Origin of the sequence: Sphaerisporangium siamense, assembly GCF_014205275.1 — a bacterium.
Classification (GTDB): domain Bacteria; phylum Actinomycetota; class Actinomycetes; order Streptosporangiales; family Streptosporangiaceae; genus Sphaerisporangium; species Sphaerisporangium siamense.
In genome coordinates, this window is the sequence record NZ_JACHND010000001.1 from 5,240,533 (window position 1) to 5,298,203 (window position 57,671).

36 protein-coding genes and 3 rRNA genes (2 of these 39 only partly in view) are annotated in these 57,671 nt (G+C 71.5%); 31 read left to right on the top strand and 8 right to left on the bottom strand.

Features of this window, described 5'->3' with window-relative positions:
• The 9 genes from mltG to BJ982_RS24210 form a co-directional block, all read left to right on the top strand.
• Window positions 1-670 carry the 3' portion of an endolytic transglycosylase MltG gene (gene mltG / locus BJ982_RS24170; protein WP_184883658.1) on the top strand. It extends 494 nt beyond the left edge of the window, so only the last 670 of its 1,164 coding nucleotides appear in the window; its start codon lies beyond the left edge, outside the window; it ends in the stop codon at window positions 668-670.
• Complete coding sequence (locus tag BJ982_RS24175) at window positions 670-1,506, top strand: shikimate dehydrogenase (RefSeq protein WP_184883660.1); 837 nt, start codon at window positions 670-672, stop codon at window positions 1,504-1,506. The genes mltG and BJ982_RS24175 overlap by 1 nt, the downstream gene beginning before the upstream one ends.
• A gap of 417 nt (window positions 1,507-1,923) precedes the next feature.
• On the top strand, window positions 1,924-2,532 hold the full coding sequence (gene infC, locus BJ982_RS24180) for a translation initiation factor IF-3 (protein WP_311772306.1): 609 nt from the start codon (window positions 1,924-1,926) through the stop codon (window positions 2,530-2,532).
• 153 nt (window positions 2,533-2,685) lie between these two features.
• The gene (rpmI, locus tag BJ982_RS24185; protein WP_184617270.1) at window positions 2,686-2,880 is read left to right on the top strand and encodes a 50S ribosomal protein L35; all 195 of its coding nucleotides are present in this window, start codon (window positions 2,686-2,688) and stop codon (window positions 2,878-2,880) included.
• Between the two features lie 24 nt (window positions 2,881-2,904).
• Window positions 2,905-3,288 carry a 50S ribosomal protein L20 gene (gene rplT, locus BJ982_RS24190; RefSeq protein ID WP_184617271.1) on the top strand — a complete coding sequence of 128 codons (384 nt, stop codon included), beginning with the start codon at window positions 2,905-2,907 and terminating at the stop codon, window positions 3,286-3,288.
• Between the two features lie 113 nt (window positions 3,289-3,401).
• Complete coding sequence (locus tag BJ982_RS24195; RefSeq protein ID WP_184883662.1) at window positions 3,402-4,214, top strand: TrmH family RNA methyltransferase; 813 nt, start codon at window positions 3,402-3,404, stop codon at window positions 4,212-4,214.
• 150 nt (window positions 4,215-4,364) lie between these two features.
• A complete protein-coding gene (locus tag BJ982_RS24200) occupies window positions 4,365-5,450 on the top strand; it encodes a sensor histidine kinase (RefSeq protein ID WP_184883664.1) in 1,086 nt (361 codons plus the stop codon).
• A 257-nt stretch (window positions 5,451-5,707) separates the two neighbouring features.
• The gene (pheS, locus tag BJ982_RS24205; RefSeq protein WP_239123508.1) at window positions 5,708-6,748 is read left to right on the top strand and encodes a phenylalanine--tRNA ligase subunit alpha; all 1,041 of its coding nucleotides are present in this window, start codon (window positions 5,708-5,710) and stop codon (window positions 6,746-6,748) included.
• Window positions 6,748-9,285, top strand: a complete 2,538-nt coding sequence (locus BJ982_RS24210; protein WP_184883668.1) for a phenylalanine--tRNA ligase subunit beta — start codon at window positions 6,748-6,750, stop codon at window positions 9,283-9,285. The genes pheS and BJ982_RS24210 overlap by 1 nt, the downstream gene beginning before the upstream one ends.
• Before the next feature lie 48 nt (window positions 9,286-9,333).
• Here the strand turns inward: BJ982_RS24210 and BJ982_RS24215 are convergent, their stop codons facing one another.
• From BJ982_RS24215 to BJ982_RS24235, 5 genes are all read right to left on the bottom strand, one after another.
• Complete coding sequence (locus tag BJ982_RS24215) at window positions 9,334-12,522, bottom strand: penicillin acylase family protein (protein WP_184883670.1); 3,189 nt, start codon at window positions 12,520-12,522, stop codon at window positions 9,334-9,336.
• Between the two features lie 116 nt (window positions 12,523-12,638).
• Window positions 12,639-14,411, bottom strand: a complete 1,773-nt coding sequence (locus tag BJ982_RS24220) for a hypothetical protein (protein ID WP_184883672.1) — start codon at window positions 14,409-14,411, stop codon at window positions 12,639-12,641.
• Between the two features lie 21 nt (window positions 14,412-14,432).
• Complete coding sequence (locus BJ982_RS24225; RefSeq protein WP_184883674.1) at window positions 14,433-16,400, bottom strand: hypothetical protein; 1,968 nt, start codon at window positions 16,398-16,400, stop codon at window positions 14,433-14,435.
• Window positions 16,397-17,404, bottom strand: coding sequence for an ATP-binding protein (locus BJ982_RS24230; protein ID WP_184883676.1), 1,008 nt, complete (start codon window positions 17,402-17,404; stop codon window positions 16,397-16,399). The genes BJ982_RS24225 and BJ982_RS24230 overlap by 4 nt, the downstream gene beginning before the upstream one ends.
• A 36-nt stretch (window positions 17,405-17,440) precedes the next feature.
• The gene (locus BJ982_RS24235) at window positions 17,441-18,862 is read right to left on the bottom strand and encodes a hypothetical protein (RefSeq protein ID WP_184883678.1); all 1,422 of its coding nucleotides are present in this window, start codon (window positions 18,860-18,862) and stop codon (window positions 17,441-17,443) included.
• Window positions 18,863-19,104: 242 nt separating this feature from the next.
• Between BJ982_RS24235 and BJ982_RS24240 the strand changes: the two genes are divergently transcribed.
• The 9 genes from BJ982_RS24240 to BJ982_RS24280 all read left to right on the top strand — a co-directional run bounded on the left by BJ982_RS24240 (window position 19,105) and on the right by BJ982_RS24280 (window position 35,731).
• Window positions 19,105-20,508: a DUF4407 domain-containing protein gene (locus tag BJ982_RS24240; RefSeq protein ID WP_184883680.1), complete on the top strand. Its 1,404-nt coding sequence runs from the start codon at window positions 19,105-19,107 to the stop codon at window positions 20,506-20,508.
• Window positions 20,501-22,159 carry a protein kinase domain-containing protein gene (locus BJ982_RS24245; protein WP_184883682.1) on the top strand — a complete coding sequence of 553 codons (1,659 nt, stop codon included), beginning with the start codon at window positions 20,501-20,503 and terminating at the stop codon, window positions 22,157-22,159. Before BJ982_RS24240 ends, BJ982_RS24245 begins: the two co-directional genes overlap by 8 nt.
• Window positions 22,160-22,256: 97 nt before the next feature.
• On the top strand, window positions 22,257-27,134 hold the full coding sequence (locus tag BJ982_RS24250; protein WP_184883684.1) for a hypothetical protein: 4,878 nt from the start codon (window positions 22,257-22,259) through the stop codon (window positions 27,132-27,134).
• A 1-nt stretch (window position 27,135) separates the two neighbouring features.
• Window positions 27,136-28,320, top strand: coding sequence for a multicopper oxidase domain-containing protein (locus BJ982_RS24255; RefSeq protein WP_184883686.1), 1,185 nt, complete (start codon window positions 27,136-27,138; stop codon window positions 28,318-28,320).
• A complete protein-coding gene (locus BJ982_RS24260; RefSeq protein ID WP_184883688.1) occupies window positions 28,313-29,983 on the top strand; it encodes a multicopper oxidase domain-containing protein in 1,671 nt (556 codons plus the stop codon). Before BJ982_RS24255 ends, BJ982_RS24260 begins: the two co-directional genes overlap by 8 nt.
• A 202-nt stretch (window positions 29,984-30,185) precedes the next feature.
• Entirely contained in the window at window positions 30,186-31,082 is an 897-nt protein-coding gene (locus tag BJ982_RS24265) for a multicopper oxidase domain-containing protein (protein WP_184883690.1), read from the top strand.
• Window positions 31,083-31,174: 92 nt separating this feature from the next.
• Complete coding sequence (locus tag BJ982_RS24270; RefSeq protein WP_184883693.1) at window positions 31,175-31,702, top strand: hypothetical protein; 528 nt, start codon at window positions 31,175-31,177, stop codon at window positions 31,700-31,702.
• A 259-nt stretch (window positions 31,703-31,961) separates the two neighbouring features.
• Window positions 31,962-33,818, top strand: coding sequence for a copper resistance CopC/CopD family protein (locus BJ982_RS24275; RefSeq protein ID WP_184883695.1), 1,857 nt, complete (start codon window positions 31,962-31,964; stop codon window positions 33,816-33,818).
• Window positions 33,815-35,731: a S8 family serine peptidase gene (locus BJ982_RS24280; RefSeq protein WP_184883697.1), complete on the top strand. Its 1,917-nt coding sequence runs from the start codon at window positions 33,815-33,817 to the stop codon at window positions 35,729-35,731. Before BJ982_RS24275 ends, BJ982_RS24280 begins: the two co-directional genes overlap by 4 nt.
• A gap of 1 nt (window position 35,732) precedes the next feature.
• Here the strand turns inward: BJ982_RS24280 and BJ982_RS24285 are convergent, their stop codons facing one another.
• On the bottom strand, window positions 35,733-37,043 hold the full coding sequence (locus BJ982_RS24285; RefSeq protein ID WP_239123500.1) for an MFS transporter: 1,311 nt from the start codon (window positions 37,041-37,043) through the stop codon (window positions 35,733-35,735).
• 64 nt (window positions 37,044-37,107) lie between these two features.
• A complete protein-coding gene (locus tag BJ982_RS24290) occupies window positions 37,108-38,781 on the bottom strand; it encodes a class I adenylate-forming enzyme family protein (protein ID WP_184883698.1) in 1,674 nt (557 codons plus the stop codon).
• A gap of 175 nt (window positions 38,782-38,956) precedes the next feature.
• Between BJ982_RS24290 and argC the strand changes: the two genes are divergently transcribed.
• The 13 genes from argC (at window position 38,957) to rrf (ending at window position 55,648) form a co-directional block, all read left to right on the top strand.
• The gene (gene argC / locus BJ982_RS24295; protein ID WP_184883700.1) at window positions 38,957-39,979 is read left to right on the top strand and encodes an N-acetyl-gamma-glutamyl-phosphate reductase; all 1,023 of its coding nucleotides are present in this window, start codon (window positions 38,957-38,959) and stop codon (window positions 39,977-39,979) included.
• Between the two features lie 40 nt (window positions 39,980-40,019).
• The gene (gene argJ / locus BJ982_RS24300) at window positions 40,020-41,171 is read left to right on the top strand and encodes a bifunctional glutamate N-acetyltransferase/amino-acid acetyltransferase ArgJ (RefSeq protein ID WP_184883702.1); all 1,152 of its coding nucleotides are present in this window, start codon (window positions 40,020-40,022) and stop codon (window positions 41,169-41,171) included.
• Window positions 41,168-42,100 carry an acetylglutamate kinase gene (gene argB, locus BJ982_RS24305; RefSeq protein ID WP_184883704.1) on the top strand — a complete coding sequence of 311 codons (933 nt, stop codon included), beginning with the start codon at window positions 41,168-41,170 and terminating at the stop codon, window positions 42,098-42,100. The genes argJ and argB overlap by 4 nt, the downstream gene beginning before the upstream one ends.
• Window positions 42,097-43,299 carry an acetylornithine transaminase gene (locus BJ982_RS24310; protein ID WP_184883706.1) on the top strand — a complete coding sequence of 401 codons (1,203 nt, stop codon included), beginning with the start codon at window positions 42,097-42,099 and terminating at the stop codon, window positions 43,297-43,299. The genes argB and BJ982_RS24310 overlap by 4 nt, the downstream gene beginning before the upstream one ends.
• On the top strand, window positions 43,296-44,225 hold the full coding sequence (argF, locus tag BJ982_RS24315) for an ornithine carbamoyltransferase (protein ID WP_184883708.1): 930 nt from the start codon (window positions 43,296-43,298) through the stop codon (window positions 44,223-44,225). Before BJ982_RS24310 ends, argF begins: the two co-directional genes overlap by 4 nt.
• Window positions 44,222-44,737 carry an arginine repressor gene (locus tag BJ982_RS24320; protein ID WP_184883710.1) on the top strand — a complete coding sequence of 172 codons (516 nt, stop codon included), beginning with the start codon at window positions 44,222-44,224 and terminating at the stop codon, window positions 44,735-44,737. The genes argF and BJ982_RS24320 overlap by 4 nt, the downstream gene beginning before the upstream one ends.
• A 91-nt stretch (window positions 44,738-44,828) precedes the next feature.
• Window positions 44,829-46,028: an argininosuccinate synthase gene (locus BJ982_RS24325; protein ID WP_184883712.1), complete on the top strand. Its 1,200-nt coding sequence runs from the start codon at window positions 44,829-44,831 to the stop codon at window positions 46,026-46,028.
• A 65-nt stretch (window positions 46,029-46,093) separates the two neighbouring features.
• A complete protein-coding gene (gene argH / locus BJ982_RS24330; RefSeq protein ID WP_221482362.1) occupies window positions 46,094-47,530 on the top strand; it encodes an argininosuccinate lyase in 1,437 nt (478 codons plus the stop codon).
• A complete protein-coding gene (locus BJ982_RS24335; RefSeq protein ID WP_184883714.1) occupies window positions 47,512-48,159 on the top strand; it encodes a DNA-3-methyladenine glycosylase in 648 nt (215 codons plus the stop codon). The genes argH and BJ982_RS24335 overlap by 19 nt, the downstream gene beginning before the upstream one ends.
• A 112-nt stretch (window positions 48,160-48,271) precedes the next feature.
• Window positions 48,272-49,534 (top strand): tyrosine--tRNA ligase, encoded by a 1,263-nt coding sequence (gene tyrS / locus BJ982_RS24340; RefSeq protein ID WP_184883716.1) that lies wholly within the window; start codon window positions 48,272-48,274, stop codon window positions 49,532-49,534.
• 680 nt (window positions 49,535-50,214) lie between these two features.
• A 16S ribosomal RNA gene (locus BJ982_RS24345) occupies window positions 50,215-51,736 on the top strand.
• A 484-nt stretch (window positions 51,737-52,220) separates the two neighbouring features.
• A 23S ribosomal RNA gene (locus tag BJ982_RS24350) occupies window positions 52,221-55,374 on the top strand.
• A 157-nt stretch (window positions 55,375-55,531) separates the two neighbouring features.
• A 5S ribosomal RNA gene (rrf, locus tag BJ982_RS24355) occupies window positions 55,532-55,648 on the top strand.
• Together the 16S, 23S and 5S rRNA genes form the textbook arrangement of a ribosomal RNA operon.
• Before the next feature lie 1,552 nt (window positions 55,649-57,200).
• Here the strand turns inward: rrf and BJ982_RS24360 are convergent.
• A protein-coding gene (locus BJ982_RS24360; protein ID WP_184883718.1) for a YML083C domain-containing protein crosses the window boundary here: on the bottom strand, window positions 57,201-57,671 show its 3' end. 723 nt of this gene lie beyond the right edge of the window; only the last 471 of its 1,194 coding nucleotides appear in the window; its start codon lies off the right edge, out of view; its stop codon occupies window positions 57,201-57,203.

Consider the following 57,671-nt stretch of genomic DNA (forward strand, 5'->3'; position numbering starts at 1 on the left):
CCTCTCCCAGATCCTCCAGCAGCTCTCCACCGCCACGGGCAAGCCGGTGTCGGCCTTCCAGAAGGCCGCGAAGGACGCCGAGTCCCTCGAACTGCCCGCCTACGCCAAGGGCCGCCTCGAAGGGTTCGCCTTCCCCGCGACCTACGAGATCTCCCCGAAGTCCACGCCCGACGACATCCTCGCGAGCATGGTGGCGCGCTACAACGACGCCGCCGAGCAGGCCGACCTCGTGGCGGGCGCCAAGAAGGTGGGCCGCACGCCGCTGGAGATCGTGACGATCGCGAGCATCGTCCAGGCCGAGTCGGGCAACGTGCGCGACATGGGGAAGGTCGCCCGGGTGATCTACAACCGGCTGAACCGCGACCCCGAGATGAAGCTCCAGATGGACAGCACGGTCATGTACGGCCTCAACAAGTTCGGCATCGCGGCCACGCACGAAGAGCTGAAGAGCAAGTCGCCGTACAACACCTACGCGCGCCTCGGCCTGCCTCCCGGCCCCATCGGCAACCCCGGCGACCACGCCATCGAGGCGGCGCTGAACCCGGCCAAGGGGAACTGGCTGTTCTTCGTCACCACCGACCCCAAGAGGGGCATCACGAAGTTCACCGACTCGGAGACGGAGTTCTTCAAGCTCGCCGAGGAGTTCAACAAGAACCACGGGGTGGGCTGATGGAGCGGCGCGCGGCCGTCCTCGGCTCCCCGATCTCCCACTCGCTGTCGCCGGCCCTGCACCGGGGCGCGTACGCCGCGCTCGGGCTGACGGGATGGCGCTACGACGCGATCGCCTGCGACGAGGCCGGACTGCCCGGCCTGCTCGCGGGCCTCGGGCCGGAGTGGGCCGGGCTGTCGCTGACCATGCCGCTCAAGCGGGCCGTGCTGCCCCTGCTCGACACCGTGGCGGACCTGGCGGTCGAGGTCGGCGGCGTCAACACCGTCGTGCTGCGCGACGGCGCCCGGCACGGCGAGAACACCGACGTGCACGGCATCGTCGCGGCGCTGGCCGAGTCGGGGGTGCGGGCGCCGCGCGGCGCGACCATCCTCGGCGGCGGGGCGACGGCGGCCTCGGCCCTGGCGGCCCTGCGGGAGCTCGGCCTGCCGGAGGCGACGCTGGTCGTGCGGGACAGGACCGGCGCCCGGGAGACCGAGGAGGCGGCCGAGCGGCTGGGCATGCGGGTCACGGTCGAGACGTTCGACAAGCTGGACGCCCTGCTGGACGTGGACCTGGCCGTCTCCACCCTCCCGCCGGGCGCGGCCGACCCCTACGCCGCGTCGCTCGCGGCGGTGCCCACGCTCTTCGACGTCGTCTACGCCCCTTGGCCGACCCCTGTGGCACGGGCCGTGGCCGGCGCGGGCGGCACGGTCGTGAGCGGCTTCACCATGCTGGTACACCAGGCCGTACGCCAGGTCGAGCTCTACACGGGCCTGCGCCGAGGGGCGGTGCCCGTGGACCTCGTCAAGGCGGCCGGCGAAGCCGAGATCGCCAGACGATCGGCTCGAACGGATTGAGCACGCGAACTCCGCTTCGCTCGATCTCCGTCATGGTCTCTCCGGGTGTGCGCAAGGACACGCCATCGCCGGGTCGTGCTTCGTATCGGCGAAGCAACGCATCGTGACGGCGGAGGGGGAAGATTCGGCGGACACGCCGTGTTGTGGTAGTGTGACTGCTTGATCGGTCCGGCATGAAGGCTGGACGCGCAAGCGGAGGTCTTCCTCCCACCTGATCGGCTGCGAGGTCGATGGGTTCAGGATCACTCCGGAGCTCCTCCGGGGAACCCGGGGCCGGGCGGCCGATGGGTTCCAGTGGCCCCGCATGCGCGACGTGCGGGGCTTTTCGCTTTCCGGGCGAGGGGCTGCCGTCACGGTCGAGCACTCACGCGGACAAATGCCAGGCACCTAGGAGGTCCCATCAGCACTGAGCCCCGCATCAACGAGCGTATTCGCGTGCCCGAGGTCCGTCTCGTGGGGCCGAACGGCGAGCAGGTCGGCATCGTCTCGATCGGCGACGCCCTGAAGCTGGCCCAGGAATCGGATCTCGACCTGGTCGAGGTCGCGGCCACGGCCCGTCCGCCCGTGTGCAAGCTCATGGACTACGGCAAGTTCAAGTACGAGTCGGCCATGAAGGCACGCGAGGCGCGCCGCAACCAGGCGCACACGATCATCAAGGAGATCAAGCTCCGGCCGAAGATCGATCCGCATGACTACGAGACCAAGAAGGGTCACGTCGTGCGGTTCCTCAAAGCGGGGGACAAGGTCAAGGTCACCATCATGTTCCGCGGGCGCGAGCAGTCGCGTCCGGAGCTGGGCTTCCGGCTTCTGCAAAGGCTCGCGGAGGACGTCACCGAGCTCGGCTTCGTGGAGTCCCAGCCCAAGCAGGACGGCCGGAACATGATCATGGTGATCGGGCCGCACAAGAAGAAGGCCGAGGCCAAGGCCGAGCGTGCCGCGGCCCGCACCAAGTCCGACGAGGCCGGCGAGCACGGCGAGATCGGCGAGCACGGCGAGGCGGACGTGAGCACCCCGGACGTGGCGTAGGCCACGCGGCCGCACCAGTGATGTACCCCGCCTGACGATCCGGCGGGATGTGGACACCGAGACCGGGTCAGGGCCTCACCGGGTGAGTCCCCGGATGAGGTACCTTGACCCGGGCCATCGGCACGGACGAACGACGAGGGAGATACGGCTGTCATGCCGAAGATGAAGACGCACAGCGGTGCGAAGAAGCGGTTCCGGCTCAGCGGTTCCGGCAAGGTCATTCGCCGCCGCGCGAACCGTGCCCACTACAACGAGCACAAGCCGTCCACGCGGACGCGCCGTCTCGCGCCTGAGGTCGTCATGTCCGATGCCGACACCAAGAAGATCAAGAAGCTGCTGGGCAAGTAACCGAACCCCCGGGGAGATAGAACAATGGCACGCGTAAAGCGGGCGCTCAACGCCAAGAAGAAGCGCCGCGTCGTCCTCGAGCGGGCGAGTGGTTACCGGGGCCAGCGGTCGCGGCTGTACCGCAAGGCCAAGGAGCAGATGCTCCACTCGCTGACCTATGCCTACCGCGACCGCAAGGACAAGAAGGGCGCTTTCCGGCGCCTGTGGATCCAGCGCATCAACGCCGCCGCGCGCGCGAACGGCATCACCTACAACCGGTTCATCCAGGGCCTGAAGGCCGCCGGTGTCGAGGTGGACCGCAAGATCCTCGCCGACCTGGCCGTCAACGACGCCCAGGCGTTCGCGGCGCTGGCCGAGGCCGCCAGGAAGGCGCTTCCGGCCGACGTGAACGCGCCGGTCGCCGGCTGACGCCCGGCGCACACACGAACTCAGGTGGACGACTCGTTCTCTCGCGGAGCGGGTCGTTCGCCGTTCCGGGGCCCGTACGCGGCCGCCCCGGCAGGGCCGTCCAGGGGGGCACATTGGCGGAGCCGGAGCTGACCAACATCAAGTCGCCGCGGGTCAAGGCCGCCAGGCGGCTGGCCAAGCGCGCCTTCCGCGACCGCGACCGCGCGTTCCTGGCCGAGGGCGCGCAGGCCGTCAGGGAGGCGCTGGCGCTGCCCGGCGTCACGGTCGAGCTGTTCGCGACCGCGGAGGCGGGGACGCGGCACGCCGACATCGTGGCCGCCGCGCGCCAGGCCGGGGTGCCGGTGTTCGGGGCCAGCGGCGAGGTCATGGCCGAGCTGGCCCAGACGGTCACGCCGCAGGGCCTGCTTGCCGTCTGCCGGTTCGTGCACGTCCCGCTGGCCGAGGCGGTGCCCGGCGGCGCGTCCCTCGTCGCGGTGCTCGCGCACGTCCGCGACCCCGGCAACGCGGGCACGGTGCTGCGGACGGCGGACGCCGCCGGCGCGGACGCGGTGGTCTTCACCGACGCCTCGGTGGACCCCTACAACGGCAAGTGCGTCCGGGCGAGCGCCGGCAGCCTGTTCCACCTGCCGGTGGTCACCGCGGCCCCGGTGGCGGAGACGGTGCGCCACCTGAAGGACTCGGGGCTGCGGGTCCTCGCCGCCGACGGCGCGGGCACCCGCACGCTGGACGACGTGGACCTGGCCGGGCCCACGGCGTGGATCTTCGGGAACGAGGCCTGGGGCCTGCCCGAGGAGGTTCTCAAGCTCGCCGACGAGGTCGTGCGGGTGCCGATCTACGGGCGCGCCGAGAGCCTGAACCTGGCGACGGCGGCCGCCGTCTGCCTGTACGCCTCGGCCCGGGCCCAGCGGGCCGCCGCGGCGCGCTGAGACGGGGCGGCGTGGCCGTGCGCGCCGCGGCGGACGGGGCGCGGCGGCGGGTAGTCCCATCGGGCATGGCCGGGCGCCCGATGCCCGGCGTAGGGCTGCCGTCGGGCACGGGAAACCCGCTATTGTCGGCCCTGTAGGGGCGAGGAGGCGATGGTGCGCGGCGGACGGACCCATGGGCAGGAGGCCGATGCCGCATGCCTGATCGACGTCGACGACCTTCCCGACGGGGTCATCGTGGCCGACGCGCGCGGCCGGGTGGTCGCGTTCAACCACGCCGCCTCCAGCCTGACGGGCGCCGACCGCGAGGCCGTCCTCGGCGGTCACCTGCCCGAGGTGCTGCCCTTTCGGGACAACGACGGCCGCGACTGGTGGAAGTGGCTGGACGCCTACGGCGGCCTGCGCATCCGCAGCCGCCAGCCGGAGTGCTCGCTGTACCTGCCGGGCCGCCACGAGCTGCTGGTCGCGGTCCGTTTCGTGCGCAGCCCCCGCCGCGGCGGCGACGTCGTCCGCGTGGTGATCACCCTGCGCGACGCCGCGGCCCGTGCCCGGCTGGAGCGCAGCAGGGCCGACCTGGTGTCCACCGTCGCCCACGAGCTGCGGTCCCCGCTGACCAGCGTCAAGGGGTTCACCGCGACGCTGCTGGCCAAGTGGGGCCGCTTCACCGACGACCAGAAGCGCGTGATGCTGGAGACGGTGAACGCCGACGCCGACCGCGTCACCCGGCTGATCACCGAACTGCTGGACGTCTCGCGCATCGAGTCGGGGCGGCTGCAGATCCACCGGCAGGTCGTGGACGTTCCCGCCCGCGCCCGTAAGATCATCGAAGGCCGGGTGGCGGCGGGAGAGCCGGAGGATCGCTTCCGGCTCGACGTGCGCGGCGAGCTGCCCGAGATGTGGCTCGACCAGGACAAGATCGACCAGATCCTGGGAAACCTGCTGGAAAACGCGGTGCGCCACGGACGCGGTACGGTGACGATAGTGGTGGAGCCGGTCGAGTGGGGAGTCGCCGTGTCGGTGCGCGACCAGGGTGAGGGTGTGGCACCCGAGCTGGCCTCGCGCGTCTTCCGCCAGTTCTGGCGGGGCAACGGGCGGCGCCGGGGCGGCACCGGCCTCGGCCTGTTCATCGTCAAGGGCCTGGTCGAGGCGCACGGCGGCACGATCACCGTGCAGCGTGCTCCGGGCGGCGGCGCGGAGTTCCGATTTACCATGCCCGCCGGCACTCCCGACTTCGCCTGAGGCGTCGCGCGAGTCGGCCGGCGGGCGGACCGCCGTGATTCACCGGCCGGCCGGTGCCGTGTCCGGGAGCATTAAAAGCCCGAAAAGCCCGAAATAAGCGGTCCACGAGGGCTCCACGGCCACCGGCGCACGGCCGGTCACCGGCCCTGGACGGACTAGAATCGTGCCCGCTCAAGCCCTGAATACGGAGCTCACTCTTGTCGAACACCTATGACCCGGTCGAGGTGACGCCGTTGCACGCCGACGAGGTGGCGCGCATGCAGGCCGAAGCCCTGGCCGCCATCGACGCGGCGGCCGACCTCGACGCACTCAAGCAGGTGCGCCTCGCGCACGCCGGTGACCGCTCGCCGATCGCCCTGGCCAACCGCGAGATCGGCGCGCTGCCGCCCCAGGCCCGCTCCGAGGCGGGCAAGCGCATCGGCGGCGCGCGCAAGGCCATCGGCGAGGCCCTCGCCGCCCGGCAGGACGTGCTGACGGCCGAGCGCGACGAGCGCGTCCTGGTCGAGGAGACCGTCGACGTCACCCTGCCGTGGGACCGCGCGCCGCAGGGGGCCAGGCACCCCCTCACCACCCTGCAGGAGCGCATCGCCGACGCGTTCATCGCGATGGGCTACGAGGTCGCCGAGGGGCCCGAGCTGGAGGGCGAGTGGTTCAACTTCGACGCCCTCAACATCGCGCCCGACCACCCCGCCCGCTCCGAGCACGACACCTTCTTCGTCGGCTCGGTCGACTCGGGCATGGTCATGCGCACCCAGACCTCGCCCGTGCAGATCCGCGCGCTGCTGTCGCGCGACCTGCCGGTCTACGTCGTCTCGCCCGGCAAGGTCTTCCGCACCGACGAGCTCGACGCCACCCACACCCCGGTGTTCCACCAGGTCGAGGGCCTGGCGATCGACGAGGGCCTCACCATGGCCCACCTGAAGGGCACGCTCGACCGGTTCGCCGAGGTCATGTTCGGCGAGGGCATCGACACCCGGTTCCGGCCGAACTACTTCCCCTTCACCGAGCCGTCGGCCGAGATGGACCTGCGCTGCTTCGTCTGCCGCGGCGCCTCCGCCGTCCCCGGCAACCCGCCGTGCCGCACCTGCAAGTCCGAGGGCTGGATCGAATGGGGCGGCTGCGGCATGGTCAACCCGCGCGTGCTCGTCGCCTGCGGCGTCGACCCCGAGCGCTACAGCGGTTTCGCGTTCGGCATGGGCGTGGAGCGGACGCTGATGTTCCGCCACAACGCCGAGGACATGCGCGACATGGTCGAGGGAGACGTGCGCTTCACTCTCCCGTTCGGTATGGAGGTCTGATGAAGTTCCCGCTCTCCTGGCTGCGGGAGTACGTCGACCTGCCCGCCGTCACCGCCCACGAGGTCGCCGACAGGCTCACCGCGGCCGGCCTCAAGCTGGAGTCGATCGAGTCCGTCGGCTACGACATCAAGAACGTCGTCGTCGGCGAGGTGCTCTCGATCGAGGAGCTCACCGGCTTCAAGAAGCCGATCCGCTACTGCTCGGTGGAGGTCGGCGAGGCCGCGCCCCGCTGGATCATCTGCGGCGCCACCAACTTCGCGGTCGGCGACCGGGTGGTGGTGGCGCTCCCCGGCGCCGTGCTGCCCGGCGGCTTCGAGGTCGGGTCGCGCAAGACCTACGGCCACGTGTCCGACGGCATGATCTGCTCGGCGCGCGAGCTCGGCGTCGGCGACGACCACGACGGCATCCTGATCCTGCCGTCCGACAGCCACCTCGGCGCGGACGTGGTCGAGCTGCTCGGCCTGCGCGACGACGTCATCGAGATCGAGGTCACCCCCGACCGGGGGTACGCCCTGTCGATCAGGGGCGTGGCGCGCGAGGCCGCCGCGGCGTTCGGCGTGCCCTGGCACGACCCCGCCGACGTGGAGCCCCCGTCCTCCACCGGCGAGTCCCACCCGGCGTCCATCGCCGACCCCACCGCCTGCGACCGCTTCGTGCTCCGCTCGGTCACCGGGTTCGACCCCGGGGCCGAGACCCCGATGTGGCTGCAGGTCCGCCTGATCCGCGCGGGCATGCGCCCGGTGTCGCTCGCCGTGGACGTCACCAACTACGTGATGCTCGAACTCGGCCAGCCGCTGCACGCCTTCGACCGCACCCGGCTGAGCGGCCCCATCGTGGTGCGCAGGTCCGAGCCGGGCGAGACGCTGGAGACCCTCGACCACGTCGTGCGCGAGCTCCACCCCGAGGACATCCTGATCACCGACGAGTCCGGCGCGATCTCCATGGCCGGCACGATGGGCGGCCTGGAGACCGAGATCTCCGACGAGTCCACCGACCTGGTGATCGAAGCCGCGCACTTCTCCGCGGGCGGCGTCGCGCGCATGTCGCGCCGCCACAACCTGGTCAGCGAGGCCTCCCGCCGCTTCGAGCGCGGCGTGGACCGCGAGCTGCCGGTGTACGCCTCGTGGCGCGCGGTGCAACTGCTGGTCGCGTTCGGCGGCGGCACGGCCGGCGCCGGGGTCACCGACGTCTCGATCGACGTCGAGCCCCCGACGATCACGATGGCCGCCGACCACCCCGACCACGTGGCGGGCGTCACCTACGGCCGCGACACGGTGGTGCGCCGCCTGGAGCAGGTCGGCTGCACGGTCGTCGGCGCGCCCGAGCCCACCGGGCAGGACGGGGGCGAGGCGCTCCCGGCCGACGTCCTGGAGGGCCCGAGCGGCGCGGCGGGCACGCTCACGGTGACGCCGCCGTCCTGGCGTCCCGACCTGACCGACCCCAACGACCTGGCCGAAGAGGTCATCCGGCTGGAGGGGTACGACAAGCTGCCCTCGGTGCTGCCGGCCGCCCCCGCCGGGGCGGGCCTCACCGAGGCGCAGCGCCTGCGCCGCCGCGTCGGCCGGGCCCTGGCCGCCGCCGGGTACGTCGAGACCCTGGCCTACCCGTTCATGGGCGCGCGCGATCTGGACGCCCTGCAGCTCGCGGCCGACGACGCGCGGCGCCGGGCCGTCCGCCTGGCCAACCCGCTCAGCGAGGACGAGCCGCTGCTGCGCACCACGCTGCTGCCCGGGCTGCTGAAGACCCTGGTACGCAACGTCGGGCGCGGCTTCGGCGACGTCGCGCTGTTCGAGTCCGGCCTGGTGTACCGGCCCGAGCCGGAGGCGCCGGAGCACGCCCCGGTGCTCGGCGTGGACCGCCGTCCCACCGACGAGGAACTGGCCACGATCACCGCGGCGCTGCCGCGGCAGCCGCTGCGGCTGGCCGTCGTGCTGGCCGGCGAGCGCGACCGGTCCGGCTGGTGGGGCGGAGGCCGCCAGGAGTCCTGGGCCGACGCGATCGAGGCCGCGCGGGTCGTCGCCCGTCAGGCCGGCGTCGAGCTCACCGTCACCGCCGACCGGCACGCGCCGTGGCACCCGGGCCGGTGCGCCGCGCTCCACCTCGGCGACACCCTGGTCGGCCACGCCGGCGAGCTGCACCCCCGGGTGGTCGAGGCGCTGGGGCTGCCGCCGCGCACCTGCGCGATGGAGCTGGAGCTGACGGTCCTGGAGGAGGCCCTGCCCGGTCCGGCCCAGGCCGTGCCGGTGTCGGCCTACCCGGTCGCCACGCAGGACGTCGCGCTGGTCGTTCCCGGCGAGACGCGGGTGGCCGACGTCGAGGCGGCGCTGCGCGAGGGCGCGGGCGAACTGCTGGAGTCGATCCGGCTGTTCGACGTCTACACCGGGGAGCAGGTCGGCGAGGGCAACAAGTCCCTGGCCTACACCCTGCGCTTCCGTGCCCCCGACCGCACGCTCACCGTCGAGGAGACCACCGCGGCGCGTGACGCCGCCGTGGCCCTGGCCGCCGAGCGCACCGGCGCCCGGCTGCGCGGAGCCTGAGCCGGCGGGGGCGGCGCGGACGGTCTCCGCGCGGCCCCCGCCGCCGGGTCAGCGCGCGTAGACCTCCATCTCGTACAGCGAGTAGCCGTAGGACGTGCCCCGGGTGATGCCGCGCATGCGGACATGGCGGGCCGTCACGGGGGCGAAGGTCAGGTTGTCGACGCCGCCGTCGCCGGCGGCCGTCGCGGCGACCGTGGTCCAGGCCGAGCCGTCGGAGGAGGTCTGGATCTCGTAGGCCGCCCCGTAGGCCGCCTCCCAGCGCAGCACGACCCGGGACACGCTCTTCGGCGCGCCGAGGTCCACCTGGAGCCACTGGGCGTCGCTCGACGCGCTGGCCCAGCGGGTCGTGGGGTCTCCGTCGACCGCCCGGCTCGCCGGATAGTAGGGGATGAGCTGCGTGCTTGACGCCCGCGCGGACGCCCCGGCGGCGAGGTTGCCGATCGGGTCGCCCCGGTGGGCGGGGAACGAGACGGCCTGCTGGTAGGTCGGCCGGTTCTGCCACGAGATGAGGTGCTGCTTGATCCCGCCGAGCGGGGAGTGCCGCACGGCGTCGGCGCACCACTGGTCGCCCGCGGCGCACGCATCGTCGGCGGGGTAGGTCGTGGCGGCGGGCTCGGCGAGGGCCGCCGCGAGGCTGTTCAGCAGGACGGCGCGGCAGCCGGCGAGCGTGCCGTCCCCGCAGTACCGCCGGGGGAGCGGGCCGGCGACCTGATCGCCGAGCACGGCCCTGAGGTCTTTGCTCACATAGCCCCACCAGCCGTACTGGAACGCCGACCCCTTGTGGGCCTGCGCCTCGTTGGCGGAAGTGGGCAGGGAGGACACGTCGCCCTGCTGGCGGCCGGACGGCGACTCGTTGACCTGCAGCGCGTCGACCAGCGCCTGGTACAGCCCGTCGCCGAGGCCGGGCTTGAACTGCGCCCGGACCAGCAGCGGCCACCAGGCGTCGAAGGCGCGGATCGCGTCGGCGTGCGCGTAGGTCCTGCTGCCGGGTGAGGTCTCCAGCCGCCGGGCCCCGGAGGCGGCCCAGGCCGACAGCTTGGACACCGCCGGCGCGAGGGCCGGGTCGGTGACGGGCGCGCTGGTGAGCACGCGCAGCAGGTCGGGCAGGACCCTCTTGCCGCGCAGGTCGGTGACGGCGGCGTCCGCCATGATCCGCACGGTGCCCGCGCGGTCGAGCCTGCCCGCGCCCGCGAGCGCGGCCTTGACCGGGGCGTCCAGCAGGTCCACCCGGTGGACCGGGCCGAAGCTGAAGTTGCCGTCGGCGGCGCCGTAGTCCTTGGCCTGCTTGTTGTTCCAGCTCACCAGGTAGTCCTGGTTCGCGGTCTGCGGGTGGGCGGCGGGCGGGGTGTAGGACGCGGTGTTGGTGGCGGGATCGAAGCCCGCCCACTCGTGGGCCGCGTCGGCGGTCATCGGCAGGCCCGCATCGGCGGCGGGCGGGCGGACCGGGGTGTCGCCGGACATGAAGTACGCCGCGTCGGTGGAGTTCACGAAGAACCAGTTGAACGCGAAGCCGATCTTCGACGCGGAGGCGGTGAAGGCCGCCGCGTCGCCCATCTGGGCGGGGTCGTTGAACATCTGGAACCCGATGGCCGAGTCGGCCTCGTGCCGGTAGGTGGAGCGCAGGGTGGTGAACGCGGCCGGCTTGCCGCCCACGCTGCCGCGCCAGGTGACCAGGCCGTACTTGGTGCGCTGGATGACCAGGTCGTAGGACCCGGCCGCGGTGGAGTCGGCGACGGTCGGCTTCCAGGAGTTGGTCTTGCGCAGCGTCTCCATGGGCGTGCAGACGCCGCGGTACAGGTAGTGGGAGGTGGCGGCGGTGACCGGGCCGCCGCCGGGCTCGCACAGCTCCAGGGCGTAGGTGTCGGTGATGTCCTGGCCGCTGGAGGTCGCGCTCCAGGCGTAGTCGGTGCCCCGGCCGAGCAGCACGTACATGTTGAGCCCGGCGAACGCCGCGCCGCGCGCCCGGACGCCGGGCCCGGACAGCTCCTGCAGCATGAGCAGTTGCGGGGCGAAGTAGCCGGTCTGGGGTCCGAAGACCGCGATGGGGTGGCCGGTAGTGGACTCGGCGGCCGAGACCACGATCGCGTTGGACATGCCCGGCTCGGAGTTGTCGACGGTGAGGCCGCCGAGCACGCCGGTGCCGCGGGCGGCGGCGGGGACGGGGGCGGTGGCCGAGCCCTTCTCGTTGAGGGTGATGTCGACAGGCGCGGCGGCGTCGGGGAGCACGACGCCGGTCGCGGCGGGCGCGTCGCCGGAGGGGAAGCTCTGCCCGTTGTGCAGGGTGAGGGTGGCCTCGGGGTCGTTGCGGGCGCGGAACGCCGCCCACACCTGGTCGCCGGCCGCGGTGCCGTACTTGGCGCGGGCGGCGACGCGGACCAGGGCCGACCGCATCTCGGCCCCGCCGCCTCCGCCGAAGATCCCGCCGATGACGCCCGAGATCGCCACCACGTCGGCCCGCGTGAAGTGCTGGGGCCCGCCGGCGTTGGTGATCGCGTCGAGGTGGCCGGTGAGCACGTACTCGCCGGGGCAGTCGCGGGCGGCCATGCAGTGGTCGATGTAGGCGTTGATTCCGGCGACGTACTCGCCCACGTCGGCGTACAGCCGGGCGCCGCGCGGGCCGGAGTCCCTGAGCCGGGTGATCTGGGCCTCCAGGTCGGCCTCGGTGTAGGGGGAGTTGCGCCAGACGCTCTGCTCCAGCTCCCGGTTGCCGGGGGCGCCGCCCGCGAACGGCGTCAGCTCGCCCCGGCCGACGTGCCGCATCAGGTCCATGACCCACAGCCGGTCCTCGGCGCCCGCGTACCCGGCGCCGAACATCGTGCCCTCGCGGGTCGTGCCGGTGATGTGCGGGACGCCGGTCGCCCTGTCCCTGACGATGGTCACGTCGGAGCGCGGGCTGACGGTGCTCTCGACCTGGCCCGCGGGCACGCCGAAGGAGGCGTCGCCGAAGAACCGCGAGATCTGGTCCTCGCGGAGCCCGGTGTAGCCGGCGATGAGGCCGGCGTACTTGGCGAGCTGGTCGCCCGAGTGCCGCGGCATGGTGCCGAGCGCCTGGTGGGCGAGGATCTCGGCGAGGGTCGCGTCGCCGTTCTGGCCGGGCGGCAGGATGTCCGCGCACTGGCCGAGGCAGTAGTCGTCGGTGGTGTAGACGGCGGCGGAGGCGGGGACGACGGGGGAGGCCAGCGCGATGATCGCCAGCGCGGAGGCCGCGGTGATCAACCGCCGGAGACGAGCGTGCATTGAGAACCCCCAAAACATGAGGCGGACTCGAAACCGCTGAGCTTGGGAGGAACATACGCTCGCGCGCGGACGCGATCAATGGGCCGTGTGGAATCACTCCACCGGAGCGGTCAAGGTCAGCTCCGCCGGCGGCGCAGGCCGAGCAGGCGGGTCGCGCCGCGGTCCGCGGGCGGCAGCGGCCCCTGCGGGCCGTCGGGCGGCGGCGCGGGGGACAGGCCGCGCTTGAGCGTCTCCTCGCCGATCTCGGCCTGGCGCAGCAGGTCGGCGAAGACCCACTCCAGCAGCTCCTGGCGCGCCTCGGGCGCGCACATGCCCGACACCGCCGCCAGCAGCGAGGCCGACGGCGCGCCCGTCTGCGACAGGAACTCCTTCTCCACGGTCGGGCGGTCGAGCACCGGGCCGTAGGCCGCGGTCAGCAGCGTGTGGAACCGGCGTATCTGGTTCTCCGGGTCCGCCGGGTGCAGCCGGTGGACCACCGCCGCCAGGTGCCCGCGCCGCCGCAGCGCCTCGCCGATCGGCGCGCGCTCCGCCGGGTCGGCCCCGCGCGCCGCCAGCTCGCCGCACATCGCGTACACCGACGCCGGGTCCAGCGGCTCGCGCAGCGCGGCCTCGACCAGCGCCTCCGCCGGCAGCGCCGACAGCAGCGGCGCCGCCTCACCCCGGTCCAGGTACCGGACGAGCCGCAGCACCACGGCCGGCTCGGCCGCGGACATCCGCCGCATGGCCGCCGCGAGCGGCGGCGGCAGCCAGTGCTCGGCGTTGCCGCGGATCTCCTCGAAGCCCTCCAGCGTGAGCCGCGGCCCGTAGGCGAGCGGCAGCAGCACGTCGTACAGCCGTTCCTCGGTGGCGGAGTCCAGGGCGCGGGCCGCCACGAAGACGCGGCGGTCGGCGATGATCCGCCGCAGGTCACGGCCGCGGTCGGCGGGCCGGGGGCCGCGGGCCACGGCGGCGAGCGCGTCGAGGGTCCGGGTCAGCCGCCGGGCGTCCCCCTGGGCGATGCTGTCGGCGCAGGCCCTCAGCAGGTCGGCGGCCGACTCCCGCCGCGCGGCGCGGGTGGCGTCCAGGTCGGCGATGGAATCGGCCACGCCCGCCAGGTCGGCGGCCTTCATCGGCCGCGGCCGGGTGTCGCGCGCGAACCGCTCCACCGCCTCGGCCAGGTCGCCGCAGGCGGCGAGCGCCGTCATGTACCGCCGGGCGACCTGCGGCAACCCCTCGGCGTCGGCCTCGCCGGTCCAGGAGACCGCGTGCGCGCCCGCGGGGGCGTGCCGGGCGAAGGACAGCGCGATGCGGTGGTGCGAGGCGGCGTCGGTCCACGTCGAGGCGGTGAGCCTGCTGCGGAATCCGTACGGCAGCAGGCTCGTGACCGCGTCCAGGAACCGCAGCCGGGCCTCCAGCGGCTCGGCCTCGGCGCCCACCACGCAGACCGGGTCGCCGGTGACCAGCAGGGCCGCGGCCTCCATGGCCTTCGCGCCCGCCGCGTCCGCCGTCGCGCGCGGGTCCAGGGCACTGACCTGGACCTCCAGCGGCCCGTCCGCGGGCAGGGCGCACCCGCCGAGCGCCTCGTAGAGACCCGCGTAGGCGGCCGGTCCCTCGGCCAGGCGGGCGAAGGGCACGCAGAAGTACCGGGTCACGGGGATGTTGCGCCCGAAGGCGTCGCGGTGGTGCGACCACTCCTGGACGGCCATGCCGGTGTAGAGGGCCGAGCCGTCGCTGACCCAGCTCATCGTCACCTGGGGCAGGTCGGCGGTGAAGCCGGGCGCGTACCGCGCGATGATCGTCGCGTACTCGTCGCGGCTGAACGGGCCCTGGCCGTGCGCGAGGACGGCGTCCTCGTCGCCGGTGCCGGGCTGCTTGCCCCACAGGGCCCACGCGGCGGTGATCGGTGCCATCGCTCTCCTCGTCCGGCGCGCTCAGCGGCCGATGACCAGGTACAGGACCGCGAGGGCGAGGACGGCCCCTGGCACCATGATGACCAGGAAGCGCGCGAGTTCCACCCTGGCGACGCGCCGGTGCTCGTCGGCGGCCGAGGGGAGGACCGGTGGCCCGCCGTGGCGGCGGCGGGTGCGCAGGAAGGAGCGGGTGGGCGCCGTGTCGGAGATCGGGGCGTCCACCGCGACCGCGGGCCCCGCCGCGCCGGGACCGCCGGGCTCGGCCCCGGGAGCGGGCCGCCGGAGCAGACCGGCCCGGCCGCGCAGGGCCTGCCACAACGCCCGGGGCCGCGTCCTCCTGGCGCGGGTGCTCGCCGCCGCGACCAGCAGCATGGCGATGTGGGGCTCCACGGCGCGCGCGGCGATCGCCCCGAGCCGGTCGTCGGCGGGGGACGGGCCGTAGGCGATGTGCAGGAACTCGTCCAGCACGTTGGCCTGCGTCTCGGGGTCGCCCGGATACGCCGCCGCGACCGCGGCGGACAGGAACACGTGCTCCTCCAGCACGCGGGCGATCTCGGCGTTGCCGGTGAGCCGGTCGGCGTGCCTCGTCACCCTGTCGCGGAGGTAGCGGACGACCTCGGGGTCGGACGGCTCGTGCGCGGCGACCGGGATCAGCAGGGAGATGGCGGTCCGTTCCACCATGTGCGCCAGGGAGCTCTCCGGAGCGCGGACGGCCACCCGCACCTGCACGAGGTCGTCGTCCAGGGGCATGCGCGCCATCGCGGCGTACAGGTCGGCGCTCGGCAGGGCCGCCCGGGTGATCGAATCCAGGTCGGCGGAGGTGAGCGCGTGCCCGTATCCCAGGCGCAGGATCAGCTCGTAGAAGGCGCCGTCCGGGCCCCGGGGGCCGGCCGCGGCGGCGGGCAGCACCCTGGTCTCGATGATCTGGCGATGGCGGGCCCTATCGTGCCGGCTCGGCTCGCGCGCGTCCGCCAGCGCCTTGAGCCCGGCCGCGGCGAGGCCGAGCTCGCCGTAGTCACGCGTGTTCAGCGCCGCGGCGCACCGATGCAGGAGGTCCTCGATCGTGGCCGGGTTCTCCGGCACGGCCGGGAGCTCGGGGGGCGCCGGGGGGCCGGGGAGGGCCGGCACGTCCAGGATGTCGCCGGTCGCCGGTACACCCTCCAGGACGGCTTCCGCCACGTCGAAGGCGTGCCGGAACCCGACGGGCTTGGTCGCGGCGGCGAGCGCCCTGACGACGGTCACGGGCGGGCGGCGCACCAGGGCGTCGTAGTACTCGCGCGTGGTCTGGCTCCACGGCCGGCCCGCCGTCGTGTTCCAGTGCAGCGGGAAGGCGTCCCTCTTGGCGTTCTTGGCGAACGAGAGCTTGATCCGGTGCGACGTCGCGCTGTCGGTCCACGTCGAGGCCGTGAGCCGTGTACGCACGCCGTAGGGCAGCAGCGCCGCCACGGTGTCCAGGTAGCGCAGGCGGTCCAGGACGTGCAGGTTCTCGCCGCCGAGCACGCAGATCTGCTCCTCGGTGAGCAGCAGGGCCGCCGCGGCCTTCGCCGTGTCTCCGGCCCTGGCCGCGATCGCGGCGAGCTGGGGCTCGTCCAGGACGGGGACCGTGAGCACCACCGGGTCCTCGCCGACGGGGGCGCAGGTCGCGACGGCGGCGTACAGCGCCTCGTAGGACACCGGCGTGTCCTGCAGCATGCTGTAGGGCACGCAGTAGTAGCTGGTGAGGGCGACGGGACGGCCCTCGTGGTCGCGCCGGTTCGACCAGCCGTGCACGGCCAGCCCGATGTAGGCCCCCTCGTCGTCCACCCTGAGGCAGCTGATCGTCACCTCGGGCGGGCTGACCTGGCCGGGCGACCACCGGAAGAGGATGTCGTGGAACTCGTCCCGGCTGAACTCGCCCCGGCTGCCGGCGATGATGCCGTAGTCGCCGCCCGCGCCGGAGTCCTTGCCGAACAGGGCCCACTCGGCGGTGAGCCGCACCACGCCGCTCACCCCGCCTCCCTGCCCTGACGGTCGGCGGACATCTGTTGCCCGAGCCACAGCATGGGCTCGATCACGTTGATGGGGTGGGCCGGGCCGCGGATCTTGAACGCGCCGGCGGGCTCGCCGCGGCCGGAGGGGGCGGGGGCGGGCGGCGTGGCGTCGGGCAGCCGGTTCTGGAAGTCGTCCGGGTCGAACCGTCCCGTGGCCGGGTTCAGGTAGAACCCGATGGAGGAGGTCACGAAGAACCGGATATGGTCCTTCCAGAAATACTTTTTCAGCGTGGGCACGACCATCTTGGCGTACCCGCTGGAGGAGACGCCGCACAATTCCTGGAACAGCTCCTCGGCGTTGTCGCTGTCGATGTGCGGAAAACCGTAGGGGTCCTCCGGGTTCGGCGTCAGCAGTCCGTTCTCCTGAGCCGTCATGAAGACGCGCGGCTCGTCGAATTTGGTGACGCAAACTGCTAAATAGTGGGGCAAAGTATCACCGGCGAATCGGTTCTTCGAGATCATCCGCCCGGCGAGGTCGGTGAGCACGGTGTGCAGGTAGGTGAACGCGTCGCCCTTCCTGTGCTCGCGCGTCGGGTCGAAAAGGTAGACGATGCCCCGGCTTCTCTCCAGGTTCTCCAGCAGCGGCTCCCTCTCGGCCCCCGAACCGGCGCGGTCGGCGCCGAAGAACCCGCCCGGGGCGTCCAGCACCTCCAGCCCGATCCGCTCCGGGCGCGCCCTGCGGAACAGCCCCTTGGGCTGCTTGTCGGGCTGCCTGCTGAAGAACCACTTGTAGTGGCGGAGCGTGACGGTCGCGGGCGGGAACCTCTGCTCCTGGAACGACTTGGTCATGTCGGTGAGGAAGTCCCGCGAGTCGGGATCGTCGGTGAAGATCCGCCACGGGCTCTCGTTGAGGATGAGGGCGATGTTGAGCGCGGCGAGGAAGGTCGTCTTGCCGCAGCCGGGCGCCCCCCAGATCGCGATGTTGTGCTCCGGCGGGGCGGCGCCGCGTCGCTGGTTGGCCATGCTGAACCTCACTATGGTGGGCGGCTTGCCGGCGGGCTACACCGCGATGAACGGGAAGGGGACGGGCTGGACCGCCGGCACGGCCAGGCCGAGCCGGGCGCAGACCTCCTCGGCGTCGGCCGTGGCGAGTTCGGCGGGCGCGCCGCCCCCGAGGCGCGACCAGGCGCGGTGCGCCCGCTCGGCGGGCAGGTCGCAGACGGCGGCGAACGTCATGGCGTGGTCGCGCTCCAGGGCGGCGAGCAGCGACTCCCAGTCGTGCTTGTCCCCGCACGGGATGATCTCGGAGAGGTCCGTCCTCGGCGGGTGGGGCGGACGGTCCCCGACGGTGAGCAGCGCCGCCGGCGCCCGTCCGGCGGCCTTGACCAGCCTGCCCGCCTCGACCAGCATGTCCTCGATCCGCGCCGCGTAGGGGTAGCCGCGGGCCATGGCCTCGCGCATGCCCGGCAGCCGCCGTTCCTCCAGCCTGTGCAGCGCCTCCTGGGCCTCTTCCGGGGAGACCCGCGCGCACTCGGTCCTGGCCGGCTGCTCGGGGTCGCCCCGGTGCACGGCGTGCGAGCCGTAGGTGATGAGGGACACCCGAAGCCAGTCCTCCGGGCCGTCCGCCAGCATGCCGAGGAACCCGGCGACCCACTGCACGCGCGACAGCACGCGCTCGTAGGGACCGCTCAGCTGGACCGCGCAGATCAGGTGCGCCGGGTCGGCGAAGCGGTCCAGCCGGGACGGGACCGCGGCCACCAGCTCCTCCCAGGGGACCTCGCACCGCTCGGCGGCGTCCGGCAGGCCGTGGAAGCGCACCTTCCCGGGGCGTTCCAGCTCGGCGAGCAGCGTGTACGGCCCGGGCGCGAGCTTGGCCGCGTGCGCCGAGACCAGCCGGGGACGGCGGTGGTCCTCCCACGCCGTGACCGCGAAGACCGTGCCGCGGTCGTCGCTCGGCTCGCACCGCACGGTCAGCTCGACGTGGTCGCCCGAGCGCGCCTCGCGGCCGAACAGAGGGTGGCCCGCGAAATGGAGCGTTCCCTCCTGCGGGTGCCGCCGGAGCACGACCAGGTCGTACGGCTGGGTGAGGGGCTCGTCGCTGATGGCCCGGCGCAGCGCGTCCCCGGCGCGCGTGCCCGGTTCGGTGAAGACGCGGGCGCCGGGGCGCGCCGCGCGCAGCACCTCCGTCGCCTGGGCCACTCGCGGGTCGGCGGGGGAGGCGCACTGGAGGATCATCGTGGTGTCGCCGGGGAGCGGCCGGGGCAGGTCCGCCGCCAGCCGGGCGGCCGCGACGACGTCCCCGTCGCGCGGCGCGAGCGGCTCGACCAGGCCGCGCGGGGTGCCGGTGCCGTCCCGGTGGACGTCGAAGACGGTGACGCCCCCGGCGGTGACCTCGAAGACGATGAGATGCCGGGAGCCGGACAGTTCCATGACGGCGGTCGCGAGGGCTGTGCCGAGGATTTCAAGACCTGACGTGGTCAAATACTGCTCCCCTGGGTCTTAGCAACAAAACGACCATAGGTCCCCATATTGGACGTTTGCCCCCGAGTTGGAGCTCCGGCTATGTGTGCGGCCTCTTAACGGCGACCACCCATCGCGTGGTCTTCTGATCAAAATATTCCGGCACATGTATAGCTTAAGCCCACTACAAGGTGATGGTGTTGCCCTGTATCCGATTTAAGATGTAGCCAGCCCCAGTCGCCGCGTGATAGCGGGGAGAATAGATGAGAAAGTTCCTAATTGTCCTATCCGGCGCCCGGCCGGAGATCCTCGAACAGTGCCCCACCGATCGCGGCAAGTTCGAGGGCATCGGCGGAGCGGTGCTCACCACCGCCGTGCTGGCCACCATCTCCATGTCCTTCGCCCTGGGCAGCGCCCTCGGCCTGAGCTTCTTCATCGCCGTCCCCGCCGGCATCCTCTGGGGCCTCGCGATCCTGAGCCTCGACCGGTGGCTCGTCGGCTCCATCCCCGCCGAGGGCCGGCGCCGGTGGCGGCTCGCCGTCCCCCGCGTCCTCATGGCCGTACTGCTCGGCGTGGTCATCTCCACCCCGCTGGTCCTGCAGATCTTCAAGACCGAGATCGACGCGCAGATCGTCGAGATCAGGCAGGAACGTGCCAACTCCTTCACCACCGAGCGGATGAAGGGCGACGCCGGCAAGGAGCTGCTCCGGCTGCGCGCCGCCGTGGCCGTGCAGGAGGACATCGTCGCCTCCCGCGGCGAGAAGGCGCAGGACCCGCGCAACGACCCGCGGTTCAAGGCGCTCACCGCCGAGCGCGACGCCCAGCAGAAGCAGGCCACCAAGCACTACGACCAGCTGCAGTGCCAGCTCTACGGCGGGCAGGGATGCCCCCGCAAGGGCGACGGCGAGCTCGCCCAGGCGAGCAGGGACGCCATGAACAAGGCCAAGAAGCGCGTCGAGGAGCTCAACAAGCAGATCGACGCCCGCAAGAAGGAGCTCACCGCCTCCGACAAGCAGGCCCGGGCCACGCGGCTGGAGTCGGCCACCGAGCAGCTGAAGGAACTGCGCCCCCAGCTCGCCGCGGCCGAGGAGCAGCAGCGGACGCTGCAGAGGTCCTTCAACGAGGAGAACGAGAGCCTCAACGGCCTGCTCATCCGGCTGCGGGCCCTCAACGAGGTCTCCGGCAAGGACGTCACCCTCAACGCCGCCCGCACCCTGCTCTTCCTGCTCTTCCTGCTCATCGAGTGCCTGCCGGTGGCCGTCAAGCTCATGCAGAAGCCGGGCAACTACGAGAAGTTGTTCGAGATGGAGGCCCGCAAGGAGCTGATGGAGGCCCGGACGGGAATGCGCCGCGCCACCCGGTCCGCGCCGGACGGAGCGGAAGGGGCGCCGGGCCGCCGCACCACCCGGCAGATCTGGGACGCCGAGTCCGCGCTCGACCAGCCTCCGCCGGACGCCACCGTCGTGGGCCCGCCCACCGTCCTGGACGAGCCGGTGGAGCACGGGCCCGGCCCGATACCGGAGCCGCTCAGCATGACCCACGAGTTCGGCGGCATGGAGGACGAGGCCCTGCGCGGCATGGCGGACACGCGGGCGCCGGCCGTCTCCAACGCCGCGCGGCCCGAGCGCGCCCGCGCCCGCAACCTGTTCCCGGACGACGATGACTGACCGCCCGGCGCCGCCCGCGTCCGCCCGGCTGCTGAGGAACCGCTACCGGCTCCTCCTGCGGCTCGGCAGCGGCGGCATGGGCGACGTCTGGCTGGCCGCCGACCAGGTCCTCGGCCGCCAGGTCGCGATCAAGGAACTGGTCGTCGCCGACGACGGCGAGTCGCTGTCCGTGCGGCGCGAGCGCGCGCTGCGCGAGGCGCGCGCCGCCGCGGGCGTCGAACACCCCAACGTCGTCGAGATCTACGACGTGTTCGAGGAGCGGGGCCGCCCCTGGATCGTCATGGCCTACGTCAGGGGCCGCTCACTGCGCGCCCTGATGGACGAGGGCAAGGTGGAGGAGCGCGACCTCGCCAAGATCGGCGTCCGCGTCCTCGGCGCCCTGAACGCGGCGCACCGGGCCGACGTCCTGCACCGCGACGTCAAGCCCGCCAACATCCTGATCAGTGAGGCGGGCCGCGTCGTCCTGGTGGACTTCGGCATCGCCCACATGTCCGGCCAGAGCACGCTCACCTCCCGCAACGGGTTCATCGGCACCGTGGACTTCATGGCGCCCGAGCGCATCAGAGGCCACGCCCTCGGCCCCGCCTCCGACATGTGGTCCCTCGGCGTCACCTTCTACTGGGCCCTTGAGGGGTATTCGCCGTTCGGCCGCGGCGACGCGCTGCTCACGATGCGCGCCATCCTCGACGAGGACCCGCCGAAGCCGGTGCGCCCCGGCCCCCTGGCCGACGCGGTGGCGCGCCTGCTCGACAAGGACCCTGGGCGCCGGATGACCGGGCACGAGCTCAACCTGGTCCTGCGCTCGGTCATCGGCGGCGCCGCTCGTTCGCGTCCCAGGCCCGGCGGCCCCGCCGTTCCCCCCGCGGGGCACGCGGCCGCCCGCCCGTCGTCCCCGCCCCCGAGCACTCCGCCCGCCTCCGGCCCGCCGCCCTCCGGTCCGCCGCCCTCTGGACCTCCCTCCGCCTCGGAACCCTCGCCTTCCGACCCTCCGTCCGGGCGCCCGGCGGCGCCGTCGCCCGCGCGTCCGGTCACCCCGCCGGTGGCACGGCAGCGGCCGAGCTCGCCCGCGCCGGCGGCACCCCCTGTCGCCTCCGGGGCCGCCGCCCGCTACGCGGCCATGGCGCCGGAGACCGCGGGCGGGCTGCTGGCCGAGGCCGAGCCGCGGTTCGCCGCCGGCGTCCTGCTCGCCCTGCCCGGCGCCAAGGCCGCCGCCGTGCTCGGGGCCGTCCCGCCCAAGGCCACCGCCGGCATGCTCACCGCCATGGCGCACAGCCCCCGCGAGGCCGCCGCAGTGCTGCGGCTGCTGGCGCCCGCCCACGCCGGGCGCGCCGTCGACTACCTGGACAGGTCCGCCGCCGCGGCTCTGACGGGCCGCCTGCGGCCGGGCGAGGCCGCGCGGATCCTCGCGCACGCCGGCCCCAAGACCGGGGCGGCCGTGCTGGACGCGCTGGCCGTGAACTCCGTCCTGATCTCGCTGGTCGAGGCGATGGCGGAACGGTCGGCGCGGCGGGCCGGCCGCGTGCTCGCCTACGTGCCGCCCGCCAAGGTCGCCACGCTGCTGACCTCCCTGCCGGACGAGCTGTCCCGGACGCTGCTCGACGCCCTGGACCCCTCGGCCCGCGAGCGGGTGCGACGCCACCTGGGACGCTAGCCGCCTAGGCCGGGGGCGGGTGACAGCCGCCTGACAGTCGCATGACAGCCCCGTCATGAAGCGTGGCCGTCCGGCGGGCCGCTCCGATGATCCGAGCATGAGGAGAGCTCGAGCAACGCGCCGCCGTGGGCCGGTCCTGTGGGCCGCGATCACCGCCCTGGTCATGGCGATGGCGCCCGTGCTCGGGGTGACGCCGCCCGCCGGGGCCCAGGCGGGCTCGATCACCATCGAGGCGCGCGACCTCGCCACGGGCGCGGCCCTGCCGGCGTTCCAGTACCTGGTCAACCTGGACAACTCACGCCTGCCGGCCGACCCCGACCCGGCCCTTCGCACCGGCGTCGCCGCCACCGAGAGCAACAGCCCCATCGTCGCCAAGGGCGACCAGAGCAGGCCCGCCGTCGACCTGCCCGACGGCCGCTACCTGATCTCGGTCCGGGCCGCCGGCCACAAGATGTGGGGCCGGCACATCACCCTGCCGCGCGACGCGGGGACGGTCCGCGTCGATCTGTCGGAGGCGAGCGAGGCCCACCCCCTGCCCCTCGGCAAGATCCGCGTCTTCGTCTTCGACGACTCCCGGTGGACCAACGGCGCCCCGGACACCGGCGAGGCCGGGCTCGCAGGCTTCCAGGTCACCCTGCGGGAGCAGACCGACTCCCAGGTCTCGGTCGACTACCACAACGAGCCGCTGTGCGGCGGCGACTGCCGCACCTCCTCCGACGGGTTCGTCCAGATCGACGACCTCGGCCCCGCCACCTACTTCATCTACGTGACGCCCCCCGACCACTGCGGCCGCGACGGTTCCGGCACCTGGACCCAGACCACCACCATCGACGGCGGCGTGGGACTCCAGGCCGGCGTCGAGGAGGGCAGCGACGGCACCGGCGCCCCCGGCGAGGCCCTGTGGGAGCCGCCGGACCGCCGCACCGGCTACTGGTTCGGCTTCGTCTGCACGGCGACCGACTTCCCCGCGCCCGGCACCGGCTCCATCAGCGGCACCGCCAAGAACTGGAAGGCGTGGCCGCCCTTCGAGGTGCTGTCCACCGCCGAACCGGTCGAGAACCCGTACGTGGCCCTGACCAGCAGCGCCAACGACACCACCGTCTACGTCGGCCGCGGCGACGCCGACGGCGGGTTCCGCGTCCCGCGCGTGCCGCCCGGCTCCTACATCCTGTCGATCTGGGACGAGCAGCTCAGCTACATCATCCGCTTCCTCCCCGTCGACGTCCCCGCCGGGCGCAACGTGGACCTCGGCGACGTGGGCGTGTCCCGCTGGTTCGGCTGGCTGTCCGGCCACGTCTACCAGGACACCGGCGTCGCCAGGAACGGCGCCGCGCTGCCCGCGGGCAGCAAGGGCAACGGCGTCCGCGACTGCGCCGACCTCGGCGACGAGGACACCTGCGAGCCCGCCGTCCCGAACACCGACGTCGACCAGCGCTGGCGCGACGGCTCCATCAAGGACGCCACCTTCACCGACGCGCAGGGCCGCTACGAGTACACCAACGCCGAGGGCGGCCCGCTCGGCAAGTGGTTCATCGGCGAGACCGGCTTCTCCCGCTTCGGCACCACGGGGGCGTCCGTCCACAGCGAGTACGACCGCACCCGCGCCACCCCCGTGCCGACCGACGCCGGCGGCGGCCTGCTGACCAACCAGCTCGTCATCGAGGGCCACCACAGCGAGGTCGACTGGGGCAAGTACCAGTACGCCGACGACGAGCCCGGCCAGATCGTCGGCATCACCTACTTCGCCACCACCCGCAACGAGTTCGACGCCCGCATGCAGGTCCACGAGGACTACGAGCCCGCCATCCCCGGCGTCACCGTGCGGCTGGAGGGCCCCGGCCCCGACGGCGTGCCCGGCACCGCCGACGACCCCGTGCTCAACGAGTACGTCACCGACCACTGGCGACCCTCCGAGGACTGCGACGTCCTCGACAAGGACGGCAAGGACATCGGGGTCCAGCTCCACCCGCTGATCGGCCCCAGGTGCGTGGAGGTCCCCGCCACCGGCAACGAGACCAAGGACGCGGCCTTCGACGGCGGCTACGCCTTCTCCGACTACTGCCCGCCCGCCACCGGCGGCTTCGGCCACTTCGACGACGAGGGCGACACCGTCTGCCGCGACGGCAGCGCGCCCGTCCCGCTCGTGGCCGGCACCTACATCACCCACGCCGTCATGCCGGCCGGCGGGAACGACGACCGGCCGTGCAACCCGGCGGGGGAGAAGTACGTCAGCGGCCCCGGCGGCGCCGGCTGCCTGTACCGCCCGGTGCGCGAGGAGGACGTCAACGTCGACCTCGGCGCCCAGTTCACCCCGGCCATCCCGCCGCCCGCCTGCGCCGGCGACCCGCACGTCATCGACCAGTCGACGCTGACCCCGCGCAGCCCCTACTACGGCGTCACCCCCAGCCCCTCCCGGCCGCTGTGCGACAAGCGGCTGGTCGTGCTGCGGAACAAGCAGAACGCCAACGCCGACTTCTTCCTGATGACCGCGTTCAAGAACGGCCCGGACGTCGCCGAGCCGGGCCGCATCGTCGGCCTGGTCTCCGACGACATCTACTTCGACCGCGACGCCAAGTCCATCTGGTACGGCGAGCCGCGGCCCATCGGCAAGATCCCCATCGGGATCCGCGACTACAACCGGCGCCTGATCACCACGGTCACCACCAGCGAGAACGGCGCCTACGAGGCCCTGCTGCCCTCCACCGAGACCTACAACTGCCCCATCCCCCAGGGACCGTGCCCGGGCATGTACGTCGTGGTCGTCAACGACCCCGGCGACAAGGCGCACCCGAATCCCACCTTCAACCCCGACTATCTGACGGCGAGCTTCGCCTGGGACGTGTGGCCCGGCCAGACCGACCAGCTCGACACGCCCCTCGACCCGATCTCCGGCACCGCCTGCGAGCTCCCCGTCAACACCCCCGAACTGCTCCAGGTGTCCAAGCCGTACGTCACCGCGGGCGATCCGGCCGAGGCCCGCCAGATCACCATCCAGGGCGACTTCTTCGGCGCGGCACCCGGCTCGGTCGTGCTCGGCGACCCGGCGACCGTCCAGACCCGCGTGCTGACGGTCGCCAACGGAGGCATCGTGAGCTGGGGCGACCGCAGCATCGTGATGCGGGTCCCGGCGACCGGCGTCCTGCCGGCGCAGATCCGGCCGGGGCCGAAACAGCTCACCGTCCGCACCGCGGCGGGCGTCCCCACGCCCAACGGCCTCACCCTGCACGTGCGCGGCGACGCGGGCGGCGTCAGCTACCTGCCGCCCGTCGTGAACGTCGCCGGCCCTGACGCCCCGGGCGCGATCCAGAGCGCCGTCAACGCCGCCGCCGACGGCAGCCTGCTCGTGCTCAGGCCCGGCGTCTACCACGAGAACGTCCTGCTCTGGAAGCCGCTCATCCTGCAGGGGGTCGGCCCCGGCGGCCTGGTCGGCGCCCGCGAGCAGCAGGAACGCGCCCCCGAGGACCCGAGGTTCGACATCCCCGGCACCGTCATCGACGGGCGTTTCTTCCACGACGACAAGCCCACCTGGACCGCCGCGCTGGCCGCGGCCGGCACGCTGGCCGGCGTGGACGCCGACCATCCCGTCCTCGAAGGGGCGGGCATCACGGTCGCCGCCAAGACCCCCACCGCCTTCCCCGCAGGGATGCGCGCGGCCCGCATCGACGGCCTCGCCATCACCACCGGCCAGGGACAGGGCGCCGGAGGCGTCCAGCTCCAGGCGTACGCCGCCAACCTGCAGATCACCAACGACGTCCTGGAGAGCGACGGAGGCATCTTCGCCGGCGGCATCGGCATCGGTCAGCCCTACTACGACTCCCACAACACCGGCGTGCGGATCGCCCACGACCGCGTCATGGGCAGCGGCGGCCTCACCCGCTCCGGCGGCATCGGCGTCTTCCGCGGCTCCGGCGGCTACGAGATCGCCGACAACGTCATCTGCGGCAACTTCGGGGTCGAGTACGGCGCCGGCATCTCGCACTGGGGCCTGTCACCCGGCGGCTCCATCCACGACAACAAGATCTACTACAACGATTCGGTCGACTCCGGGGCCGGCGTCACCATCGCCCAGGAGGTCCCCCAGCCCCTGCCCGACGGCACCACCCCGCTCGGCGACGGCTCCGGCGCCGTCGACCTCGACCGCAACGTGATCCAGGCCAACTACTCGGGCGATGACGCCGGCGGCCTCTTCGTCGAGGGCGCGCACACCGCGCGCGTCAACGTCCGCAACAACATGATCGTCGACAATGGGGCGGCCGACATCGGCGGCGCCGTCCTGCTGGACGACTCCGCCAACGTCGCCCTGGTCGGCAACACCGTGGCCAACAACGTGTCCACCGCCTCCTGCGAGACCTGCGACACCACGCCGCACGCCGCCGGGCTCGCCGCCGAGGCCAACGACCCGCTCTTCCAGGCCACCCTGCCCCCGGGCGCGCCCAAGTTCTCCGACCCGGTCGCGCTGTTCGGCAACATCTTCTGGCACAACCAGGCCTACACCCTCAGCCACCCCGGGCCCGGCGCCACGCTGGTCTCCGAGGGCTACATCGACATGGAGGTGCACGGCACCACCGGCGCGGCCGACACCTTCACGCCCCGCTACTCGCTGCTCGGCGCCGCGACGATCCGCGGCTCGGACGGGGCCGACCACCCGCTGCCCGGCGGCCAGGGCAACATCGTCGGCCAGGACCCGCGGTTCGTCCTGCCCTACACGCTGGAACTGGCGGTCGCGGGCTCGCGCCTCGACCCGCAGATGGCCGCGGTCACCATCACCGGGCAGGACCCGCCCGTCGGCCTCGCCGGCGACTACCACCTCCGGCCGACCTCACCGGCGATCAACAAGGGCCCCACCTACGGCGACTACCCGGCCCCGAGGACCGCGACCAGCGTCCCGGCGCCCGCCGTCGACATCGACGGCCAGGCGCGCCCGGCCGGCCCCCTGCCCCTTCCCTTCGATCTCGGCGCGGACGAGGTGCGATGACATGAGACGAAGGGACCTTCTCAAGGCGGGGGCCCTCACGGGCGGCCTGCTCGTCGGAGGGCGGGCCCTCACCGGCACGGCCCAGGCCGCCGGGCAGACCAGGATCTCCCTCGCCGGGACCGACGGCCACATCATCCTCCCCGGCCGGGCCCCGCTGTACGTGTTCGGGTTCGTCGCGGTGCCGGCGACCATGTCCGTCAACGACCTGGTCGCCACCTACAAGGGCAAGGCGCGGCACGTCTCGCCCGTCCTCGACGTCAAACAGGGCGACGACGCCTATATCACCCTCACCAATCTCGGGCTCGTCGGGCGGCCCGACCTCGTCGACTCCCACACCATCCACTGGCACGGCTTCCGCACCCCCACCGCGCTGTTCGACGGCGTGCCCGAGGTGTCGGTCGGCGTGCCGATCCACCGTCAGTTCACCTACTTCTACCGCCCGCACGACCCGGGCACGTACATGTACCACTGCCACTTCGAGGACGTCGAACATGTGCAGATGGGCATGACCGGCATCGTCTACGTCCGGCCCGCCCAGGACGGCGACCCGGCCCCGGACCCGCTGCACCGGACCACCACCTACGCCTACAACGACGGCGACGGCTCCACCGCCTACGACCGGCACTTCGCGATCCTGCTCAACGAGATCGAGGAGCGGGAGCACGACGCCGACGAGCAGATCCAGGAGTTCATCTTCACCGACTACGACCCCCAGTACTTCACGATGAACGGCCGGGTCTACCCGCAGACCGTCCTCCCGGCGGGCGACCCCTCGCTGCCCTACCAGCCGGTCTCGTCGCTGATCCAGGCCAACCCCGGCGACCGGGTGCTGCTGCGGCTCGCCAACCTCGGATACCTGCAGCACGCGATGCAGCTCCCGGGGATCCCGCTGAAGGTCGTCGGCGAGGACGCCACGCTCCGCAGGGCGCCGTACGTCACCAACACCCTCTACATCGGCCCCGGCGAGGCGCGCGACGTGCTGTTCACCGCCCCGCCGTTCAACCCCTCCGCGCCGGTCGCCTCCGACGCCCGGGGACCGTACAACGCCTACCTGTTCAAGAACCGGGACTTCCGGCGCCTGACCAACCGCGGCGCTCCGGGACTCGGCGGCATGGTGACGGAGGTCAGGGTGTACCAGGGGTCGCCGCTGCCCGCGCAGACCGTGGTGGGGGAGACCTATGCGTAGGCACCTGCGCGCGGCGGCGGCCGCGGCCGCCGCCCTCCTCGTCGCGTTCGCGCCCGGCGCCCACGCCCAGGCCCCTGCGCCGCCGCGCCAGGGCCTCGTCTGCGCCGACGGCCCCGACTTCGACCTGACGGCGACCCGCGGCCACACCGAGACCCCGGACGGCAACAGCGTCCTGATGTGGAGCTACGCCCTCACCGGCGGCGCCTTCCAGAGCCCCGGCCCCGTGCTCTGCGTCGAGCAGGGCGCGACGGTCACGGTCCGCCTGCGCAACGAGCTCACCGAACCCGTCTCGATCGTCTTCCCCGGCCAGACCGGGATCCGCGGCAGCGGCAGCCCCGGGCTGCTGGCCGACGAGGCGCCCCCCGGCGGCCAGGCCACCTACACCTTCACCGCCGCCGAGCCCGGGACCTACGTCTACGAGAGCGGCACCGACCCGGCCAAGCAGGTCGAGATGGGACTCTACGGCGCGCTCGTCGTCCGCCCGGCCGGGCACCCCGACCACGCCTACGACGCGGCGACCCGGTTCGACCCCCGCCGCGAATACCTGCTCCTGCTCAGCGACATCGACCCCGACCTGCACCACGCCGTGGAGACCGGCGCCCCCTACGACTTCGGGACGCTGCGCAACCGGTACTTCGCCATCAACGGGCGCCAGTTCCCCGACACCCTCCAGGACAACGGCGTCTCCTGGCTGCCCGCGCAGCCGTACGGCGCGCTCGTCCGCGTCAAACCGTACGACGCGACCGGCAACCCGCTGCCCGCGCTGATCCGGATGGCCAACGTCGGCACGCTCAACCACCCCTTCCACCCGCACGGCAACCACATCAAGGAGATCGCCCAGGACGGCAGGCCGCTGCGGACCCCGGCCGGCGGCGACGCCTCCGGCGACCACTTCGCCGCCACCATCGGCACCGGGCAGACCGAGGACTACCTGTTCTCCTGGACCGACCAGGACTCCTGGGACGCCGGGAGCAACCCCCTGCCGTCCTCCGTGGCCGCCCCCGACTACCGCAACCTGGACTTCAAGGACGGCGACACCTGGTCCAGCGGCGGCGCCTACCTCGGCGCCAAGGGCACCCTGCCCGTGGGCACCGCCTCGCAGAACATCTGCGGCGAGTGGTACTTCCCCTGGCACAGCCACGCGCTCAACGAGTTCACCAACTACGACGCGGGCTTCGGCGGCATGGCCACCCTGTTGCGGGTGGACCCGCCCGGCGGGTGCGCGTCCGCCGCGGGCTCCGCCGCCGTCACGGCCGGCGTCCTCGACTCCGGCAACGCCGCCGCGCTCGCCGCCGCCGACGCCTCCTACTACCGGGTCGCCTCGACCGCCACCGGCACCACCGACTGGCACGGCGGCTTCGCCGGCGTCCCCGCCGGATCCACCGCCCTCACCGTCACCTACACCGGCCGCGACTCGCTCGCCGGTCTGCCCACAACGCTGTGGATCTGGAAATGGTCCACCGGCACCTGGACCCAGCTCGGCGCCGCCACCCCCGTCGGCACCACCGACACCACCCTGACCAGAACCGTCCCGGCCCCCGAGTCCCCCTACATCGGAACAGGGGCCAACGCCGGCAAGGTACGCGTCCGCGTCCTCACCACCGGCGCCGCCCCCTTCACCACGCAGGGCAACCTGCTCAAACTCACCTACGACGCGCCATGAGCCGAATATGCGCGCACCCCATCCCGAAGCGAGCCGCGCTCCCCAAGCCGACCCACGACGCGCTATGAGGCCGAAAATGCGTGTTACCCGCCCTCGCGCCCGGCGCGCCCGTCAAGGCGCGCCACGCCACGCCCCGACAACGGCAACGCACGCCACCCCGACCCGCGCAGCCCGCCTCGTCTCCGCTCGGTCGCGACCCACCATGAGGACCGCGACGCGGCGCGCCCTGGTGGCCGTCCTCATCGCGGCGGGCCTGACCGTCCCCGCCTCACCCGCCCAGGCGGCCGACGTATCGATCGACCTCTGCGCCGCCGCGGGCACCCTCGCGCTCCCCGGCCCCGTCACCGTGAACGTCTGGGGCTTCGCCCGCGCCGGCTCCGGCGGTTCGTGCGCGGGCGTCACCCCGTCGGTACCCGGCCCGGTCCTCACGGCCGGACAGGGCGACGAGGTCTCGGTCGTCCTGCGCAACACCCTGGACACCCCGGTCTCCCTGGAGATCCCAGGGGTGCCGTTCCGCCAGGGCGCGGGCGTCACCGCCCCGCCCGGCGGCACGGCCACCGCCACCTTCACCGCGTCCGCGCCCGGCACCTACCTCTACCAGGGGACAGAGCGGCAGCTCCCGATGGGACTGTACGGCGCGCTCATCGTCCGCCCCACGGTGGCGGGCCGCGCCTACGAGCCGGCCTCCACCGCCTACGACCGTGAGGCGCCACTGGTGCTGTCCGCCATCGACCCGGCCTTCAACGCCGCGCCGCTGTCCGCCGACCTCTACCGGTACGCGCCCAAGTTCTGGCTCGTCAACGGCAAGGCGTACCCCGACACCGACCCCGTGCACGGCGTCGCGCCGGGGACCAAGGTGCTGCTGCGCTACCTCAACGCGGGCTTCGACAACACGACGATGCGGCTGCTCGGCGCCTACGAACGGGTGATCGCCCGAGACGCCCACCCACTCGCCGCCCCCTTCGACGCCACCGCCGAGACCATCCCGGCCGGCGGCACCGAGGACGCCGTGGTCACGATCCCCGCCTCCGGCACCCGCTTCCCCCTCTACAACCGCCAACTCCACAAGACCATGCTGACCTTCCTCCAAATCCCGTGACCCCGCCACCTCAGGAGAGCGGACCCGCGCCGGACCGGCGGAGGAGCGGGCGCGCATGGCGGCTGGGGCTGCTCGCCCTCGCCCTCACCCTGATGGCAGGAGCGACCCCTCTCGGACCCCCACCCGCACCCGCCGTCCCCGCCTCCGCCGACGCCCTTGAGCCTGCCGCCGGTCCCGCCTCCGCCGACGGTCTTGAGCGTGCCGCCGCCCCCGCCCTCACCGGCGAGACCTCGCGGCGTCCCCGCGCCCTGGCCGTCGACGCCAGGACCGCCCTGCGGCGTCCTTCCGTCGCGGCGGACGACCTGCCCGACCGGGCGGGAATTCGGCTCGTACGGGTGTCGGTGAGCGGCGGCGGGGGACTGGTCGACCTGCGCTTCCAGGTGCTCGACCCGGCGAAGGCCCAGGCCCTGCACGACCCCGCCACCCCGCCCGTCCTCGTCGACGAGACGTCCGGCGTGGTCGTCAAGGACCTCTACATGGGCCATTCCCACACCGGCCCCTACAAGGCCGCCGTCACCTACTACCTGGTCTTCGTCAACCCCGGCAACTGGATCCACCGCGGCGCCGAGGTCACCGTCCTTCTCGGCGACACACAGATCCCCCATGTCCCCGTCTCGTAGAAACCCGGAGGGCCCGCGCCACGGGACCGCGGCACGGCCCCTCCACCAGCCCGCCACACCACCCAACGCGCCCCGGATGCTCGAATCCGCGCACCGACGTGGACAGGCTCGGATACTCGTACGGCGCGTGATCATCGTCCTGACCGTGGCGCGGCCCCTCCACCAGCGCGCCACATCACCCAACGCCGGCCGAACCCTCGAATCCGCGCACCGACGCGGACAAGCTCGGGGAATCGTGTGGTGCGTCATCGCCGTCCTGATGGCAGGGCTGGCCGTGGTGTTGTGGGCGGCGCCGGCGCGGGCGCACGCCGAGCTCGTCGAGTCCGATCCGATCGCCGGGGCGGCCCTCCCCGAGGCGCCGCGCGCCGCCGTCCTGGCGTTCAGCGAGCGTGTCGCGCCGCGGCTCAGCTCGGCGCGGCTCCTGGACGGCTCGGGCCGTGTCCTCCCCGGCGCGAGGACCACCCCCTCGGGGGACCGCCTCACCATCCAGCTTCCCCGTCTGACCGTGGGCGCCTACGGCATCGCCTGGCGCGTCGTCTCCGAGGACGACGCGCACACCACCGACGGCGTCCTGCTCTTCACCGTGGGATCGGCGCCCCCGGCGGCTCTGGCCTCCGCCTCATCACCGTCCTCCGGCCCCGGCCCCTACGACGTGGCCCTCCGCTGGACGCGTCTGTGCCTGCTCGCCGGGTTGGTCGGCGGCCTGGCCACGGCCGGGCTCGTCCTCCGCCGGGTCCGCCCACCGATATCGCCCCTGCGGGTCGCCGCGGCTCAGCACCGCCTGGCCACGCTCGCCACCGCCTGCGCCGCCCTCGCCGTCGCCGTGGGCCTCGCCGAGCTGGCCGGAAAACCGCCCGCCCCCCAGTGGGAACGCCTATGGCTCGCCCGCACGACAGCCCTGGCCGTCCTGGCCGTCTACGCCGTAGCCCTCCGCCGCACAGCCTCCCACCACGCCAAATCACTCAGAGCCACGACCCGGCTCCCCACCCAACCTGCCACCACCCCCAGCTCCCTGCCCACCACCACCCCCCGGCCCTTCGCCGGACCTCTCGCCATCGCCACCTCCCGCACCACCCCCGGCGTTCTCCCCACCCCCACGGCCACCTCCGAACCCGAGACGTCCCCCGGGGTGCCGTCGCTTCTGAGGTGGCCGCTGGCGGGGGCCGGGCCGGCGGTGGGTGTCGTGGTGACGGCCGAGGCGTGGGCCGGGCACGCCGCCGCCCTCGGAGTTCCGGCGATCGCCGCCGACGCCGTCCACATCCTCACCGCCCTGCTCTGGCTGGGCACGGTCACCGCGCTCGCCGTCCTGTTCACCGCGAGCCCGGGCGACGGCCCCGCGCTGGCGCGCGCCTACCGCGCCCCGCTCACCCGTCTCGCCCTGGTAGGCGCCGTCCTGGCCGGACTCACCGGCCTCTTGCACGCCCTCCTCCAACTCGCCCCCTCTACCGCCCCCCTGACCTCGCCGTACGGCAGGACACTGCTCGTGAAGGCCGCCATCGTCATCATGGTGGCCGCACTCGGCCTGACAGGCGCCCTCCGTTCCCGCGAACCCCGGCTCCCGGACGCGGTCCGCTCTCGCGGACGCCGGATGGCCGCCGAGGCCGTGCTCACCCCGGCGTCCCCCGTCCGCTCCTGCGAACGGAGACGGGGAGACGCCCTCCTTTCCCATGAGGGGACGTCGGCGGACGTTCTTGGTGCGCGGGCGCGCGGGCGGTGGGTGGCCGCCGAAGCCGTGGCGGGGGCCGTGCTGTTGCTGGTCGCGGGGATCCTGGCCGAGACCAGTCCCTCGCGGCGGCCACCGGCGCTCGTGGCGGCGCGCGCCCGTACCGTGACCGCGACCGTGGACGACCTGGTCGTGGGTATTTCCGTGACCCCCAACCGGGCGGGCGTCAACGGCTTCACCGTCACCGCCACCAGTTCGCGCCGCCCCGCCCCCGCCCCCATCGACGGCGTCGCGCTCGAACTCCCCACGGGCGGCACCGTGCTACGGCCGACGGACCCCGGCCGCTACTTCGGCACCGCCGCCCTGAACCTGCTCGGCCCGGTACGGCTGACCGTGGTCGTCCACCGTGCCGGCGCCCGCCTGGAAGTCCCCATGGTGTGGACGGTCGGATGAGACGCGCGCTCGCGATCGTCCTCCTCGTCCTGCTCGCGACCTCGCCCACCTTCCCCGTGGCGGCCGTCGAGACCGGCCCGATGACCCCGGTGATCGTCGTGCTCGAAGAACAGGCGGACCCCACCGCCCTGGCCCGCGGCACGCCGGGACGGCACGGGCGCAGGGCCGCCGTGGAGCGCGGGCTGCGGGCCAGGGCCGGAGCCGGGCAGAAGGACCTGCTCGCGCTGCTCCGCACCCGCCGCTCCCAGGGCGTGGTCTCCGCCGTCACCCCGCTGTGGATCATGAACGGCGTCGCGGTGACCGCCGCACGGCGGGTGCTGGCAGAGTTGGCCACGCGTCCCGACGTGCGCGAGATCCGGCCGGACCTGACGGTCACGGCCCCGGCGCTCGCCCGGTCCGCCGCCGCCCCGGCCGAACCCGGCGTCGCCCGGGTCGGAGCCCCCGGCCTGTGGGACCTCGGGTACCGCGGGCAGGGCGTGGTCGTGGCCGCCCTGGACACCGGCGTCGACGCCACCCACCCCGACCTGGCCGGCCGCTTCCGAACAGGCGCCCACAGCTGGTTCGATCCGAACGGCGAGCACCCGTCCACGCCCGTGGACGTGAACGGCCACGGCACCGCCGCCATGGGTGTCATGGTCGGCGGCGACGCGGGCGGCACCGCCGTGGGCATGGCGCCGGACGCCCGCTGGATCGCCGCGAAGATCTTCAACGACCGGGGCGTGGCCACCGCCACCGGCATCCACCTCGCCCTGCAATGGGCGCTGGACCCGGACGGCGACCCCGCCACCCCGGACGGGGCAGACGTCGTCAACAACTCCTGGACGGGCGCGGCGGCCGGATGCTCCCCGGACTTCCAGCTCGACCTGCGCGCCCTCCGCGCGGCCGGAGTCCTTCCGGTGTTCGCGGCGGGCAACTCCGGCCCCGATCCCGGCTCGGTGCGCGCGCCCGCCGGCGACCCGGAGGCGTTCGCCGTCGGCGCCACCGACGCGGCCGACGTGCTGGACCCGTCCAGCGGTCGCGGACCCTCGCCCTGCCCCGGCGCCACGGCCCCGGCCCTGACGGCGCCGGGAGTGAACGTCAGGACCACCGACCTCTACGGCCTCTACACCGTCGCCTCGGGCACCTCCCTGTCCGCGCCGCACGTGTCGGGCGCGCTGGCCCTGCTGCTCAGCGCCTACCCCGACCTTGACGCCGACCGCCAGGCGGCGGCGCTGCGCGGGGGCGCGGCAGACCTCGGCGGCCCGGGCTTCGACGACGATCACGGGGCCGGCAGGCTGGACGTCCTCGCCGCCTACCGGTGGCTCGCCTCCGCGCCCGGCTTCACGCTGGCCGCCACCCCCACGTCCACGACCGCCCAGGCGGGCGGAAGCGCCTCCTTCACGGCCGCCGTCGGAGCGATGAACGGTTTCACCGGCGAGGTGACCCTGTCGGCGACGGGCCTGCCCGCCGGGACGACCGCCGCCTGGACACCTCCGAGGATCGAGGGCACGGGTGAATCCCGGCTCACGGTGACCGTCCCCCCGGAGACACCGCCCGGCGCCTACCCTTTGACGATCACCGGATCCTCCGGGGACGTGACCCACTCCCGCCAGGTCACCCTGGTGATCGCCGCCGGCGACCACACCCTCGCCGCGGCCCCCGCCACCCTGTCGGTCCCGCGCGGTGGCTCGGCGAGCAGCGTCGTCTCGGTCGCGCTCACCTCAGGCCCCGGTGCCGGCGTATCCCTGTCCGCGACCTCCCTGCCCTCCAACACCACGGTGGCCTTCTCCCCGAACCCGATCACCGCCCCCGGCGCCTCGCACCTGACCATACGCACCACCTCATCGACCCCGCGCGGCACGTTCACCGTGGTCGTCACCGGAACCGCGACCCCTCTCACCCGCCGCGCGACGATCACGCTGACCGTGCGCTGAGTCACGAGGCCGCGGCGGCCTCGCGGCGGGCGCGTTCGGCGAGGGCGTGTTCGTCGGTGCGGGCGTCGTAGGTGCGGAAGCGGGGGAGGGCGGCGGCCATCGCGGCGACCGCGCCCATGCACAGCAGGCCGCCGACGCCCAGGGAGAAGCGGGCGCCGCCGGCCTGGGCGAGGAGGCCGGCCCGTGTGTCGCCGAGCATCGGGCCGGTGGAGTACGACAGCAGTTCGATGCCGGCGAGCCGGCCGCGGTACTCGTCGGGGATGGTCTGGTTCCAGATCGTGCCGCGGAACACGCCGCTGATCATGTCCGCGCCCCCGGCCACGGCGAGGAACGCCGCCATCAGCCATATGTTCGGCATGATCGACGCCAGCGCCACCCCGGCTCCCCACAGCGCCGCCGCGACGATCACCGCGCGGCCGTGCCGGTGGACGTGGGACGTCCAGCCCGAGGTGAGCGAGGCGATCACCGAGCCGACGCCGCCCGCCGCGTAGAGCACGCCGAGCGCGGCCGGCGCGTGCAGCTCGTCGGCGAGGAAGGGGTAGAGGGCGTTGGAGAACGCGAACACCATGGCGGCGATGTCCACCAGGTAGGTGCCCATGAGGTCGGGCCGCCGGACGGCGTAGCGCACCCCTTCGACGAGGGAGCGCAGCGAGGCGCCGCCGTCCTCGCGGATCAGCGGGACGGGCCGTACGCGGACGAGCAGCACCAGGGAGAGCACGAACGTGACCACGTCGGCGCCGTAGGAGACGGCCGGGCCGAGGGCGACGACCACGACGCCGCCGATCGCCGGTCCGACGATCATGCCGGTGTTGCGGGCCAGGGACTGGATCGCGAACGCGGCGCCCATCTGGTCCAGCTTGAGCACCCGGTTGATGATCGCCTGTTCGCTCGGCTGCCGCACGCTGGCGAGCCCGGCGGCCAGCGCGGCCACCACGTACAGGACCGGGATCTGCGCGGCCCGGGGGAGCAGCACGGCGTTGGCCGCCAGCAGGACCGAGGTGACGCACAGGCCCGCCTCGGACCAGATGACGATCTTGCGGCGGTCCAGCGCGTCGGCGATCGCGCCGCCCCACAGCCCGCACACCACCATGGGCACGAACTCCGCCAGGCTGACCAGGCCGACCGCGACGTAGGAGCCGGTGAGCTGCTTCATCTGGTACGGCACGGCGACCATGGTGAGCACGCCGCCGAGCATGGAGATCATGCTGGAGCCGAGCAGCAGCCGGAAGTCGCGGGACTCCCGCAGGGGGCTCACATCGAGCCGCAGGCGCGCCAGCAGCGTTCTGAGTGATCGTGGTGGACCGTCGGACACAGGCGGCAGTGTGGACGGCGCGCCAGACGGCGGGCAACAGGTTTTCGCCGCCCGGCGGGCCGCCTCACAGGTCCAGCGTCTCCTTGCGCAGCAGCGTCTTGAGGATCTTGCCGCCGGGGTTGCGGGGCAGTTCGGCCTCGCGGAACCAGTAGCGGACGGGGATCTTGAACGGCGCCAGCGCCCCGCTGAGGAACCGCGACAGCTCCTCGGCGTTCGCCGTGGCGCCGGGCCGCAGCCGCACGACGGCCCCCACCTGCTCGCCGAACTCCTCGTCGGGGATGCCGATCACGGCGGCGTCGTCCACGTCGGGGTGCTCGAACAGGGCCGCCTCGACCTCCGCGCAGTACACGTTCTCGCCGCCGCGGATGACCATGTCCTTGGCGCGGTCGACGATGTACACGTACCCCTCCTCGTCGACCCGGGCCAGGTCGCCGGTGTGCAGCCAGCCCGCGGCGAAGGTCTCCGCGGTGGCCTCCGGCCTGTTCCAGTACCCGGCGATGACGTTCGGCCCGCGCAGGCACAGCTCGCCGACCTCGCCGGTGGGCACCTCGTCGCCGAGCGGCCCGCAGACGCGCACGTCGCACACCGCGACCGGCAGGCCGATGCTGTCCGGCCTGGCCAGGTAGGTGGGGCCGCTGTTGTAGATGGCGAGCGCGGTGGTCTCGGTCATGCCGTACCCGTTGGACGCCTGCCGCCGGGGCAGCCGGTCGCCGATGCGCTCCAGCAGCTTGGGCGGCGCGGGCGCGCCTCCGTAGCTCACCCCGCCGAGGCTGGATATGTCGTACTTATCAAGGTCGGGGTGGGAGAGGAGCTGCCAGGTGTTGGTGGGCACACCCGTCAAGATCGTGACCTTCTCGCGCTCGATGAGGGCGAGGGCCTCCCCGGGGTCCCACTTGTACATCAGCACGAGCCCGCCGCCGGTGAACATGGTCGGCGTCAGCACCGCGAAGCACCCGGTCGCGTGGAAGAGCGGCACGGCGAGCAGGGTGATCCGCCGCGTGGCGGCGGCCGAGGACGGGTCCTTGCCCGCCAGAACGACGCTGCGCAACAGGGCGTACGCCACGCTCATCGGCGACTGGCCGAGGTTGCGGTGGCTGCCGAGCGCGCCCTTGGGCAGCCCCGTCGTGCCGGAGGTGTAGAAGATCGTGGCCGGGTCCTCGGGTTCCAGGGCGACCTCGGGGAGCGTCACGTCGGCGCGCACCTCGCCGAGCACCTCGGAGAACTCCCGCGCCCCCGCGGGCGGTTCGCCGGAGAGCCGGGCGACGATCAGGGGGACGCCCGTCCCGGCCAGCCGCCCGGCGCGCTCGCCGTCGGCGATGACCAGCCGCGCCCCGGAGTCCGACAGGCCGTACTCCAGCTCCGGCGTCGTCCACCAGGCGTTCAGCGGCACCGCGATCGCCCCGGCGGCGAGGACGGCCGAGAAGGCGATGATCCACTCGGGGTAGTTGCGCATGGCGATCGCGACGCGGTCGCCCTTGGCCACGCCGTACTCCCCGGCGAGCCGGTGCGCCAGCGTGGCCGCCCGCCGGTAGTGCTCCTCGAAGGTGAGGCGCTCGTCCTCGTAGACGACGAAGACCTTCTCGCCGTGGTGGCGGCTGTTCTCCAGCAGGGCCCGGAACGTGAGCGGGGCGTGCCGCCACGTCCGGACGCGCGCCCCGCCGGCCTCGATCTCCTCCATCTCGAAGAGCTGTCCGGGACCGGTCAGCCGTGCCAGGGCCTGCTCGTGCGTGACAGTCATGCGCCGTGACTCCCGAGGAGTAGTGCGAGTGCCTGCCCCGACGATACCGACCGGTAAGTACGGCGAACAGGGGCCACGCGGCCGAAGGCGCCTTGCATAACGATGCCTGGCGATGCATACTCTCTCCAGAGTAGATTCATGAGTACCAGTGCATGAGTATGCAAAGGGGGAGCGGATGAAGGCGGCGATCGCCGGAGCCAGCGGCTACGCGGGAGGCGAGCTGCTGCGCCTGCTCCTCGACCACCCCGCCATCGAGATCGGCGCCCTCACGGCCGGCTCCAGCGCCGGCGACCCGCTCGGCGCCCACCAGCCGCACCTGCCCTCCCTGGCCGACCGCGTCCTGCTCGACACCACTCCCGAGGCCCTCGCCGGCCACGACGTCGTCTACCTCGCGCTGCCCCACGGCCACTCCGCCGCCGTCGCCGAGATCCTCGGCGACGACACGCTCGTCGTCGACTGCGGCGCCGACTTCCGCCTCCAGGACGCCGCCGCCTGGGAGCACTTCTACGGCGGCCCCCACGCCGGCACCTGGCCGTACGGCCTCCCCGAGCTGCCCGGCCAGCGCGACCTGCTCAAGGGCGCCCGCCGCGTGGCCGTCCCCGGCTGCTACCCGACCTCGGTCACCCTCGCCCTGTTCCCCGCCTTCGCCGCCGGCCTGGCCGAGCCCGACGTCGTCGTGGTCGCCGCCAGCGGCACCTCCGGCGCGGGCAGGTCCCTCAAGCCGCACCTGCTCGGCAGCGAGGTCATGGGCTCGGCCACCGCCTACGGCGTGGGCGGCACCCACCGCCACACCCCCGAGATGGAGCAGAACCTCTCGCGGGTCGCCGGCCGGCCGGTCACGGTGTCCTTCACCCCGGTCCTGGCCCCGATGAGCCGCGGCATCCTCGCCACCTGCACCGCGCCCGCCGCCCCCGGCCTGACCGCCGCGGCGCTGCGCGAGGCGTACGAGGCGGCCGTCGAACACGAGCCGTTCCTGCGCCTGCTGCCCGAGGGCGTCTGGCCCGCCACCTCCATGACCCTCGGCTCCAACACCGCCGCGCTCCAGGTGACCCTCGACGAGCGGGCGGGCCGCGTCGTCGCCGTCATCGCCATCGACAACCTCACCAAGGGCACCGCGGGCGGAGCGATCCAGAGCACCAACATCGCCCTCGGTCTCCCGGAAGAACTCGGCCTTCCCCTCAACGGAGTCGCACCATGAGCGAGCCCACAACGCCAGGACCCACCCCCGGGGGGCACGCGTGAGCGTCACCGCCCCCCTCGGCTTCCGCGCCGCCGGCGTCACCGCCGGGCTCAAGCAGCGCGGCGCCCGCGACATCGCCCTCGTCGTCAACGACGGACCCTCGCGCGCCGCCGCCGGGGTCTTCACCCGCAACCGCGTCCAGGCCGCGCCCGTCCTGTGGAGCCGGCAGGTCCTCACCGGCGGCAGGGTGAAGGCCGTCGTCCTCAACTCCGGCGGCGCCAACGCCTGCACCGGCCCCGCCGGCTTCCAGGACACCCACGCCACCGCCGAGAAGGTCGCCGAACTGCTCGGCGACTCCGCCGGCGAGGTCGCCGTCTGCTCCACCGGCCTGATCGGCGAGCGCCTGCCGATGGACCTGCTGCTGCCCGGCGTCGAGGCCGCGGCGGGCCAGCTCTCCCGGGACGGCGGCCTGGCCGCCGCCGACGCCATCCGCACCACCGACACCGTCACCAAGATCTCCTTCCGCAGGGGAGAGGGGTACATGGTGGGCGGCATGGCCAAGGGCGCGGGCATGCTCGCCCCCGGCATGGCCACCATGCTCTGCGTGATCACCACCGACGCCGACGTGCCCGCCGCCGAGCTGGACCGGGTGCTGCGCGCCGCCGTCTCCGTCACCTTCGACCGGCTGGACACCGACGGCTGCATGTCCACCAACGACACCGTCCTCCTGCTCGCCAGCGGGGCCTCCGGCGTCACCCCCGACCCCGCCGAACTGGAGCGGAAGGTCACCGAGGTCTGCGCCGACCTGGCGCGCCAGCTTCTGGTGGACGCCGAGGGCGCCACCAAGGCCATCGCCATCGAGGTCGTCGGCTCCGCCTCCGAGGCCGACGCCGTCGAGGTCGGCCGCGCCGTCGCCAGGTCCAACCTCCTCAAGTGCGCCATCCACGGCGAGGACCCGAACTGGGGCCGCGTCCTGTCGGCGGTGGGCACCACCGGAGCCGCCTTCGAGCCCGACCGCGTCAACGTCGCGATCAACGGCATATGGATCTGCCGCGGCGGCGCGGCCGGCGACGACCGCGCCAAGGTCGACCTGCGTCCCCGCGACGTCACGATCACCATCGACCTGTCCGCGGGTCCGCACTCCGCGACCGTCCACACCACCGACCTCACCGCGGAGTACGTCCACGAGAACTCGGCGTACTCGACATGACCGGCACTCCCGGCGAGTCCGCCGCCGAGATCGGCGGCCTGCGCGCGCACGCCAAGGCGGCCGTCCTCATCGAGGCCCTGCCGTGGCTGGAGCGCTTCCGCGGCCGCACGGTCGTCGTCAAGTACGGCGGCAACGCCATGACCGACGAGTCCCTGCGCCAGGGGTTCGCCGACGACATGGTCTTCCTGCTGCACGCCGGCCTCAAGCCCGTCGTCGTGCACGGCGGAGGCCCCCAGATCAACGCCCACCTGGACCGTCTCGGCATCGAGAGCAGCTTCACCGCGGGCCTGCGCGTCACCACGCCCGAGGCCATGCAGGTGGTGCGCATGGTGCTGGTCGGCCAGGTCAACCGCGACGTCGTCGGCCTGATCAACCGGCACGGCCCCTTCGCCGTCGGCATGTCCGGCGAGGACGCCCACCTGTTCACCGCCGTGCGCAAGCACGCGCACGTGGACGGCCGTAAAGTGGACATCGGCCAGGTCGGCGACATCGTCAAGGTGGAGGCCGGGGCCGTGCGCGCGCTGCTGGACGACGGCCGCATCCCGGTCGTGTCCTCCATCGCCCGCGGCGACGACGGCGAGGTCTACAACGTCAACGCCGACACCGCCGCCGCGGCCCTCGCGGTCGCGCTGCGGGCGGAGAAGCTCGTCGTGCTCACCGACGTCGAGGGCCTGTACGCCGACTGGCCCGCCTCGGGGGACGGTACCGCGAGCAAGGTCATCAGCCGCATCACCGCACCCGAGCTGAAAGCGCTGCTGCCCGGCCTGTCCAGCGGCATGGCGCCCAAGATGGAGGCGTGCCTGACCGCCGTCACCGGCGGCGTGCCCCAGGCGCACGTCCTGGACGGCAGGCTGCCGCACTCGGTGCTGCTCGAAATCTTCACGGACGAGGGGATCGGAACCATGGTGTCGCCGGAGGCTCGGTCATGACCGGGCAGGGCGCGAGCGCGGGCTCGCTCCAGGAGCGCTTCGAGGCGTCGTTCATGCCCAACTACGGCGTGCCGCCCCTGGTGCCGGTGCGCGGCGAGGGCTGCCACGTGTGGGACGCCGACGGCGCCCGCTACCTCGACCTCATCGCGGGCATCGCGGTCAGCTCCCTCGGCCACGCGCACCCGGCGCTGGTCGAGGCCGTCACCCGCCAGGTCGGCGCCATCGCCCACACCTCCAACCTGTTCGTCAACGAGCCCGAGGTCCTGCTCGCCGAGCGCCTCCTCGGCCTGCTGAAGGCCCCGGCACGCGTCTTCATGGCCAACTCGGGCACCGAGGCCAACGAGTGCGCGCTCAAGCTCGCCATCCGGTACGGCAAGACCACCGGCAGGACGTACTTCGTCGCCGCCGAGAACGGCTTCCACGGCCGCACGCTCGGCGCGCTGTCGCTGACCGGCAAGCCGTCCATCCGCGACCAGTTCGGCCCCTTCCCGATCGACGTCCGCTTCGTCCCCTACGGCGACCCGGACGCGCTCAAGCAGGCCGTCACCGAGGACTGCGCCGCCGTCTTCCTGGAGCCCACCCAGGGCGAGGCCGGCGTCGTCCCCCCGCCCGCCGGGTACTTCGCCGCCGCCCGTGAGGTCTGCGACGCCACCGGCGCGCTGCTCGTCCTGGACGAGATCCAGTCGGCGATCGGCCGCACCGGCCACTGGTTCGCCCACCAGCACGACGGCATCATCCCGGACATCCTCACCCTGGCCAAGGGCCTCGGCGGCGGCCTGCCGATCGGCGCGTGCGTCGGCTTCGGCGACGCCGGCACGATCTTCGCCAAGGGCGACCACGGCTCCACCTTCGGCGGCAACCCCGTCTCCAGCGCCGCCGCCCTGGCCGTCCTCGACACCATCGAGCGCGACGACCTGCTCGACCACGTCCGCACCCTCGGCGCCCGGCTCGCCGCCGGCATCGACGCCGTCGGCCACCCGCTGCTCGCCCGCGTCCGCGGCCGGGGCCTGTGGCTGGCCGCCGTGCTCACCTCCGACGTCGCCCCGGCCGTCCAGGCCGCCGCCCAGCGCGCCGGCTTCCTCGTCAACGCCGTCCAGCCGGACGCCATCCGCATCGCCCCGCCCCTGGTGATCACCGCCGAGCAGGCCGACTCGTTCGTCGAGGCCCTGCCCGCGATCCTGACGGAGGCGTCCGGATGACCCACGACACCCCGCGGCACTTCCTCCGCGACGACGACCTCACGCCCGCCGAGCAGGCCGAGGTCCTCGACCTCGCCGAGGTCCTCAAGAAGGACCGCCACGGCCACCGCCCGCTCGCCGGCCCGAAGACCGTCGCGGTGCTCTTCGACAAGCACTCCACCCGCACCCGGGTCTCCTTCGCCGTCGGCGTCGCCGAGCTCGGCGGCCACCCGCTGATCATCGACGCGGCGGGCTCCCAGCTCGGCCGCGGTGAGCCCGTCGAGGACACCGCGCGCGTGCTGTCCCGCCAGGTCGCCGCCATCGTCTGGCGCACCTTCGGCCAGGAGCGCATCGAGGCCATGGCCTCGGCCTCCACCGTGCCGGTGGTCAACGCGCTCACCGACGAGTTCCACCCCTGCCAGATCCTCGCCGACCTGCTCACCGTGCGGGAGCGCCTCGGCGGCACGGCCGGGCACGTCCTCACCTACCTGGGCGACGGCGCCAACAACATGGCCCACTCCTACCTGCTCGGCGGCGCCACCGCCGGCATGCACGTACGGATCGCCGCGCCGCCCGCCCACCACCCCGACACGCTGATCCTCAACCGCGCCGCCCAGATCGCGGCCACCACCGGCGGCTCGGTCACCGTCCTGACCGACCCCGCCGTCGCCGCCGCGGGCGCGCACGTCCTGGCCACCGACACCTGGGTCTCCATGGGCCAGGACGGCAAGGACGAACGCGTGGCCGTCCTCCTGCCCTACCAGCTCAACGCCGAGACCCTCGCCCTGGCCGCGCGCGACGCCGTCGTGCTGCACTGCCTGCCCGCCTACCGCGGCATGGAGATCACCGCCGAGGTCCTCGACGGCCCGCACAGCGCCGTCTGGGACCAGGCCGAGAACCGCCTGCACGCCCAGAAGGCCCTGCTCCAATGGCTGGTCGCCCGATGACCGTCCCGCTCACCAAGGCCGGAAGGCACGCCAAGATCGCCGACCTGGTCACCCGCCACAAGGTGAAGTCGCAGCCCGAGCTGGCCCGGCTGCTCGCCGAGAGCGGCGTCGAGGTCACCCAGGCCACCCTCTCGCGCGACCTCGACGAGCTCGGCGCCATGAAGCTGCGCGCCGACGACGGCTCGCTGGTCTACGCCCTGCCGGGCGAGGGCGGCGGCCGCATCCCCCTGGCCCGCGTCGGCACCGGCGAGACCCCCGCCGCCCGGCTGCGCCGCGTGGCCGAAGAACTCCTCGTCTCGGCCGAGGCCTCGGCCAACCTCGTGATCGTGCGCACGCCACCGGGCGCCGCGCAGTTCCTCGCCTCCGCCCTCGACCACGCCGACTGGCAGACCATTCTCGGCACGGTCGCGGGAGACGACACGGTCCTGGTCATCAGCCGGGACCCTCAGGGAGGCGACTCGCTCGCCGATTCACTGGTCCGCCTGACGGACCGACGAGGCCAGACCGCGTGAGACGACCGCCCCGCCCGGCGCCCGCGACACGCCGCACGGGACCGGGCGACACAAGCCAGATGACCGACCACTTCGCTGGGAGCGCAGATTCATGACCGACAGGGTTGTACTCGCCTACTCGGGCGGCCTCGACACCTCCGTGGCCATCCCCTTCCTCGCCGACAAGACCGGCGCCGAGGTCATCGCCGTGGCCGTCGACGTCGGCCAGGGCGGCGAGGACATGGAGGTCATCCGCAAGCGGGCCCTGGACTGCGGCGCCGCCGAGTCCGTCGTGGTCGACGCGCGCGAGGAGTTCGCCGCCGAATTCTGCATGCCGGCCCTGCGCGCCAACGCCCTCTACATGGACCGCTACCCGCTGGTCTCCGCCCTGTCCCGGCCGCTGATCGCCAAGCACCTGGCCAAGGCCGCCGAGGAGTTCAACGGCACCCACGTCTCCCACGGCTGCACCGGCAAGGGCAACGACCAGGTCCGCTTCGAGGCCGCCCTCGCCGCGCTCGTCCCGGACGTCGAGGTCATCGCGCCCGCCCGCGACTACGCCTGGACCCGCGACAAGGCCATCGCCTTCGCCGAGGAGAAGGGCCTGCCGATCGACGTCTCCAAGAAGTCCCCCTACTCCATCGACCAGAACATCTGGGGCAGGGCCATCGAGACCGGCTTCCTGGAGGACATCTGGAACAGCCCGATCGAGGACGTCTACTCCTACACCTCCGACCCCAGCGTCCCGCGCGAGCCCGACGAGGTCGTCATCACCTTCCAGGCGGGCACGCCGGTCGCCCTGGACGGCCGCGCGCTCACCCCGTTCCAGATCATCGCCGAGCTCAACGAGCGCGCCGGCGCGCACGGCGTCGGACGCCTCGACATGGTCGAGGACCGTCTCGTCGGCATCAAGTCCCGCGAGGTGTACGAGGCGCCCGGCGCGATCGCGCTGATCACCGCCCACATGGAGCTGGAGAACGTCACCGTCGAGCGCGACCTCGCCCGCTTCAAGCGCTCGGTCGACCAGCGCTGGGGCGAGCTGGTCTACGACGGCCTGTGGTTCTCGCCGCTCAAGTACTCCCTGGACGCCTTCATCGACGACGCCCAGAAGCACGTCTCCGGCGAGATCCGCATGACCCTGCACGCCGGCCGCGCCGTCGTGACCGGGCGGCGCTCCGAGGCGTCCCTGTACGACTTCTCGCTCGCCACCTACGACACCGGCGACGCCTTCGACCAGTCGCTGGCCAAGGGCTTCGTGCAGCTCTGGAGCCTGCCCTCCAAGATCGCCGCCGCGCGCGACGGCCGTCTCGGCTGACCCCGGTTTTGGGCTAGGGTCGCGGATTGAGCGTTCGGACAGGGAAGTGGAGAGAAGAGGAAACGGTGGCTGAGGGTGGCAAGCCCATGCGGCTCTGGGGTGGCAGGTTCGAAGGCGGTCCCGCCGACGCGCTGACTCGATTGTCGGTCAGCGTGCAGTTCGACTGGCGGCTCGCGCCATACGACCTGCTGGCGTCCCGCGCCCACGCCCGGGTGCTCCACCGCGCGGGGCTGCTCAGCGAGGACGAGCTGACGCGCATGATCGGAGCCCTCGAAGACCTTGAGGAGGCGTGCAGGTCCGGCTCCTTCCGGCCCACCGTGGCCGACGAGGACGTCCACACCGCCCTGGAGCGCGGGCTGCTGGAGCGCCTCGGCTCGCTCGGCGGCAAACTCCGCGCCGGCCGCAGCCGTAACGACCAGGTCGCCACCGACCTGCGCCTCTACCTCCGCGACCACGTCCGCCACATCGTGTCCCGGCTGGTCGAGCTGGAGACCGCGCTGATGAGCCAGGCCGAGGAGCACGCCGCCACCGCGGCGCCCGGCATGACCCACCTGCAGCACGCGCAGCCGGTCTCCTTCGGCCACCAGCTCCTGGCCCACGTCCACCCGATCTCCCGCGACATCGACCGGCTGCGCGACTGGGACCGCCGCGCGGCCGTGTCTCCCCTCGGCGCGGGCGCCCTGGCCGGGTCCTCCCTGCCCCTGGACCCGCAGGCCGTCGCCGAGGAGCTCGGCTTCTCCGCCGCGGCGTCCAACTCCATGGACGCCGTCGCCGACCGCGACTTCGCCGCCGAGTTCCTGTTCTGCGCGGCGATGATCGGCATCCACCTGTCGCGGCTCGGCGAAGAGATCGTCCTGTGGGCCTCCCAGGAGTTCAACTGGATCGAGATGGACGACGCCTACTCCACCGGCTCGTCGATCATGCCCCAGAAGAAGAACCCCGACGTCGCCGAGCTGGCCCGCGGCAAGTCCGGCAGGCTCATCGGCAACCTGATGTCCCTGCTCACCGTCCTCAAGGGCCTGCCGCTCACCTACAACCGCGACCTGCAGGAGGACAAGGAGCCGATCTTCGACACCGTCGACACGCTCCTGCTCGTCCTGCCCGCGATGTCCGGCCTGGTCGCCACCATGCGGGTGAACACCGCCCGGCTGGAGTCCTCGGCCCCCGACGGCTTCGCCCTGGCCACCGACCTCGCCGAGCTTCTCGTCCGCAAGGGCGTGGCCTTCCGCGACGCCCACGAGGCCGTCGGGCACCTGGTCGTCTGGTGCCAGGTCAACGACACCACCTTCGAGAGGCTCACCGAGGACGACCTGGCCAAGATCTCCCCCCACTTCGCCGCGGCCACCGGCGAGGGCACCAGCCCCCTCGACGTCCTCAACGTCCAGGGCGCCCTCGCCTCGCGCAAGGCCCACGGAGGCACGGCGCCCGACCGGGTGCACGACCAGCTCGCCGTCCTCCGCGAGATCGTCGACGGCCAGGCGGCGTGGGCGAGCGGCTCCTAGCCAGGGAGTTCTTCGACCGGCCCTCGGACGTGGTCGCGCCCGGCCTGCTCGGGCGCGTCCTGGTCCACGGGCCGGTCGCCGTGCGCCTCACCGAGGTCGAGGCGTACGGCCCGCCGGGGGAGGACCCGGCCTCCCACACCTACCGCGGCCGCACGCCCCGCAACGCCGTCATGTTCGGCCCGCCCGGCCACCTGTACGTCTACTTCACCTACGGCATGCACTACTGCGCCAACCTCGTCTGCCTGCCCGAGGGCATGGGCTCGGGCGTGCTGCTCCGCGCCGGAGAGGTCATCGAGGGGGCCGACGTCGCCCGGAGCCGCCGTCACCGGCCCGCCACCTCCGGCCCGCTCACCCACCCCGGCCGCGTGCCCGCCGAACGCGACCTCGCGCGCGGGCCCGCCCGGCTGGCCGTCGCCCTCGGCATCGGCAGGGAGCACAACGGCCTCGACTGCTGCGTCTCCGGCGAACTACGCGTGCTCGAAGGCGACCCGCCGAGCCCCGCGGCCGTCCGCTCCGGCCCCCGCACCGGCGTCTCCAGCGCCGCCGACACCCCCTGGCGCTTCTGGATCGACGGCGACCCCACGGTGTCCCCGTACCGCAAGCACGTCCCGAAGACCCGCCCAACCTGACCCCGCGACCTCATCGCGGCGCGGCTTTCAAGTGGCGCGGTGGTGAGATGATCGGGCAGGCTGTAACCAGGCGAAAGCCTTCCCTATCACACCGACGACGAAAGCCGGGATCGTGACCGACATCCTCGATGACCTTGCGTGGCGCGGCCTGATCGCGCAGTCCACCGACATCGACGCCCTCCGCGCGGCGATGGCCGAGGGTCCCATCACGGTCTATTGCGGCTTCGACCCGACCGCGCCGTCCCTGCACGTCGGCAACCTGGTCCCGCTGCTCACGCTCGCGCGCATCCAGCGGGCGGGACACCGCGCCATCGGCCTGGTCGGCGGCGCCACCGGGCTCATCGGCGACCCCAGCGGCAAGAGCGAGGAGCGCGCCCTCAACTCCACCGAGGTCGTCGCCGAATGGGTGCGGCGCATCCGCGTCCAGGTCGAGAAGTTCATCGACCTCACCGGCGACTCCATCCTGGTGAGCAACCTCGACTGGACCCAGGGGCTCTCGGCGATCGACTTCCTGCGCGACGTCGGCAAGCACTTCCCGGTGAACCGCATGCTCGCCCGCGAGTCCGTCTCGGCCCGGCTCGCCGGCGAAGGGCTGAGCTACACCGAGTTCAGCTACCAGATCCTCCAGGCCAACGACTACCTGGAGCTCTACCGGCGGCACGGCTGCACCCTGCAGATCGGCGGCAGCGACCAGTGGGGCAACATCACCGCCGGGTGCGACCTCGTCCGCCGCGTCGAGGGCGGGCACGTCCACGCCCTGACCGTCCCGCTCATCACCAAGGCCGACGGCACCAAGTTCGGCAAGACCGCCGGCGGGGCCGTCTGGCTCGACCCCGAGCTGACCTCGCCCTACGCCTTCTACCAGTTCTGGCTCAACTCCGACGACCGCGACGTCGTGAAGTTCCTCAAGATCTTCAGCTTCCGGTCCAGGGACGAGATCGAGGCACTGGAGAAGAGCGTGTCGGAACGGCCCGCGGCCCGCGAGGCGCAGCGCGCCCTGGCGGAGGATTTCACCACGCTCCTGCACGGGGCCGAGGAGTGCGCCGCCGTCATCGCCGCCTCCGGCGCCCTGTTCGGCCAGGGTTCGCTGTCCGAGCTGCCGGAGCGCACGCTCACGGCCGCCCTCGCCGAGGTCCCGAAGGCCGCCGTGCCCGCGCTCGGCTCCTCCTACGTCGACCTGCTGGCCGAGAGCGGGGTCGTCGAGAGCAAGTCCGCGGCCCGGCGCGCCGTCAAGGAGGGCGGGGCCTACCTCAACAACGTGAAGGTCACCGACGAGGGCTACGTGCCGGGTCCCGACGACCTGCTGCACGGGCGCTTCCTGGTGCTCCGGCGCGGCAAGCGGTCGGTCGGCGGCGTGGAGGTCACCGCCGGCTAGTCGGATGCGTTCTTCTCCTCCGGCCCCTGACGCCCGCCGTCAGGGGCCGGAGGCGTCTTCGGTAACAGTCCTGTAGCGCGTGCGTGAGACTTTGCCGCGTCGCAGCAGGTCACGAGCTTGAGGCCGTGCTCCGGGGTCCACGACGATTTGACGGCCTCGAAAACGGGGCTTAATGTTTTGATCACTCCAGGGAACGACGGGCTGCCGTATCGGCGCCTGGCTCCCGGGTATCCCGAACGACACACCCTCGGATCCTGCCGTCTTCGACGGGGTCCGGCGTCTGACGTGTCACTCGCCGTAGGTCGAGCCGAGTCATCTCCGATGACTCGGAGTTGACTCAGGGTTGGTGGCAGGGTAAGTTACCCGGGTTGCCCTGGCGACGGGGTGTCATACTTTTGCGTTTTCGGGCGATTGAGACCAGGTCCACGATTTGGTGGAAAGTCGCCGAGGCTGATAAAGTATGAAACAGAGATGAACGCCCCGGGCGATCGCGAACGAAATGATCGAGATCCGCACGGTGTACGCGTCCGTTTCTTGAGAACTCAACAGTGTGTTAAAAGCCAGTGCATGAATCATGCATGATCCTCCGTCTGCCATGCCTCTGGGTGTGGTGGTGGATGATTCCTTTGGTTGACGCCTGCCTTGTGTGGTGGGTGTCTGCCGGGATTTTTTCCAGACATTGTTTGGAGAGTTTGATCCTGGCTCAGGACGAACGCTGGCGGCGTGCTTAACACATGCAAGTCGAGCGGAAAGGCCCTTCGGGGTACTCGAGCGGCGAACGGGTGAGTAACACGTGAGTAACCTGCCCTCAACTTCGGGATAAGCCTGGGAAACCGGGTCTAATACCGGATAGGACCTGGTCTGGCATCTGACTTCAGGTGGAAAGTTTTTTCGGTTGGGGATGGGCTCGCGGCCTATCAGCTTGTTGGTGGGGTAGTGGCCTACCAAGGCGACGACGGGTAGCCGGCCTGAGAGGGCGACCGGCCACACTGGGACTGAGACACGGCCCAGACTCCTACGGGAGGCAGCAGTGGGGAATATTGCGCAATGGGCGGAAGCCTGACGCAGCGACGCCGCGTGGGGGATGACGGCCTTCGGGTTGTAAACCTCTTTCAGCAGGGACGAAGTTGACGTGTACCTGCACAAGAAGCGCCGGCTAACTACGTGCCAGCAGCCGCGGTAATACGTAGGGCGCGAGCGTTGTCCGGAATTATTGGGCGTAAAGAGCTCGTAGGTGGCTTGTCGCGTCTGCCGTGAAAGCCCATGGCTTAACTGTGGGTCTGCGGTGGATACGGGCTGGCTAGAGGTAGGTAGGGGCAAGCGGAATTCCTGGTGTAGCGGTGAAATGCGCAGATATCAGGAGGAACACCGGTGGCGAAGGCGGCTTGCTGGGCCTTACCTGACGCTGAGGAGCGAAAGCGTGGGGAGCGAACAGGATTAGATACCCTGGTAGTCCACGCTGTAAACGTTGGGCGCTAGGTGTGGGGTCCTTCCACGGGTTCCGTGCCGTAGCTAACGCATTAAGCGCCCCGCCTGGGGAGTACGGCCGCAAGGCTAAAACTCAAAGGAATTGACGGGGGCCCGCACAAGCGGCGGAGCATGTTGCTTAATTCGACGCAACGCGAAGAACCTTACCAAGGCTTGACATCGCCTGGAAAGCTCTGGAGACAGGGCCCTCCTTTGGACTGGGTGACAGGTGGTGCATGGCTGTCGTCAGCTCGTGTCGTGAGATGTTGGGTTAAGTCCCGCAACGAGCGCAACCCTTGTTCCATGTTGCCAGCGCGCCCTTCGGGGTGGTGGGGACTCATGGGAGACTGCCGGGGTCAACTCGGAGGAAGGTGGGGATGACGTCAAGTCATCATGCCCCTTATGTCTTGGGCTGCAAACATGCTACAATGGTCGGTACAGAGGGTTGCGAGGCCGTGAGGCGGAGCGAATCCCTAAAAGCCGATCTCAGTTCGGATTGGGGTCTGCAACTCGACCCCATGAAGTCGGAGTCGCTAGTAATCGCAGATCAGCAATGCTGCGGTGAATACGTTCCCGGGCCTTGTACACACCGCCCGTCACGTCACGAAAGTCGGCAACACCCGAAGCCCGTGGCCCAACCCGCAAGGGGGGGAGCGGTCGAAGGTGGGGCTGGCGATTGGGACGAAGTCGTAACAAGGTAGCCGTACCGGAAGGTGCGGCTGGATCACCTCCTTTCTAAGGAGCACCGGCCCGGCTCGATGCGCCCAGCGCATCACCACCGGGTCCATGGCTGCGGTCACAGGCGAACGTCCTGTGCGTGGCCGGCTCATTAGTGGAGCACTGGCTACTCAACCAGACCCGTTCATCCGGGACCTGCCAGTACTGCCTGCTTCTTCGGAAGCGGGTTCAGGAACGCGGGGTACGGGGCCGGGGTTGGTTGGACACACTGTTGGGTCCTGAGGGAACGGGCCGTTTGCGCGGGGCCGCTGGGGTGACCGGATTCGTCTGGTCGCGGTGGCGGTCTCGTTGCTTGTGCGGTGGTTGTTCTTCTCGGTCGGGACCGGTCTTCTGTCATACCGGCTCACGTGTCCGGCGTTTGGTTCTTCTCCTTCTGTTGTGGGGGGTTGGGCTGCTGGGTGGTGTGGGTGTTTGGTGGCGGGTTGGGCTGGTGGTCTCGTTTGTTGTTTGTGAATTGCATAGTGGACGCGAGCATCTTTGTGGCCAAGTTTTTTAGGGCACACGGTGGATGCCTTGGCATCAGGAGCCGATGAAGGACGTGGGAGGCTGCGTTAAGCCTCGGGGAGTCGCCAACCAGACGTTGATCCGGGGATGTCCGAATGGGGAAACCTGGCACCAGTCATGTGGTGTCGCCGCCGTCTGAATGTATAGGGCGGTTGGTGGTAACGCGGGGAAGTGAAACATCTCAGTACCCGTAGGAAGAGAAAACAAAATGTGATTCCGTGAGTAGTGGTGAGCGAAAGCGGATGAGGCTAAACCATGCGCGTGTGATAGCCGGCAGGTGTTGCGTGTGTGGGGTTGTGGGACCTTCGTGGGAGGGCTGCCGTTCTCCCGAGGAGTGATAAACCGTTGCGATAGCCGAAGCCTCTGGGAAGGGGCGCCGTAGACCGTGAGAGCCGGGTAGGTGAAATCGTGTCGGCTTCTTGAGGGGATCCCAAGTAGCACGGGGCCCGAGAAATCCTGTGTGAATCTGCCAGGACCACTGGTAACCGACCACCTGGTAAGCCTGAATACTCCCTGATGACCGATAGTGCACGAGTACCGTGAGGGAAAGGTGAAAAGCACCCCGGTGAGGGGTCGTGAAATAGTACCTGAAACCGTGTGCCTACAAGCCGTAGGAGCGTAACCGTCCTTCGGGATGGTTGTGATGTGACTGCGTGCCTTTTGAAGAATGAGCCTGCGAGTCATGGTGTGTGGCGAGGTTAACCCGTGTGGGGGAGCCGTAGCGAAAGCGAGTCTGAATAGGGCGTTTGTAGTCGCATGCTGTGGACCCGAAGCGGAGTGATCTACGCATGGGCAGGTTGAAGCGCGGGTAAGACCGTGTGGAGGACCGAACCCACCAGGGTTGAAAACCTGGGGGATGATCTGTGTGTAGGGGTGAAAGGCCAATCAAACTCCGTGATAGCTGGTTCTCCCCGAAATGCATTTAGGTGCAGCGTTGCGTGTTTCTTGCCGGAGGTAGAGCACTGGATGGCTGATGGGCCTTACCGGGTTACTGACGTCAGCCAAACTCCGAATGCCGGTAAGTGAGAGCGTGGCAGTGAGACTGCGGGGGATAAGCTCCGTGGTCGAGAGGGAAACAGCCCAGACCACCGACTAAGGCCCCTAAGGGTGTGCTAAGTGGGAAAGGATGTGGAGTCGCAGTGACAACCAGGAGGTTGGCTTAGAAGCAGCCACCCTTGAAAGAGTGCGTAATAGCTCACTGGTCAAGTGATTCCGCGCCGACAATGTAGCGGGGCTCAAGTACGCCGCCGAAGTCGTGGCACTCACACGTGTAGCCCGGTGCGGCTTTGTCGCATCCAGGTGTGTGGGTGGGTAGGGGAGCGTCGTGCAGCCGGTGAAGCGGTGGGGTGACCCAATCGTGGAGGCTGTGCGAGTGAGAATGCAGGCATGAGTAGCGAATCAGAAGTGAGAAACTTCTGCGCCGGATGACCAAGGGTTCCTGGGCTAGGTTAATCCGCCCAGGGTAAGTCGGGACCTAAGGCGAGGCCGACAGGCGTAGTCGATGGACAACGGGTTGATATTCCCGTACCCGCGGGCACGCGCCCATATCGAATCCAGTGATACTAAGGGTCCTTAACCCCCTGGTTCCTTCGGGAGCCGGGTGAGGGTGAACGCCTGGCCTGATCTGGTAGTAGGTAAGCGATGGGGTGACGCAGGAGGGTAGCCCATCCCAGGCGATGGTTGTTCCTGGGGTAAGCATGTAGGGAGCGGTATAGGCAAATCCGTACCGTATATATCCTGAGATGTGATGCCGAGCCGATTGTGGTGAAGTGGGTGATCCCATGCTGCCGAGAAAAGCCTCTAGTGAGTGTGCCGGCGGCCCGTACCCTAAACCGACTCAGGTGGTCAGGTAGAGAATACCGAGGCGATCGGGTGAACTGTGGTTAAGGAACTCGGCAAATTGCCCCCGTAACTTCGGGAGAAGGGGGGCCTTCGCTGGTGATGGACCGTGCGTCCGGAGCTGGTGGGGGTCGCAGTGGCCAGGGGGAAGCGACTGTTTACTAAAAACACAGGTCCGTGCGAAGTCGTAAGACGATGTATACGGACTGACGCCTGCCCGGTGCCGGAACGTTAAGGGGACCGCTTAGCTTCACGCGAGTGTGGCGAAGGTGAGAACTTAAGCGCCGGTAAACGGCGGTGGTAACTATAACCATCCTAAGGTAGCGAAATTCCTTGTCGGGTAAGTTCCGACCTGCACGAATGGCGTAACGACTTCCCCGCTGTCTCAACCGCAGACCCGGCGAAATTGCACTACGAGTAAAGATGCTCGTTACGCGCAGCAGGACGGAAAGACCCCGGGACCTTCACTACAGCTTGACATTGGTGTTTGGGACGGCTTGTGTAGGATAGGTGGGAGACGGTGAAGCTGTCACGCTAGTGGTGGTGGAGTCATTGGTGAAATACCACTCTGGTCGTTTTGGATGTCTAACCCGCGCCCGTGGATCCGGGTGGGGGACAGTGTCTGGTGGGTAGTTTAACTGGGGCGGTTGCCTCCTAAAGGGTAACGGAGGCGCCCAAAGGTTCCCTCAGCCTGGTTGGCAATCAGGTGGCGAGTGTAAGTGCACAAGGGAGCTTGACTGTGAGACCGACGGGTCGAGCAGGAGCGAAAGCTGGGACTAGTGATCCGGCGGTGGCTTGTGGAAGCGCCGTCGCTCAACGGCTAAAAGGTACCCCGGGGATAACAGGCTGATCTTCCCCAAGAGTCCATATCGACGGGATGGTTTGGCACCTCGATGTCGGCTCGTCGCATCCTGGGGCTGGAGTAGGTCCCAAGGGTTGGGCTGTTCGCCCATTAAAGCGGTACGCGAGCTGGGTTTAGAACGTCGCGAGACAGTTCGGTCCCTATCCGCTGCGCGCGCAGGAGACTTGAAGGGGGCTGTCCCTAGTACGAGAGGACCGGGACGGACGAACCTCTGGTGTGCCAGTTGTTCTGCCAAGGGCATGGCTGGTTGGCTACGTTCGGGAGGGATAACCGCTGAAGGCATCTAAGCGGGAAGCCTGCCTTGAGATGAGGTCTCCCACCCCTGTGAGGGGGGTAAGGCTCCCAGGTGACGACTGGGTTGATAGGCCGGGTGTGGAAGCATCGTAAGGTGTGGAGCTGACCGGTACTAATAGGCCGAGGACTTGACCACAAAGCAACAACATCCGCGGCCGGTTGAGGCTGGTGTGGGTGGTGCTCGCGTCCACTGTGTGATCTCAGAGACATCAAACCTGAGACCCACACCAACCAACAGGCACCGGTAATGGTGTGTTGGTGGGTGGTGTGCTCGGTTGGTTGTTTCACGGGGTTACGGCGGTTTTAGCGGAAGGGAAACACCCGGTTACATTCCGAACCCGGAAGTTAAGCTTTCCAGCGCCGATGGTACTGCACCGGGGACGGTGTGGGAGAGTAGGACACCGCCGGACAATCTTTCGAATAATGCAGGGTAGGGCCATCCAGGAGCTTCGTGCTCCACGGGGTGGCCCTTCCTGCATTTCCGGACACTTTTCTTCTTTGTGTCCTGCATTTCCAGGACTTTTTCATTCGTGGTCTCCGAGACTTCTTCTTTCGTGCGTTCCTGTCACAATCTCCGGGACTTCTCTCCTTCGCCACGTAGGGTTTTCGTTGCAGGCGCCGCGCCGGCGGGGTGCAGGCCGGTGGATCCCGGCGCCCCTGACGGCGGCCCACCCACCCCTACCCACGACGACCGCCGGCCTGTCAGGAGAACGAGCACGCCGAGGCACGCCGCAGAACGGGCCTCGCCTTCGGCTCGGGCTGTGTTTCCTGGCGCTGACGCGCCTTCCCCTCGCACCGCGTACCGCAGAACGCGGCCGGTCGTCCGCCGTCATGGGCGCCGGGCTCCACCGACCTGCACCCCACCGACGCGGCGCTCAACAGAAGCTCGCACCCGAACAGGAGAGCACGGAACGGAAAGAGCGCGGAGACGTTCTGAGGCATGAGCAAAGGTGGCAACGGAGGGAGCGCCGGACTCTGGGAACGGAGGGAGCGTGGGACTCTGAGAGGTGAATGCGGCTGCGCTGGGACTGGGGAACCGGAGAAGAGCGTGCCGGCGTGGTGTGGGAGCGAACGACGAGCTGGACCCAGAAGCGGATGTCCTTGACCATGAAGCGGGAGCAGATGCCGGGGTCCACTTACAAGTGAACGCGGGGCTGCCCAGGCGATAGGAAGCGGCTGCGGGGCTGCGCCGGGAAATGGGCCTCGCCTTCGGCTCGGGCTGTGTTTCCCAGGCGCTACCGCGCACTCCGGTGGCATCGTGACGCGCTGACAGGAACCCCGGTGACCTTCGATCGGCTGGGGGGTTGGGGTGTTATGCGGCTCGGGGGGTTTGGTGGCTTGCTAGGCTGGGGAGTGCTGGGCCACCCCACCTTGGGTGGCCTTCGTCGCGTAAGGCGCCCATGGCGGGCGAGCGGCGACAGAGCGCGAACGGGCCTGTGTCCCGCGGCCGGATGGACCGTCCCCTCCGCACACGGTCGGCGCGACGGACGAGCGCAGATCACGGCGTACGTGGTCAGCGAGTGACGAAGGACAGAAGTGAACAGAGATAACGGACGTGAGGACTCAGGCCGTCCCGACGACGGCGCGAACCGGCGGGAAGAGCGCCCCGGCGGGTTCCGCGGCGACCGCTTCGGGGAAGGCCGGGAGGGCCGCCCTGCCGACCGGGATCGCACCGGCGGACGCCGGGAGGGGCGTCCCGGCGACGGCCCCCGTTACGGCGAGCGCCGCGAGGGCCGTTCCGCCGGCGCCTACGGGTCCCGCGACCGTGACGCCCGAGGAGGCCGCACGTTCCAGCGCGGCGGGGGTGGAGATCGGCCGTTCGACCGTGAAGGACGCGAAGCGCGCGGCCCCGGTGGTGAGAGTGGGTCCGGGCGTGACCCGCGAGGTGAGCGCTCCGGCCGTTTCTCCGACCGAGGCGGACGTCCCTATGACCGCGAGCAGCGGAGTGGAGGCTACGGCCGGTCACGCGACGAGCGCGGCGACCGTGGCGACCGTGGTTTCGGCCGCGGGTCGTACGACGATCGGCGGGGTCGCGACGAAGGCCGGCCCGGTGCCCGCTACGAGGACCGGCGCGAAGGCGGCCAGGCTGGGGGTGGCTCCGGGTGGCGTGATCGTGACGACCGTGGCGGACGCCCCTTCCGGTCGGACGACCGTGGCTCTCGTCCGCCCTATCGAGCCGACGAGCGTGGCGGACGCTCGTATCGATCCGAGGATCGCGGCGCGCACCGGCCGGGTGACCGTGAGGGTCGTTCCTACGGGTCCGGTGAGAGCCGTTCCTACGGGTCTGGTGAGGGGGGTGGCTACCGGTCCGGTGACCGTGAGGGTCGTCCCTCCCGGCCTGGCGAGGGTGGCGGCTACCGGCCGGGGGGCCGCGAGGGGGGTTTTCGCCGCTCGGATGACCGTGGGGCGTACCGCTCGGGCGAGCGTGGCGCC

Bases quoted from the DNA above. Each gene is read 5' to 3' on its own strand.
- BJ982_RS24200 (WP_184883664.1), top strand. From the start codon at position 4,365: ATGGTGCGCGGCGGACGGACCCATGGGCAGGAGGCCGATGCCGCATGC.
- BJ982_RS24280 (WP_184883697.1), top strand. From the start codon at position 33,815: ATGAGACGCGCGCTCGCGATCGTCCTCCTCGTCCTGCTCGCGACCTCG.
- BJ982_RS24290 (WP_184883698.1), bottom strand. From the start codon at position 38,781: ATGACTGTCACGCACGAGCAGGCCCTGGCACGGCTGACCGGTCCCGGA.
- BJ982_RS24230 (WP_184883676.1), bottom strand. From the start codon at position 17,404: ATGGCCAACCAGCGACGCGGCGCCGCCCCGCCGGAGCACAACATCGCG.
- BJ982_RS24310 (WP_184883706.1), top strand. From the start codon at position 42,097: ATGACCGGGCAGGGCGCGAGCGCGGGCTCGCTCCAGGAGCGCTTCGAG.
- BJ982_RS24270 (WP_184883693.1), top strand. From the start codon at position 31,175: ATGGCAGGAGCGACCCCTCTCGGACCCCCACCCGCACCCGCCGTCCCC.
- argC (WP_184883700.1), top strand. From the start codon at position 38,957: ATGAAGGCGGCGATCGCCGGAGCCAGCGGCTACGCGGGAGGCGAGCTG.
- BJ982_RS24265 (WP_184883690.1), top strand. From the start codon at position 30,186: ATGAGGACCGCGACGCGGCGCGCCCTGGTGGCCGTCCTCATCGCGGCG.
- rplT (WP_184617271.1), top strand. From the start codon at position 2,905: ATGGCACGCGTAAAGCGGGCGCTCAACGCCAAGAAGAAGCGCCGCGTC.
- BJ982_RS24325 (WP_184883712.1), top strand. From the start codon at position 44,829: ATGACCGACAGGGTTGTACTCGCCTACTCGGGCGGCCTCGACACCTCC.
- rpmI (WP_184617270.1), top strand. From the start codon at position 2,686: ATGCCGAAGATGAAGACGCACAGCGGTGCGAAGAAGCGGTTCCGGCTC.
- BJ982_RS24210 (WP_184883668.1), top strand. From the start codon at position 6,748: ATGAAGTTCCCGCTCTCCTGGCTGCGGGAGTACGTCGACCTGCCCGCC.
- BJ982_RS24220 (WP_184883672.1), bottom strand. From the start codon at position 14,411: ATGGCACCGATCACCGCCGCGTGGGCCCTGTGGGGCAAGCAGCCCGGC.
- BJ982_RS24320 (WP_184883710.1), top strand. From the start codon at position 44,222: ATGACCGTCCCGCTCACCAAGGCCGGAAGGCACGCCAAGATCGCCGAC.
- BJ982_RS24255 (WP_184883686.1), top strand. From the start codon at position 27,136: ATGAGACGAAGGGACCTTCTCAAGGCGGGGGCCCTCACGGGCGGCCTG.
- BJ982_RS24260 (WP_184883688.1), top strand. From the start codon at position 28,313: ATGCGTAGGCACCTGCGCGCGGCGGCGGCCGCGGCCGCCGCCCTCCTC.
- argF (WP_184883708.1), top strand. From the start codon at position 43,296: ATGACCCACGACACCCCGCGGCACTTCCTCCGCGACGACGACCTCACG.
- pheS (WP_239123508.1), top strand. From the start codon at position 5,708: ATGCAGGCCGAAGCCCTGGCCGCCATCGACGCGGCGGCCGACCTCGAC.
- BJ982_RS24175 (WP_184883660.1), top strand. From the start codon at position 670: ATGGAGCGGCGCGCGGCCGTCCTCGGCTCCCCGATCTCCCACTCGCTG.
- BJ982_RS24275 (WP_184883695.1), top strand. From the start codon at position 31,962: ATGGCAGGGCTGGCCGTGGTGTTGTGGGCGGCGCCGGCGCGGGCGCAC.
- argB (WP_184883704.1), top strand. From the start codon at position 41,168: ATGACCGGCACTCCCGGCGAGTCCGCCGCCGAGATCGGCGGCCTGCGC.
- BJ982_RS24245 (WP_184883682.1), top strand. From the start codon at position 20,501: ATGACTGACCGCCCGGCGCCGCCCGCGTCCGCCCGGCTGCTGAGGAAC.
- BJ982_RS24250 (WP_184883684.1), top strand. From the start codon at position 22,257: ATGAGGAGAGCTCGAGCAACGCGCCGCCGTGGGCCGGTCCTGTGGGCC.
- BJ982_RS24215 (WP_184883670.1), bottom strand. From the start codon at position 12,522: ATGCACGCTCGTCTCCGGCGGTTGATCACCGCGGCCTCCGCGCTGGCG.
- BJ982_RS24240 (WP_184883680.1), top strand. From the start codon at position 19,105: ATGAGAAAGTTCCTAATTGTCCTATCCGGCGCCCGGCCGGAGATCCTC.